Origin of the sequence: Pseudomonas sp. GL-B-12 (genome assembly GCF_019955895.1) — a bacterium.
Lineage (GTDB): Bacteria > Pseudomonadota > Gammaproteobacteria > Pseudomonadales > Pseudomonadaceae > Aquipseudomonas.
The window spans coordinates 1-52,110 of record NZ_JAHBCX010000042.1; the positions used below are offsets into that span (position 1 = coordinate 1).

61 protein-coding genes and 2 tRNA genes are annotated in these 52,110 nt (G+C 59.4%); 26 read left to right on the forward strand and 37 right to left on the reverse strand.

The window, feature by feature from the left end; all coding sequences use genetic code 11:
- Positions 1–620: 620 nt before the first annotated feature.
- From KGA85_RS21790 to dapA, 5 genes are all read right to left on the reverse strand, one after another.
- Positions 621–710: transfer RNA gene (locus tag KGA85_RS21790), tRNA-Ser, on the reverse strand.
- A gap of 83 nt (positions 711–793) precedes the next feature.
- Positions 794–1,507, reverse strand: coding sequence for a phosphoribosylaminoimidazolesuccinocarboxamide synthase (purC, locus tag KGA85_RS21795; RefSeq protein WP_007944067.1), 714 nt, complete (start codon positions 1,505–1,507; stop codon positions 794–796).
- Between the two features lie 28 nt (positions 1,508–1,535).
- On the reverse strand, positions 1,536–2,294 hold the full coding sequence (locus tag KGA85_RS21800; protein ID WP_218430385.1) for an MBL fold metallo-hydrolase: 759 nt from the start codon (positions 2,292–2,294) through the stop codon (positions 1,536–1,538).
- Between the two features lie 4 nt (positions 2,295–2,298).
- On the reverse strand, positions 2,299–3,414 hold the full coding sequence (gene bamC, locus KGA85_RS21805; protein ID WP_223458282.1) for an outer membrane protein assembly factor BamC: 1,116 nt from the start codon (positions 3,412–3,414) through the stop codon (positions 2,299–2,301).
- Between the two features lie 17 nt (positions 3,415–3,431).
- Positions 3,432–4,310 (reverse strand): 4-hydroxy-tetrahydrodipicolinate synthase, encoded by an 879-nt coding sequence (gene dapA / locus KGA85_RS21810; RefSeq protein ID WP_223445998.1) that lies wholly within the window; start codon positions 4,308–4,310, stop codon positions 3,432–3,434.
- A gap of 328 nt (positions 4,311–4,638) precedes the next feature.
- On the opposite strand from dapA, the gene KGA85_RS21815 reads away from it, so the two are divergent.
- Positions 4,639–5,199, forward strand: coding sequence for a glycine cleavage system protein R (locus KGA85_RS21815; protein WP_007979776.1), 561 nt, complete (start codon positions 4,639–4,641; stop codon positions 5,197–5,199).
- Positions 5,200–5,209: 10 nt separating this feature from the next.
- The gene (locus tag KGA85_RS21820) at positions 5,210–5,683 is read left to right on the forward strand and encodes a peroxiredoxin (RefSeq protein ID WP_110658539.1); all 474 of its coding nucleotides are present in this window, start codon (positions 5,210–5,212) and stop codon (positions 5,681–5,683) included.
- A 52-nt stretch (positions 5,684–5,735) separates the two neighbouring features.
- On the opposite strand, the gene KGA85_RS21825 is transcribed toward KGA85_RS21820, so the two are convergent.
- Both KGA85_RS21825 and KGA85_RS21830 read right to left on the reverse strand, forming a co-directional pair.
- The gene (locus KGA85_RS21825) at positions 5,736–6,806 is read right to left on the reverse strand and encodes an AI-2E family transporter (protein ID WP_150727526.1); all 1,071 of its coding nucleotides are present in this window, start codon (positions 6,804–6,806) and stop codon (positions 5,736–5,738) included.
- 31 nt (positions 6,807–6,837) lie between these two features.
- On the reverse strand, positions 6,838–7,077 hold the full coding sequence (locus tag KGA85_RS21830) for a sulfurtransferase TusA family protein (protein WP_007979782.1): 240 nt from the start codon (positions 7,075–7,077) through the stop codon (positions 6,838–6,840).
- A 98-nt stretch (positions 7,078–7,175) separates the two neighbouring features.
- On the opposite strand from KGA85_RS21830, the gene KGA85_RS21835 reads away from it, so the two are divergent.
- On the forward strand, positions 7,176–8,609 hold the full coding sequence (locus tag KGA85_RS21835) for a M48 family metalloprotease (RefSeq protein WP_223458284.1): 1,434 nt from the start codon (positions 7,176–7,178) through the stop codon (positions 8,607–8,609).
- A gap of 75 nt (positions 8,610–8,684) precedes the next feature.
- Here the strand turns inward: KGA85_RS21835 and KGA85_RS21840 are convergent, their stop codons facing one another.
- From KGA85_RS21840 to rpoE, 4 genes are all read right to left on the reverse strand, one after another.
- Positions 8,685–10,109: a DegQ family serine endoprotease gene (locus KGA85_RS21840; protein WP_223458286.1), complete on the reverse strand. Its 1,425-nt coding sequence runs from the start codon at positions 10,107–10,109 to the stop codon at positions 8,685–8,687.
- A 178-nt stretch (positions 10,110–10,287) separates the two neighbouring features.
- Positions 10,288–11,247 carry a MucB/RseB C-terminal domain-containing protein gene (locus tag KGA85_RS21845; protein ID WP_223458288.1) on the reverse strand — a complete coding sequence of 320 codons (960 nt, stop codon included), beginning with the start codon at positions 11,245–11,247 and terminating at the stop codon, positions 10,288–10,290.
- Between the two features lie 8 nt (positions 11,248–11,255).
- Entirely contained in the window at positions 11,256–11,843 is a 588-nt protein-coding gene (locus KGA85_RS21850; RefSeq protein ID WP_223458290.1) for a sigma-E factor negative regulatory protein, read from the reverse strand.
- Positions 11,844–11,874: 31 nt separating this feature from the next.
- A complete protein-coding gene (gene rpoE / locus KGA85_RS21855; protein WP_003172477.1) occupies positions 11,875–12,456 on the reverse strand; it encodes an RNA polymerase sigma factor RpoE in 582 nt (193 codons plus the stop codon).
- A gap of 552 nt (positions 12,457–13,008) precedes the next feature.
- Here rpoE and nadB point away from each other — a divergent pair.
- The gene (gene nadB / locus KGA85_RS21860) at positions 13,009–14,625 is read left to right on the forward strand and encodes an L-aspartate oxidase (protein ID WP_223458292.1); all 1,617 of its coding nucleotides are present in this window, start codon (positions 13,009–13,011) and stop codon (positions 14,623–14,625) included.
- Here nadB and KGA85_RS21865 read toward each other — a convergent pair.
- Positions 14,594–15,046 (reverse strand): protein YgfX, encoded by a 453-nt coding sequence (locus tag KGA85_RS21865; RefSeq protein ID WP_223458294.1) that lies wholly within the window; start codon positions 15,044–15,046, stop codon positions 14,594–14,596. The genes nadB and KGA85_RS21865 overlap by 32 nt on opposite strands.
- The gene (locus KGA85_RS21870; RefSeq protein WP_057716026.1) at positions 15,030–15,284 is read right to left on the reverse strand and encodes a succinate dehydrogenase assembly factor 2; all 255 of its coding nucleotides are present in this window, start codon (positions 15,282–15,284) and stop codon (positions 15,030–15,032) included. Before KGA85_RS21870 ends, KGA85_RS21865 begins: the two co-directional genes overlap by 17 nt.
- Positions 15,285–15,433: 149 nt before the next feature.
- Here KGA85_RS21870 and KGA85_RS21875 point away from each other — a divergent pair, with 149 nt between their 5' ends.
- Entirely contained in the window at positions 15,434–16,375 is a 942-nt protein-coding gene (locus tag KGA85_RS21875; RefSeq protein WP_223458296.1) for a YgfZ/GcvT domain-containing protein, read from the forward strand.
- 34 nt (positions 16,376–16,409) lie between these two features.
- Entirely contained in the window at positions 16,410–17,231 is an 822-nt protein-coding gene (locus KGA85_RS21880) for an HDOD domain-containing protein (RefSeq protein WP_223458298.1), read from the forward strand.
- Positions 17,232–17,352: 121 nt separating this feature from the next.
- Here KGA85_RS21880 and KGA85_RS21885 read toward each other — a convergent pair whose 3' ends face one another.
- Together KGA85_RS21885 and KGA85_RS21890 are read right to left on the reverse strand one after the other, a co-directional pair.
- Positions 17,353–18,741: a sensor histidine kinase gene (locus KGA85_RS21885; RefSeq protein ID WP_223533470.1), complete on the reverse strand. Its 1,389-nt coding sequence runs from the start codon at positions 18,739–18,741 to the stop codon at positions 17,353–17,355.
- The gene (locus tag KGA85_RS21890) at positions 18,734–19,405 is read right to left on the reverse strand and encodes a response regulator (RefSeq protein ID WP_007979804.1); all 672 of its coding nucleotides are present in this window, start codon (positions 19,403–19,405) and stop codon (positions 18,734–18,736) included. The genes KGA85_RS21885 and KGA85_RS21890 overlap by 8 nt, the downstream gene beginning before the upstream one ends.
- 237 nt (positions 19,406–19,642) lie before the next feature.
- Here KGA85_RS21890 and KGA85_RS21895 point away from each other — a divergent pair, with 237 nt between their 5' ends.
- The 5 genes from KGA85_RS21895 to KGA85_RS21915 are packed head-to-tail and all read left to right on the forward strand — an operon-like array spanning position 19,643 to position 25,015.
- Positions 19,643–20,932, forward strand: coding sequence for an OprD family porin (locus KGA85_RS21895; RefSeq protein ID WP_223458302.1), 1,290 nt, complete (start codon positions 19,643–19,645; stop codon positions 20,930–20,932).
- 39 nt (positions 20,933–20,971) lie between these two features.
- Entirely contained in the window at positions 20,972–21,949 is a 978-nt protein-coding gene (locus tag KGA85_RS21900; protein ID WP_223537396.1) for a Bug family tripartite tricarboxylate transporter substrate binding protein, read from the forward strand.
- Between the two features lie 58 nt (positions 21,950–22,007).
- Complete coding sequence (locus tag KGA85_RS21905) at positions 22,008–22,466, forward strand: tripartite tricarboxylate transporter TctB family protein (RefSeq protein ID WP_046041541.1); 459 nt, start codon at positions 22,008–22,010, stop codon at positions 22,464–22,466.
- A gap of 1 nt (position 22,467) precedes the next feature.
- Positions 22,468–23,982: a tripartite tricarboxylate transporter permease gene (locus KGA85_RS21910; RefSeq protein WP_056720684.1), complete on the forward strand. Its 1,515-nt coding sequence runs from the start codon at positions 22,468–22,470 to the stop codon at positions 23,980–23,982.
- Complete coding sequence (locus KGA85_RS21915; protein ID WP_223458304.1) at positions 23,975–25,015, forward strand: AbrB family transcriptional regulator; 1,041 nt, start codon at positions 23,975–23,977, stop codon at positions 25,013–25,015. The genes KGA85_RS21910 and KGA85_RS21915 overlap by 8 nt, the downstream gene beginning before the upstream one ends.
- 101 nt (positions 25,016–25,116) lie before the next feature.
- On the opposite strand, the gene ung is transcribed toward KGA85_RS21915, so the two are convergent.
- Positions 25,117–25,809, reverse strand: a complete 693-nt coding sequence (ung, locus tag KGA85_RS21920) for a uracil-DNA glycosylase (RefSeq protein WP_128608595.1) — start codon at positions 25,807–25,809, stop codon at positions 25,117–25,119.
- A gap of 132 nt (positions 25,810–25,941) precedes the next feature.
- Between ung and KGA85_RS21925 the strand changes: the two genes are divergently transcribed.
- Positions 25,942–27,054 carry an enoyl-CoA hydratase/isomerase family protein gene (locus KGA85_RS21925; protein WP_223458305.1) on the forward strand — a complete coding sequence of 371 codons (1,113 nt, stop codon included), beginning with the start codon at positions 25,942–25,944 and terminating at the stop codon, positions 27,052–27,054.
- 129 nt (positions 27,055–27,183) lie between these two features.
- Here KGA85_RS21925 and KGA85_RS21930 read toward each other — a convergent pair whose 3' ends face one another.
- Together KGA85_RS21930 and KGA85_RS21935 are read right to left on the reverse strand one after the other, a co-directional pair.
- A complete protein-coding gene (locus KGA85_RS21930) occupies positions 27,184–27,612 on the reverse strand; it encodes a hypothetical protein (protein ID WP_223458307.1) in 429 nt (142 codons plus the stop codon).
- 167 nt (positions 27,613–27,779) lie between these two features.
- Positions 27,780–28,052: a hypothetical protein gene (locus KGA85_RS21935; RefSeq protein ID WP_223458309.1), complete on the reverse strand. Its 273-nt coding sequence runs from the start codon at positions 28,050–28,052 to the stop codon at positions 27,780–27,782.
- A 259-nt stretch (positions 28,053–28,311) separates the two neighbouring features.
- Here KGA85_RS21935 and KGA85_RS21940 point away from each other — a divergent pair, with 259 nt between their 5' ends.
- The 8 genes from KGA85_RS21940 (at position 28,312) to KGA85_RS21975 (ending at position 32,640) form a co-directional block, all read left to right on the forward strand.
- Positions 28,312–28,569: a hypothetical protein gene (locus tag KGA85_RS21940; protein WP_223458357.1), complete on the forward strand. Its 258-nt coding sequence runs from the start codon at positions 28,312–28,314 to the stop codon at positions 28,567–28,569.
- Positions 28,566–28,784 (forward strand): cysteine-rich CWC family protein, encoded by a 219-nt coding sequence (locus KGA85_RS21945; protein WP_223458311.1) that lies wholly within the window; start codon positions 28,566–28,568, stop codon positions 28,782–28,784. Before KGA85_RS21940 ends, KGA85_RS21945 begins: the two co-directional genes overlap by 4 nt.
- A 34-nt stretch (positions 28,785–28,818) precedes the next feature.
- On the forward strand, positions 28,819–29,511 hold the full coding sequence (locus KGA85_RS21950) for a pseudouridine synthase (protein ID WP_223458313.1): 693 nt from the start codon (positions 28,819–28,821) through the stop codon (positions 29,509–29,511).
- A 312-nt stretch (positions 29,512–29,823) separates the two neighbouring features.
- A complete protein-coding gene (locus tag KGA85_RS21955) occupies positions 29,824–30,708 on the forward strand; it encodes an alpha/beta fold hydrolase (RefSeq protein ID WP_223458315.1) in 885 nt (294 codons plus the stop codon).
- Between the two features lie 178 nt (positions 30,709–30,886).
- Positions 30,887–30,960 (forward strand) — tRNA-Gly (locus tag KGA85_RS21960).
- Between the two features lie 252 nt (positions 30,961–31,212).
- A complete protein-coding gene (locus KGA85_RS21965; RefSeq protein WP_007984692.1) occupies positions 31,213–31,515 on the forward strand; it encodes a type II toxin-antitoxin system HigB family toxin in 303 nt (100 codons plus the stop codon).
- Positions 31,515–31,874, forward strand: a complete 360-nt coding sequence (locus KGA85_RS21970) for a type II toxin-antitoxin system HigA family antitoxin (RefSeq protein WP_150727554.1) — start codon at positions 31,515–31,517, stop codon at positions 31,872–31,874. The genes KGA85_RS21965 and KGA85_RS21970 overlap by 1 nt, the downstream gene beginning before the upstream one ends.
- 496 nt (positions 31,875–32,370) lie before the next feature.
- Positions 32,371–32,640, forward strand: coding sequence for a short-chain dehydrogenase (locus KGA85_RS21975; protein WP_150756261.1), 270 nt, complete (start codon positions 32,371–32,373; stop codon positions 32,638–32,640).
- A 391-nt stretch (positions 32,641–33,031) separates the two neighbouring features.
- On the opposite strand, the gene tam is transcribed toward KGA85_RS21975, so the two are convergent.
- From tam to KGA85_RS22000, 5 genes are all read right to left on the reverse strand, one after another.
- Positions 33,032–33,802: a trans-aconitate 2-methyltransferase gene (gene tam, locus KGA85_RS21980; RefSeq protein ID WP_223458317.1), complete on the reverse strand. Its 771-nt coding sequence runs from the start codon at positions 33,800–33,802 to the stop codon at positions 33,032–33,034.
- A gap of 213 nt (positions 33,803–34,015) precedes the next feature.
- A complete protein-coding gene (locus tag KGA85_RS21985) occupies positions 34,016–34,519 on the reverse strand; it encodes a DUF4142 domain-containing protein (protein WP_223458319.1) in 504 nt (167 codons plus the stop codon).
- 72 nt (positions 34,520–34,591) lie between these two features.
- A complete protein-coding gene (locus KGA85_RS21990) occupies positions 34,592–34,750 on the reverse strand; it encodes a general stress protein (RefSeq protein ID WP_223543364.1) in 159 nt (52 codons plus the stop codon).
- Positions 34,751–34,868: 118 nt separating this feature from the next.
- A complete protein-coding gene (locus KGA85_RS21995) occupies positions 34,869–36,215 on the reverse strand; it encodes a GGDEF domain-containing protein (RefSeq protein WP_223458322.1) in 1,347 nt (448 codons plus the stop codon).
- Between the two features lie 79 nt (positions 36,216–36,294).
- On the reverse strand, positions 36,295–36,933 hold the full coding sequence (locus KGA85_RS22000; RefSeq protein WP_223537371.1) for a LysE family translocator: 639 nt from the start codon (positions 36,931–36,933) through the stop codon (positions 36,295–36,297).
- Between the two features lie 153 nt (positions 36,934–37,086).
- Here KGA85_RS22000 and KGA85_RS22005 point away from each other — a divergent pair, with 153 nt between their 5' ends.
- Both KGA85_RS22005 and KGA85_RS22010 read left to right on the forward strand, forming a co-directional pair.
- Positions 37,087–37,326: a CopG family ribbon-helix-helix protein gene (locus KGA85_RS22005; RefSeq protein ID WP_223458326.1), complete on the forward strand. Its 240-nt coding sequence runs from the start codon at positions 37,087–37,089 to the stop codon at positions 37,324–37,326.
- On the forward strand, positions 37,316–37,600 hold the full coding sequence (locus KGA85_RS22010; protein WP_223458328.1) for a type II toxin-antitoxin system RelE/ParE family toxin: 285 nt from the start codon (positions 37,316–37,318) through the stop codon (positions 37,598–37,600). Before KGA85_RS22005 ends, KGA85_RS22010 begins: the two co-directional genes overlap by 11 nt.
- 20 nt (positions 37,601–37,620) lie before the next feature.
- Here KGA85_RS22010 and KGA85_RS22015 read toward each other — a convergent pair whose 3' ends face one another.
- Positions 37,621–38,529 (reverse strand): LysR family transcriptional regulator, encoded by a 909-nt coding sequence (locus KGA85_RS22015; RefSeq protein WP_223458330.1) that lies wholly within the window; start codon positions 38,527–38,529, stop codon positions 37,621–37,623.
- A gap of 77 nt (positions 38,530–38,606) precedes the next feature.
- Here KGA85_RS22015 and KGA85_RS22020 point away from each other — a divergent pair, with 77 nt between their 5' ends.
- Positions 38,607–39,095, forward strand: coding sequence for a DMT family transporter (locus tag KGA85_RS22020; protein ID WP_223458332.1), 489 nt, complete (start codon positions 38,607–38,609; stop codon positions 39,093–39,095).
- A 78-nt stretch (positions 39,096–39,173) separates the two neighbouring features.
- On the opposite strand, the gene KGA85_RS22025 is transcribed toward KGA85_RS22020, so the two are convergent.
- From KGA85_RS22025 to KGA85_RS22040, 4 genes are all read right to left on the reverse strand, one after another.
- Positions 39,174–40,505 carry an MFS transporter gene (locus KGA85_RS22025; RefSeq protein WP_223458334.1) on the reverse strand — a complete coding sequence of 444 codons (1,332 nt, stop codon included), beginning with the start codon at positions 40,503–40,505 and terminating at the stop codon, positions 39,174–39,176.
- Between the two features lie 186 nt (positions 40,506–40,691).
- On the reverse strand, positions 40,692–41,618 hold the full coding sequence (locus KGA85_RS22030; RefSeq protein ID WP_223537368.1) for a hydroxymethylglutaryl-CoA lyase: 927 nt from the start codon (positions 41,616–41,618) through the stop codon (positions 40,692–40,694).
- On the reverse strand, positions 41,615–42,808 hold the full coding sequence (locus tag KGA85_RS22035; protein WP_223458339.1) for a CaiB/BaiF CoA transferase family protein: 1,194 nt from the start codon (positions 42,806–42,808) through the stop codon (positions 41,615–41,617). Before KGA85_RS22035 ends, KGA85_RS22030 begins: the two co-directional genes overlap by 4 nt.
- A gap of 250 nt (positions 42,809–43,058) precedes the next feature.
- On the reverse strand, positions 43,059–43,967 hold the full coding sequence (locus KGA85_RS22040) for a LysR family transcriptional regulator (RefSeq protein WP_223458340.1): 909 nt from the start codon (positions 43,965–43,967) through the stop codon (positions 43,059–43,061).
- Between the two features lie 131 nt (positions 43,968–44,098).
- Between KGA85_RS22040 and KGA85_RS22045 the strand changes: the two genes are divergently transcribed.
- Positions 44,099–45,118, forward strand: a complete 1,020-nt coding sequence (locus KGA85_RS22045; protein ID WP_223543365.1) for a DUF4917 family protein — start codon at positions 44,099–44,101, stop codon at positions 45,116–45,118.
- Between the two features lie 108 nt (positions 45,119–45,226).
- On the opposite strand, the gene KGA85_RS22050 is transcribed toward KGA85_RS22045, so the two are convergent.
- From KGA85_RS22050 to KGA85_RS22060, 3 genes are all read right to left on the reverse strand, one after another.
- Entirely contained in the window at positions 45,227–45,571 is a 345-nt protein-coding gene (locus tag KGA85_RS22050; protein ID WP_223458344.1) for a YegP family protein, read from the reverse strand.
- A 150-nt stretch (positions 45,572–45,721) separates the two neighbouring features.
- Positions 45,722–46,027 carry a ribbon-helix-helix domain-containing protein gene (locus KGA85_RS22055; RefSeq protein WP_223458355.1) on the reverse strand — a complete coding sequence of 102 codons (306 nt, stop codon included), beginning with the start codon at positions 46,025–46,027 and terminating at the stop codon, positions 45,722–45,724.
- A gap of 14 nt (positions 46,028–46,041) precedes the next feature.
- The gene (locus KGA85_RS22060; protein ID WP_223446078.1) at positions 46,042–46,623 is read right to left on the reverse strand and encodes a DJ-1/PfpI family protein; all 582 of its coding nucleotides are present in this window, start codon (positions 46,621–46,623) and stop codon (positions 46,042–46,044) included.
- Positions 46,624–46,858: 235 nt separating this feature from the next.
- Here KGA85_RS22060 and KGA85_RS22065 point away from each other — a divergent pair, with 235 nt between their 5' ends.
- Positions 46,859–47,848, forward strand: coding sequence for a DMT family transporter (locus tag KGA85_RS22065; RefSeq protein WP_223543366.1), 990 nt, complete (start codon positions 46,859–46,861; stop codon positions 47,846–47,848).
- On the opposite strand, the gene KGA85_RS22070 is transcribed toward KGA85_RS22065, so the two are convergent.
- The 3 genes from KGA85_RS22070 to KGA85_RS22080 all read right to left on the reverse strand — a co-directional run bounded on the left by KGA85_RS22070 (position 47,839) and on the right by KGA85_RS22080 (position 49,829).
- Entirely contained in the window at positions 47,839–49,053 is a 1,215-nt protein-coding gene (locus KGA85_RS22070; RefSeq protein ID WP_223543367.1) for a class I SAM-dependent methyltransferase, read from the reverse strand. The genes KGA85_RS22065 and KGA85_RS22070 overlap by 10 nt on opposite strands.
- Positions 49,054–49,185: 132 nt before the next feature.
- Positions 49,186–49,548, reverse strand: a complete 363-nt coding sequence (locus KGA85_RS22075; protein WP_223458349.1) for a hypothetical protein — start codon at positions 49,546–49,548, stop codon at positions 49,186–49,188.
- Positions 49,549–49,550: 2 nt separating this feature from the next.
- A complete protein-coding gene (locus tag KGA85_RS22080; RefSeq protein ID WP_150727575.1) occupies positions 49,551–49,829 on the reverse strand; it encodes an ogr/Delta-like zinc finger family protein in 279 nt (92 codons plus the stop codon).
- 301 nt (positions 49,830–50,130) lie between these two features.
- Between KGA85_RS22080 and KGA85_RS22085 the strand changes: the two genes are divergently transcribed.
- Positions 50,131–50,556: a helix-turn-helix domain-containing protein gene (locus KGA85_RS22085; protein WP_223458351.1), complete on the forward strand. Its 426-nt coding sequence runs from the start codon at positions 50,131–50,133 to the stop codon at positions 50,554–50,556.
- 143 nt (positions 50,557–50,699) lie between these two features.
- Here KGA85_RS22085 and KGA85_RS22090 read toward each other — a convergent pair whose 3' ends face one another.
- The 3 genes from KGA85_RS22090 to KGA85_RS22100 all read right to left on the reverse strand — a co-directional run bounded on the left by KGA85_RS22090 (position 50,700) and on the right by KGA85_RS22100 (position 52,093).
- Positions 50,700–51,056, reverse strand: a complete 357-nt coding sequence (locus KGA85_RS22090) for a putative holin (RefSeq protein WP_150727576.1) — start codon at positions 51,054–51,056, stop codon at positions 50,700–50,702.
- The gene (locus KGA85_RS22095) at positions 51,043–51,345 is read right to left on the reverse strand and encodes a helix-turn-helix transcriptional regulator (RefSeq protein ID WP_223458353.1); all 303 of its coding nucleotides are present in this window, start codon (positions 51,343–51,345) and stop codon (positions 51,043–51,045) included. The genes KGA85_RS22090 and KGA85_RS22095 overlap by 14 nt, the downstream gene beginning before the upstream one ends.
- Before the next feature lie 130 nt (positions 51,346–51,475).
- A complete protein-coding gene (locus tag KGA85_RS22100; RefSeq protein WP_150727578.1) occupies positions 51,476–52,093 on the reverse strand; it encodes a TPM domain-containing protein in 618 nt (205 codons plus the stop codon).
- Between the last annotated feature and the right edge of the window lie 17 nt (positions 52,094–52,110).

Here is a 52,110-nt window from a genome sequence, read left to right on the forward strand (position 1 = left end):
GCTCAGCAATCGTTGGTTACATCTTTGATTTCTCGCGGAGTAACTTGTGATGCTGATAATCTGTTGACTAGCAGTCTGACTCCACAAGCACCCACACGAATTGCTTGATTCAGTTGTTAAAGAGCGGCTGGTTAAGATCTTTCGTCTCAACCGAGGTGCGCATCTTACAGCGCATCTTTTCAATTTGCAACCTTAAAAGTTTCTGATTTTTCAACAAAATCAACTACTTAAACCAAGAGCAACATCAAACTGCTCGTTAGCGGGAGGCGAATAGTACAGCATTAAAATACGTGGTCAACCCCCCACCTGAAAAATTCTTCTTCCTTACCAAAGCACCCGGGTTGCCACCATGAAATCCTCCAGCGTCTATATAAAGCATCGGGACAGCAGAGAACCCAAACCACCTCGCCTGGACATGCAGGTACAACGACGGCGAGAAAACACTACGACATATGGACACCCAGGGATCCCGAGAGCATGGCTGGTATCGCGTCGAAAATGCCTGGGCCTGGAGCGGACTAGCGCGGCATGCAGGGCACGAAATGCCCTGCTCAATATGACAGAAACGAAAAAGCCCCTGAAATGTTTAACCATTTCAGGGGCTTAGTCTTATTCAATAATGGCGGAGAGATAGGGATTCGAACCCTAGGTACCGGTGAAGGTACAACGGATTTCGAATCCGTCCCATTCGGCCACTCTGGCATCTCTCCAACGGCGCGCATCATAACAACACTTTCGCAGGAAGCGAACCCCCTAAGCGAAATATTTCTGTGCTTTCAGATGCTTGCGTCGGTTAAAGCGGTACGCCCAGACGATTGGCGACTTCTTCGTAGGCTTCGATGACGTCACCGAGGCCCTGACGGAAGCGGTCCTTGTCCATTTTCTTGCCGGTGGCCTTGTCCCACAGACGGCAGCCGTCCGGGCTGAATTCGTCGCCCAGCACGATGGAGCCATCGTGGAACACGCCAAATTCCAGCTTGAAGTCGACCAGCAGCAGGCCGGCGTCGTCGAACAGCTTGCTCAGGACTTCGTTGACCTTGAGCGACAGCTCTTTCATGCGAACCAGCTGCTCGGCGGTGCCCCAACCAAAGGCCACGACGTGGGATTCGTTGATGAACGGGTCGCCCTTGGCGTCGTCCTTCAGGAACAGTTCGAAGGTGTAAGGGTTGAGCTTCATACCCTCTTCGACACCCAGACGCTTGACCAGGCTGCCGGCGGCGTAGTTACGCACGACGCACTCGACCGGGATCATGTCGAGTTTCTTCACCAGGCATTCGTTGTCGCCCAGCAATTTGTCGAATTGGGTCGGCACGCCAGCAGCTTCGAGCTTCTGCATGATGAAGGCATTGAACTTGTTGTTCACCATGCCTTTGCGGTCGAGCTGTTCGATACGCTTGCCATCGAACGCCGAGGTGTCGTTGCGAAACAGCAGGATCAAACGGTTAGCGTCGTCGGTCTTGTAAACCGATTTGGCTTTGCCGCGGTAGAGTTCTTCACGTTTTTCCATGATGGGCTCCGCTTGCTAAGTAGATGGGCTAGGCGATGTGTCGCCAGTCGAGCCCTGAATCTTGATCGGCCAGTTGCAGCCAGTCCGGGTCGCACCCGAGGGTGTCGACAAAACATTGCCGGGCCAGCCGCGGCAGGTTGTTCTTGCTGCTCAGATGGGCCAGGACCAGGTGTTGCAGGTCTTTCCAGCCCAGCTCGGCCACCAGGAATGCCGCCTGATGGTTATTCAAATGTCCCAATTCACCGCCCACCCGCTGCTTGAGAAAGTACGGGTAATGACCGCGAGCCAGCATGTCACGACAGTGATTGGACTCGATCATCAACGCATCGAGGTCCCGATAGCCGTCCAGCACCTTGTCACAATACGACCCCAGGTCGGTCAACAGGCCGAAGCGCCGTTCGCCGTCACTGAAAACATATTGCGTCGGTTCTTGTGCATCGTGGGCCACGGCAATGACACCGATGCTCAAGTCGCCGATTTGCAACTGCTCGCCGCCGGCCAGAAAGCCTGCGGGTTCAATCGGTTTGCGCATCCCGCGCAAGGTCCCGCGACTGAGGTAGACAGGCAGATTGTAGCGCCGAGACAGCAAACCCACGCCATGCACGTGGTCGGCATGTTCGTGGGTCACGAGTATCGCGCTCAGCTGCGCAGGGTTCACACCCAGGCGCAGCAGGCGTTTTTCGGTTTCCCGCAGGGAGAAACCACAATCCACCAATACGTACGTATCAGCGCTGGCTATCAGCGTGCCGTTCCCTTGACTACCGCTGCCGAGAACGGCAAAACGCATAGGATCAGCCCAGGTTGTCCTGAATCTTGCTCAACACTTTACGCGCCACATCTGCCGGCGCCACGGTGTTGATGTTTTTCTCGACGGTGACCTGGACGTTCTCGCCAACCTTGCTCAGGCGAACCTGATAACGCTCGGCGCGGGCGTCAAGCTCTTCCTTGCTCGGCGCGCTGCCGAACAGGCTGCTGAAGAAGCCTGGCTTGTCGTCTTTTTTCTCGGCTTTTTCAGCCAGGTTGATGTAGTACAGGCCCAGGCTGCGGTTGATGTCTTCAACACGCCATTCGCCTTGTTCCAGCGCACGACCAACGCTCGACCAGGCACGATCAAGGTCGGTACCGACGTTCAGTACAGGGTTGCCGCTGCCGTCTTCACTCAGGCTGACACGACTTGGCGCGTCGAAATCACGCGAAGCCAGCATGGAGACCGAACCGCCCTTCTCCGAGATACGGCTCATGCTCGCGAGCATGTCGTCGACCAGTGCCGCGTCCAGGCCAGTGTTGACCGAACGGTTGGTGAAGGCCATGTCAGCGGTGCTGCCGGCAGGACGCTCGGCGCTGACCACATAGACTTCACTGGTGTTGCGCTGCACGCCCGGCTCGATGCGCACCCGCACTCGGGTTTCGCTGTCCGCGCTGACGCCGGCCGCGCTCAGGCGCTTGGCCATGGCCGCAGACAGTTCATCGGAATGCTGCCAGGTCGTGGTGAATTCACCGGTTTGCGGACGCTGCTCATCCAGACGGAAACCGTTGTCCTGGAAGAACTGAACGGCCACGGGCCAGACTTCAGCCGGAGGATTCTGCGCCAGGATGGAGCTGGAGCCGCCGCTCTTCTGCAGGGAGTAGGCGCTGGCGTCGGCACCCGCCGTCAGCGGCTGCGGACGAGGAACAACGTATTCGCCCTTGGCGGTGTCATCGGCCACGTTGCGCGGGATCGGCAACAGCGGATCCAGACGCTTGGCGGTACGGACATCCTGCGGTATTTGCATCGGTGCAGTCTGTTGCGCTTCCAGGTAATCGCTACCACGGTCACGGAAATAACCTTCCGGGCCCCAGATCCATCCGCAGCCACTGGTGCTGGAGATAATCAAGGCAAGTGCGGAAAGTCCGGCCATTCGCTTCATGCGTTGTACTTCCTCAATTAAACCAGGACGCCGCACTGGCGCAGGGCCGTGCGCAGCGTTTCGTGACAAGGTGCGCTCAGCCAGGTCAACGGCAGGCGAATGCCTTCGTGCATCAGGCCCATTTCAACCAAAGCCCACTTCACCGGAATCGGGTTGGCTTCGATGAACAGGTCCTTGTGCAGCGGCATCAGTTTTTCGTTGATTGCCCGGGCAGTCTCGGCATCACCCTTGAGGGCGGCCTCGCACAAATCAGCCATTTCACGCGGAGCGACGTTGGCAGTGACGGAGATGTTGCCCTTGCCGCCCATTAGGATCAGCTCGACCGCGGTCGGATCATCGCCGGAAAGGACGATGAAGTCCTTGCTTACGCCATCGAGGATGGCCTTGGCGCGCTTGAGGTCGCCGGTCGCTTCCTTGATACCGATGATGTTCGGCACGGTGGACAGGCGGATCACGGTTTCGGCCTGCATGTCGCAGGAGGTGCGGCCGGGAACGTTATAGAGAATCTGCGGAATGTCGACCGCTTCGGCGATGTGCTTGAAGTGCAGGTACAGGCCTTCCTGGGTCGGCTTGTTGTAGTACGGCACTACCAGCAGGCAGGCATCGGCGCCGGCTTCCTTGGCATTACGGGTCAATTCGACGGCTTCGCGGGTCGAATTGGCGCCGGTACCGGCGATCACCGGAATGCGACCATTGACCTGCTTGACCACAGCACGGATGACCGCGATGTGCTCGTTGACGTCGAGGGTTGCCGATTCGCCGGTGGTGCCGACGGCGACAATGGCATGGGTGCCGTTTTCAAGGTGGAAGTCCACGAGTTTGCTGAGGCTGTCCCAGTCAAGACGCCCCTGTGCATCCATGGGTGTGACCAGTGCCACCATACTGCCCGCAATCATGAAACCGCTCCTGCCGGAAAAAGAGAGCCGTAATGGTACTGGCGCCAAGATGCTTGCACAAGCGAAGTACTGTGCTGCCGCCATTCCCCTAGGCGCCGGTTTTCGCTACCCTTCAGACTTTGATCGGTACAGACAAGCTCGTCCGTCGGGTTTCAGCCTCCATTTTCGGCATCACAAGCCCTGATCCAGCGTTGCCGCCTCTCGCTCCCGCCCCGCAGGAGCACGTCGCAACCTGCCGCTTGGGGTTTTCTGAATTCGCATCCGCAGGCTCGTTCCCGACAAAACGCCCTTTGGACGTATCGACCGCTCATCGCTTTAGGAATGCTGCATGTCCACCCCCACAGTTCGCGAACAATTCCTTGTTATCAGTGCCCTCGGCGCCAACCCCATGGAGCTGACCAACGTCCTGTGCCGCGCCAGCCATGAAAACCGCTGCGCCGTTGTCACCTCTCGCCTGACCCGTCATGGCGAATGCAGTGCGCTGGTACTGGAAATCTCCGGTAGCTGGGATGCCTTGGCGCGCCTGGAAGGCAGCCTGCCAGTACTGGCCAAGCGGCATGCGTTCACGGTCAACGTGGTGCGCAGCGCGGCCCTTGAAAACCGCCCCCAGGCCCTGCCGTACGTCGCTTATGTCAGCTCGGCCTACCGCTCGGACATCATCAACGAGCTGTGCCAGTTCTTCATGGACCACAATGTCGAGCTGGAAAACCTGACCTGCGACACCTATCAGGCTCCGCAGACCGGCGGCACCATGCTCAACGCCACGTTTACCGTGACCTTGCCGGCCGGCGTGCAAATCAGCTGGCTGCGCGATCAGTTCCTGGATTTTGCCGACGCGCTGAATCTCGATGCCCTGATCGAACCCTGGCGCCCACAGAACCCAATGTAAGGAAGCTTTCATGGCCGTTGCCATCGACCAACCGGTTGCCGATTTCGAAGCCCCCGCCACCAGCGGGCAAACCGTCAGCCTCGCCGGCCTGAAAGGCAAGCAGGTGGTGATCTACTTCTACCCCAAGGACAGCACGCCGGGCTGCACGACCGAAGGGCAAGGCTTTCGTGATCAGTACGCTGCGTTCAAGGCCGCCAATACCGAAGTGTTCGGCGTGTCTCGCGACAGCCTGAAATCCCACGAGAACTTCAAGTGCAAACAGGAATTTCCCTTTGAGCTGATCAGCGACAAGGACGAAGCCATCTGCCAGCTGTTCGACGTGATCAAGCTGAAAAAGCTCTACGGCAAGGAATACATGGGCGTGGATCGCAGCACGTTCCTGATCGACGCCAAAGGCGTGCTGCGTCAGGAATGGCGCGGCGTGAAGGTGCCGGGGCATGTTGATGCCGTTTTGGCGGCTGCTCAGGCACTGAACAAGGCCTGAGTACCTCAAAAAAATCGCAGCCATGAGCTGCGATTTTTTTATCTCCACCGACTTAAAGCAGTGGCGATACCACCGGCTCCTTGCGCGGCCAAGCGTCCAGCACAGCCTTGAACAGCGTCGCCAGGGGAATCGCAAAGAACACCCCCCAGAAGCCCCACAACCCGCCAAACAGCAGCACCGCGCAGATGATCGCCACCGGGTGCAGGTTGACCGCCTCCGAGAACAGCAAGGGCACCAGCACGTTGCCATCCAGCGTCTGAATGATCCCGTAAACCGCCATCAAGTATATGAACTGATCGCTCCAGCCCCACTGGAACAGCGCAATCAGAAACACGGGCACGGTCACCACCACGGCGCCGACGTAAGGCACCACCACCGAAATCCCCACCAGCAGTGCCAGCAGCGCCGCGTAGTTGAGTTCAAGAACAACGAAGGCGATGTACGTCACGCCACCGCAAATGAAGATTTCGATGACCTTGCCGCGAATGTAGTTGGCGATCTGCCGGTTCATTTCATGGGCGACCCGGGTGATCAACGCCCGTTCACGGGGCAGGTAACCGCGCACCCACTGGCCGATCATGGCCCGATCCTTGAGGAAGAAAAACACCAGGATCGGCACCAGCACCAGATAGATCATGATGTTTACAAGCAATGGCAGGCTCGATAGCGAGAACGTGAGCGCCCACTGACCAAACTTGCCGATTTCGCCCCGCGCCACTTCAATGGCCCGCAGCACTTGCTCATCGGATACCAGGTGCGGATAGCGCTCAGGCAGCAGCAACAAGAGTGACTGCCACTTGGCAAGCATGCCGGGCAACTCATTGAACAACGTAATCAACTGGTGCCACAGCAACGGCACGACAACCACGATGAATACCAGCAACAACCCCATGAATAACGCAAAGACCAGCCCCACCGCGACCCAACCCGGCACGCGCAGGCGCTCGAGGGTCACCACCAGCCCCTGCATCAGATACGCCAGCACCATGCCCGCGAGCACCGGCGCCAGCATACCGCCCAGGGTCAGTACGACGGTGAATGCCAGAAACAGCAGGACAGCCAGCACCACCGCTTCTTCATCGGAGAAATAGCGCTGAATCCAGTCGCGTAACACTTTGAACATCAATAATCCTTAGGAGTAAACGCAGCCGATTTCAGGCTTTTTTCAACCAGTAGCGGTAAACACCCGCTTCATCTTCTTCACGAAGCAGGGTATGACCGGCCAATCGGGCAAAGGTGCGAAAGTCGCGCTGCGAACCCGCGTCGGTGGCGATGACCTTGAGTACCGCACCACTGGCCAACCGGTTGAGCTCCATCTTGGCCTTGAGCAACGGCAACGGGCAATTCAGGCCACTGGCATCCAGTTCAACGTCATGCTCTACAGCGTCGGTCATTGCATCACTCCGGGTCAGGTGGTTGAGTAGCCTAGAATATCTGGTCGCAACGCCGGTGTCCGGCTACAGTAAGGTCTTTGTCGACTAAGGCTTTGTGCATGACATTTTTGCGCCCTACCCTGCTGACGCTCGCTTGCCTGCTCGCCTCACCGGGCTTCGCCGACGACCTGCCGTCACTCGGCGACGCCAGTTCTGCCATTGTCTCACCGCAACAGGAATACCAGCTCGGCCGCGCCTGGCTGGCAATGTTGCGCAGTCAGGTTTCGCAGCTCAACGATCCGCAGCTCAAGGATTACGTGGAATCCAGCGTTTACCGACTGGTGGAGACCAGCCAGGTCACTGACCGGCGCCTGGAATTCATCCTGATCAACAGCCCGCAGCTCAACGCCTTTGCCGCGCCGGGCGGGATCGTCGGGGTGAACGGAGGTTTGTTCCTCAACGCCCAGACCGAAGGCGAATACGCTTCGGTACTGGCGCACGAATTGGCTCACTTGTCGCAGCGCCACTTTGCCCGGGGCGTAGAGGCACAGCAACGCATGCAAGTACCCATGATGGCCGCATTGCTGGCCGGTATCGTGATCGCAGCCGCGGGCGCCGGTGATGCCGGGATCGCGGCCATTGCCGGCACACAGGCAGCGGCCATTCAGGAACAACGGCGATTCTCCCGCCAGAACGAACAGGAAGCCGACCGCATCGGCATTCTCAATCTGGAAAAGGCCGGTTATGACCCCCGGTCGATGCCCACCATGTTCGAACGCCTGATGCGTCAGTACCGCTACGATGCCAAGCCACCGGAATTCCTGCTGACTCACCCGGTCACCGAATCGCGTATCGCCGACACCCGCAACCGCGCCGAACAGGCGCCACAGGGCGGCATCGAAGACAGCATGCGCTACCAACTGATCCGCGCGCGAGTCCAGCTGATCTATGAAGAGACCCCGGGTCTCGGTGCCAAGCGCTTCCGCGCCCAGCTCGACGAAAACCCGAAAAGCGACGTGGCGCGCTACGGCCTGGCGATTGCCCAGATCAAGGGCGGTCAACTGAACGAAGCACGGGAAAACCTCAAGCTGCTACTGGCCAAGGCACCCAACGAGATCATCTACAACCTGGCTCAGGTCGACCTGGACATCACTAACAATCGCCTGCCGGACGCCCAGTCCCGGGTTGACCGGTTGATGGCCCAGTACCCTGGCAACTATCCGCTGAATCAGGTGCGCGTCGACCTGCTGCTGAAGCAGAACCGCGCCGCGGATGCGGAGAAAGCCCTCGAAAGCCTGCTCAAATCGCGTCCGGATGATCCGGACGTGTGGTATCAGGTTGCCGAGACGCGCGGCCTGTCGGGCAATATCATCGGCCTGCATCAGGCTCGCGCCGAATATTTTGCGCTGGTCGGGGACTACAAACAGGCCATTCAGCAGCTGGACTTCGCCAAACGCAAGGCCGGCAGCAACTTCCCGCTGTCTTCGCGAATCGACGCGCGGCAACGCGAGCTGATGGAACAGGAGCGAATGATCAAGGACATGATGGGCTGACGCCCCGGAGACAAAAAGTCCGGACACAAAAAAACCGCCTCTTTCGAGGCGGTTTTTATTCATCCAACAACCGGGTTATTCAGCCAGCTTGAAGGTAATGAAGCTCGCACGACCCTGACGTAGTACCCGCATCGACACCGAGCGGTTCTTTGGCAGCGCCTTGGCGATGTCCGCGAACTCCTTGGTGGAACCGATGGCCTGGTTGTTCAGGTGGGTGATCACATCACCCGGTTGCAAGCCGATCATGGCTGCAGGACCGTCCTGCACTTCCTTGATCACCACACCACCTTTGAGGTCGTATGTTTTCTTCTGGTCGTCAGTCAACTCGACCACGGAAACACCGAGGCGATTGCTGCTGCGCTCGATGCTGGATTTTGGCTCGGCGCCCATCTCCTTGCCTTCTTCCGGAATTGCACCGACGGTCAGTTCGACGTTCTTGCGCTTGCCGTCACGGATCACTTCCAGATTGGCTTTTGCACCAGCCTTCAATGCGCCAACGAGGTGCGGCAGGTCGGCCGACATAACGATTGGCTGACCGTTCATGCTCAGGATCACGTCGCCAACCTGCAGGCCACCCTTGGCAGCCGGACCATCATCCTGGATTTGGGCAACCAGTGCACCGGCCGGTTTCTCCAGACCGAACGACTCGGCCAGGTCCTTGCTCACTTCCTGAATCACGACGCCCAGCCAGCCACGGCTGACCTTGCCACCGGATTTCAGCTGATTGGAAACATCCATGGCCACGTCGATCGGGATTGCAAACGACACGCCCATGAAGCCACCGGAGCGGGTATAGATCTGCGAGTTGATCCCGACCACCTCACCGTTCAGGTTGAACAGCGGGCCACCCGAGTTACCCGGGTTGATCGGCACGTCGGTCTGGATGAACGGCACATAGTTTTCGTTCGGCAGGCTGCGACCGACGGCACTGACGATGCCTTGGGTCACTGTGTGGTCAAAGCCGAATGGCGAACCGATCGCGACAACCCATTGGCCGGCCTTCAGGTCCTGGGATTTACCGAGCTTGAGCACTGGCAGATCCTTGCCTTCGATTTTCAGCAGCGCCACGTCGGAACGTGGATCGGTACCGATCAGCTTGGCTTTCATTTCGCTGCGATCAGCCAGGCGGACGAGGATTTCGTCAGCATCGGCGATCACGTGGTTGTTGGTCAGGATATAGCCATCAGTAGAGATGATGAAACCCGAGCCCAGGGACGTTGCCTCGCGCTGTCGGTCGCGAGGTGAGCGCGATTGTGGCGGCATGCCCCGTTCGAAGAATTCGCGCAACATTGGCGGCAAGCCTTCGAGATCGGGCATTTGTTGGCTGACTTTGCGATCCGGCAGCTTTTGCGTGGTACTGATGTTCACGACTGCAGGCGAGGCCTGTTCGACCAATTGCGTAAAGTCAGGCAACTCGACCGCTTGGGCGGTGACCGCCTGACCGAGCACCAGCACGGTGGCAATAATGGAAAGGTAAGACTTCAAGCGTGGTATCGACATACGGCTCCCGTTACGACGAGCAGGGTTAAGCGATATGGAGCAAGGAACACCGGGAACAATACGCCGGTATTTTTGTTCCGGGAACAACAAACAAGGCCAGAGCCGAGGGGCTCTGACCTATAAGAAATTTACGGGATTTTTGCAAATTGAAATGCTCACGAAACATTTCGAATTCAGCTCACTGCTTGGTTGCAGCGGTGTCGGTGCGCATCGAAAGCGCTATCCGTTCAGCAGTACCGACCGGTATCTCGCCGACGACGGTCACCATCATGTCGCCCTGTGCCGTGGCCAAGCGCCGGGAAACGGCAACGGTGGGCCCCAACTGAGTGCGGGTGTCAGTGACTGTTGCGCCATTCAACGGCTCGAGGAATACCGAAAAGCGCGTCAGACCGTCGTCATACATCAGGCTATTGACCTGGGTTTTGGTCTCCGGATCCTTGCGAGCGGTGCTGCTGGTCAACTCGAAGCCGGGCGGCAACCAGTCGGAGCGCCAGACCTGGGCAGACTTGACGGCAGAAGCCTTGTCACTTTCAAGATTGACTGGCTTGCAATCATTACTGGCCTGCAGGTCTTTTTCGGAAGGAACGTCAGCGGTATCCAGTTGTGTGAACTGGAAGCGCTCCAACAACCGCCCCTTGTCGTCCAATAGCAAAGACTTCAGAGGCAGGCCGGTCTCTTTATCCAGATGCAGTTCAAAACCGTAGCGGTGTTGATCGCGGGGTGTGAGCGATACGATCACCGCCGAACGCCCGGCGACACGCGACTTGCCGATGACGGCGAGGTCATACCAACTCTTGAGCTTTTGAGGATCGAGTGCACGGGCAGCGGAGTTGGGGGAGTCCCCAAGCCCTGCTATCAGCGTGCCGCTGACGCATTGAGTTTGCCCATCAATGCGAACGACTTCCTGAGCGGAACCGTCGAGCTGGATCAATCGCTCGCGGACCTTTCCATCCTGGACGCGGTGCCAGATGTTATGGGTAGAAAAACTACCGTTACGCTCGTAGACGAAAGTACCCTGAAAGCTTTGCTGTTGCTCTGCCTGGCCCAGGCGGGTCAACCAGTCCTGGGCTTCATCGGCTTGGGCTGGAACGATGAACCAGCCGCTGAGCAGAAGCGAAAGTAGAGGTATGGCGCGCATGATCCTCCTTAACGGTTTTCCAGGCTTGCGGCACGAGCGTAAGGCAGAGCGCTCTCAGTGCCTTTCAGTGCAGCCTGTTGTGCGTGTTGGCGCAAGTAACCTGGCAGACGCTGATCATGCCAGCCTGGTTGACCTTGCAATACGCCGTTGGCCATTGGGCCAGTAGCATCCGAACTCTCATTGTAGCCTGCCAAAACGGCTGGGCCTTTTACTTGAGGAACGGCCAGCGCGGGTTGACTGGATTGCTGGGCCAGTTCGACACCGGCGATCTCATCCTGGTTGTACAAACGCACACCGGCCAGCACCGCCAGGGTCACCGAAGCTGCGACCGCCAGACGACCCAGGCTGCGCCATGGACCACGGGAAGCTTTTGCCGGTACGGCTTCGTCAGCCAAGGCAGCAGAAACAGCCGCAGCGATATCCAGGCGTGGAAGCAGCAGATCCTTGTGCATCACTGCCCGAGCGATCTGATAACGAGCCCATGTTTCACGGGTTTCAACATCGTCACAGGCATTCAATACCCGACGCAATTCCAATTCGTCCGCTTCGTTATCCATCACTGCGGACAGCGATTCCTGCAGGGCTTCACGACTCATGGCGTTCCTCTCTTGGCTGTCGCCGCTGTCTTTAGTTTTCCTGCAACAACGGCTGCAGGGCTTTGTCGATGGCCTCCCGGGCGCGGAAGATCCGGGAGCGCACGGTGCCTACCGGACATTGCATGACACTCGCAATGTCCTCGTAACTCAGACCATCAAACTCACGTAAAGTTAAAGCCGTACGCAAATCTTCCGGCAGTTGCTGAATGGTTCGATGGACGGTGCCTTCGATCTCATCCCGCAGCAAAGCCCGTTCTGGCGACTCGAGATCCTTGAGGCCATGATCGCCATCGTAGAACTCTGCATCCTCGGAACTGACATCGCTATCCGGCGGCCGACGGCCGCGTGAAACCAGATAGTTTTTCGCCGTGTTGATGGCGATGCGGTAAAGCCACGTATAAAACGCGCTGTCTCCGCGAAAATTTCCAAGTGCACGGTACGCCTTGATAAAGGCTTCTTGTGCCACATCCTGGGCTTCATGGGTGTCGTGCACGAAACGCACGATCAACCCGAGAATTTTGTGCTGGTATTTCAGCACTAGCAGATCGAAAGCACGCTTGTCGCCGCGCTGAACGCGTTCGACCAGTTGCTGATCCTCTTCCTGGGTTAGCATGAACACTCCTCGATGAGCTCGGAGGAGGATTGCAGAAGTAAACCACCAGACTTGCAAACATAGACTCGGGCTTTTCGCAAAAGTTCTCCCCCTCCAGGCAAGTTTCCTGCGGGCTCTGATTTGGCACGCACGAAAAGCGCAGCACGAGTTGACCCGGCTGCGCGGATAATCTTGTCATCGGATTCTTCGGCAAGGATCGAACTGCAATCCCGCACTGAAGCCGACACTGTCCCTTGTTTCAGGCAACCGTCTATTGATCTTGGCCCTTTGGCAAAAGTTCCAAATATTTATAGTTGCACCGAATCGACATTGTGCAACCGTGAAGGGAAAATGGCTGTTAAATCGGCGATACAGCCATTCTCGCGCCCAACGGGCAGAAAAACATCCGACGAAGCGACCGATGTTTTGCGTCACAGTAGTTTCACAATGCCATGCTAGCTCGGGTATTGTGCCGCTCCCCCCCTCTATATACTAGTGGGCTGTGCGGCTGCCTTGACTCGCCTGTCCAGCTGCGCCACCCCCGATCCGGGTCGCTTTGAGCGGAATCCTGAAATGAGCCAACAGTTTCAACACGATGTTCTGGTAATTGGCAGCGGCGCTGCCGGCTTGAGCCTTGCGCTGACCTTGCCCGGTCATTTGCGCATTGCTGTTCTGAGCAAGGGCAACCTCGCCAATGGCTCGACTTTCTGGGCCCAGGGCGGCGTTGCGGCCGTGCTGGACGACACCGACACCGTTGAATCCCATGTCGACGACACACTCAATGCCGGCGGCGGCCTGTGCCATGAGGACGCCGTGCGCTTCACCGTCGAGCACAGCAGGGAAGCGATTCAATGGCTGATCGACCAGGGCGTGCCCTTTACCCGCGATGAACAGTCGAGTACCGAAGATGGCGGGTTCGAGTTCCACCTGACCCGCGAGGGCGGTCACAGCCATCGGCGCATCATTCACGCCGCCGATGCCACCGGCGCTGCCATTTTCACCACCCTGCTCGACCAGGCCCGGAAACGACCGAACATCGAACTGCTGGAACAGCGGGTTGCGGTTGACCTGATCACCGAGAAACGCCTGGGACTCGAAGGTGATCGCTGCCTCGGCGCTTATGTGCTCAATCGCGGTACCGGCGAAGTCGACACCTACGGCGCGCGCTTTGTGATCCTCGCCTCCGGTGGAGCGGCCAAGGTTTATCTCTACACCAGTAACCCTGACGGCGCCTGCGGCGATGGCATCGCCATGGCTTGGCGCTCGGGCTGCCGGGTGGCGAACCTGGAGTTCAACCAGTTCCACCCTACTTGCCTGTATCACCCGCAAGCCAAGAGCTTCCTGGTTACCGAAGCCCTGCGAGGCGAAGGTGCCCACCTGAAGCTGCCCAACGGCGAGCGCTTCATGCAGCGCTTCGATCCTCGGGCCGAGTTGGCGCCACGGGATATCGTCGCCCGGGCCATCGACCATGAAATGAAGCGCCTGGGTATCGATTGCGTCTATCTGGACATCAGCCACAAGCCCGAAGCCTTCATCAAGACGCACTTCCCGACGGTGTACGAACGCTGCCTGGAATTTTCCATCGACATCACCAAACAACCGATTCCGGTGGTCCCGGCGGCGCACTACACCTGCGGCGGCGTGATGGTCGATCAACAGGGGCGCACCGATGTGCCGGGGCTGTACGCCATTGGCGAAACCAGTTTCACCGGCCTGCACGGCGCCAACCGCATGGCCAGCAACTCGCTGCTGGAATGTTTCGTCTACGCCCGCTCGGCGGCAGCGGACATTCTCGAACAGCTGCCCCTGATTCCGATGCCAACCCCCCTTCCCGCCTGGGATGCGAGCCAGGTCACCGATTCCGATGAAGACGTGATCATTGCGCACAACTGGGATGAACTGCGGCGATTCATGTGGGACTACGTTGGCATCGTGCGCACCAACAAGCGTCTGCAACGGGCGCAACACCGCGTGCAACTGTTGCTGGATGAAATCGACGAGTTCTATAGCAACTACAAGGTCAGCCGGGATTTGATCGAGCTGCGCAACCTGGCCCAAGTGGCCGAGCTGATGATTCTGTCAGCCATGGAGCGCAAGGAAAGCCGTGGTCTGCATTACACCCTCGACTACCCGAACATGTTGCCGGTCGCGCTGGACACTATTCTGGTGCCGCCCACCTACGTCGGCTGAATTTGAGCCGGACCCGCAGGCGTCGGTGCACATCCGCCGTCTGCGCATCCCGGGGCACGCAAATGGCCCGGACCCGGCGCTCGCCACGTAGTCGAAAACGCAGTACCACCACCAGCGGCAGCGCCAGGCTATCCGGCCTCAATTGCACGGGCTGCCAACCCTTGGCCCGACTCCACAACTGCCAGCCATCGGCATCGCGCCGCAAGCCGCAAAAGGCCTGCGGGTGGGTCAGCAGGATTTGCCGGGGTAACAACCAGACTCCGTGAGCCACGCACAGCACGACGCCGAGCGCGCTGGCCCAGACCGGAATTGACAGTAAAAACAAAGAACCCAACGCGAACAGCTGGGCCAGAAGATACGCCGCCAGCAACTGCCGTGAGGCTTGCCAGCGGCATTCGAACCCATTACTTGGGCTGGACACGATCCAGGATCATGCGAACCATGCGTTGCAGCTCAGGATCTTCCGATTCGCTGCGTTCCATGAACCAGCCGAACATGTCCTGATCTTCGCATTCGAGCAACCTGACGTAGCAGGCGCGATCAACCTCGTTGAGGTGCCGGTAAACCTCTTTCACAAACGGCACCAGCAACACGTCAAGCTCAAGCATGCCGCGGCGGCTGTGCCAGTAGAGGCGGTTCAGTTCAACATCTTCGACCATGGAGCGCTCCTCAAATAGGCCGCAAGTATACAGGCCCGCGCCCCGTCGAACAGTCGGCTTTGGTCGGTCGCCGATGATCCTTTGTGAACTACCCATTTCCAAGGCGCCCCCTTATGATGTCCGCCAGACTCTTTACCCTGCGATGACCCATGGCCGACTCTGCTTTTTTCTGCACCCTTTCTCATGAAGGTGTTCTCGCGGTCCGCGGCGCGGACGCCAGCAAATTCCTGCAAGGCCAACTGACCTGCAACCTCAACAACCTGAGCGACTCCCGGGCCAGCCTCGGTGCCCGCTGCACGCAAAAAGGCCGGATGCAATCGAGTTTCCGCATCCTGCTCGAAGGGGACGGCGTGATCCTGGCCATGGCCACCGAATTGCTCGAACCGCAATTGGCGGACCTGAAAAAATACGCGGTGTTTTCCAAGTCGAAACTGACCGACGAAAGTGCCGCCTGGGTCCGCTTCGGCGTTGAGCATGGCGATACTGCACTGGCCAGCCTCGGGCTGGACCTGCCGGCAGAAACCGACAGCGTCGTGCGCAACGATGGGCTGATCGCCATCCGTGTCTCGCCTGAACGCGCCGAACTGTGGGTCGCCGCCGGTCAAGCCGATGCGGTCAAAGGCAAGCTGTCGGCGGTGCTGAGCGAAGGCGATCTGAATCAATGGCAGCTGGGCCAGGTCCGCGCGGGGATCGGCCAGGTCATGCCCGGCACCCGCGAGTTGTTCATCCCGCAGATGCTCAACCTGCAAGCGGTCGGTGGCGTGAGCTTCAAGAAAGGTTGCTACACCGGGCAGGAAATCGTCGCGCGAATGCAGTACCTGGGCAAACTCAAGCGCCGCCTGTATCGCCTGCAACTGGCTGCTGGCGAACTGCCTGAACCGGGTACCCCGCTGTTTTCCCCGACCCACGGCAGCTCCATCGGCGAAGTGGTGCTGGCTGCCCGTGCCGGGCAAAACATTGAACTCCTGGCGGTGTTGCAAGCCGAAGCAGCAGACAGTGGGGACATCCACCTGGGCGCGCTCGAAGGGCCGTCCTTGCAGCTGCTCGACCTGCCTTATGAACTGGACCGCGATCGCGAAATCCAGCAATAACGGCAACACTTGGCGCGACACCTAGAGAGACTAAATGAGCGAGCTGGCGGAAAAGGTCCAAAAGGATTTGGTTGAGGCCATCAATAACGATGACCTGGTTCTGCCAACGTTACCGGAAGTGGCCCTGCAGATTCGCAAGGCCGCGGAAAACCCGGAAGTCAGCGTCAGTACCCTGAGCAAAGTGATCGGCCGTGATACCGCGTTGTCAGCACGCCTGATCAAAGTGGTCAACAGCCCACTGTTGCGCGCGACCCAGGAAGTGACCGATCTGCATACCGCGATCACCCGCCTGGGCATCAACTACAGCTGTAACCTGGCGATCGGCCTGGTCATGGAGCAGATTTTCCATGCCCGCTCCGACGTGGTGGAACAGAAGATGCGCGATGTCTGGCGTAAAAGCCTGGAAATCGCCGGCGTCAGCTACGCCCTGTGCCGCCGCCACACCCGACTCAAGCCCGATCAGGCGGCCCTTGGCGGGCTGGTGCATCAGATCGGCGTGCTGCCGATCCTGACCTACGCCGAAGACCACTATGAGCTGCTGTCCGACCCGGTCAGCCTCAACCATGTGATCGACCAGATTCATCCGCTGATCGGCGAAAAACTGCTCAAGGTCTGGGAATTTCCCGACATGCTGGTGCAAGTGCCGCAGCTATACCTGAACTTCAAGCGCCAGTCTGCGCAGGTCGACTATGTGGATCTGGTGCAGGTGGCCAGCCTGTATTGCCTGCAGGACACCGACCACCCGCTCGCCCGTGCCGATGCACTGAATGTACCGGCCTACAAGGCACTCGGAATCGACTTTGACGACAAGGCGATGTGCGCCGATCTGGAAGAAATACGCACAATGTTTTACTGATCATTGTGGCGAGGGAGCTTGCTCCCGCTGGGGCGCGAAGCGGCCCCAAAATAGGGACTGCTGCGCAGTCCAACGGGACGGTGCGGCGATCCGACAAGCTCCCTCGCCACAGTAGGTCTGATCAATCCCCCGCAACAAAACTCACCCGCACCTTCAACCCCGCGTGCTCGCCATCATGCAAGCTGATCTGCGCCAGATGCGCGCGGCAGATCTCACCGACAATCGCCAGACCCAATCCGGAACCGGCCACTTGCTGATTGCGTCGGTAAAAGCGCTCGAATACCCGATCGCGTTCTTCAAGCGGTATGCCGGGGCCATCATCTTCGACTTCCAGCACGGCGGGCGCCGAGACCCGCAGAATCACGTTGCCACCCGGCGGCGTGTGAGCCAGTGCGTTATCCACCAGATTGCTCAGCAGTTCGTTCAATAACGTCGGTTCACCCCGCAGCCAGACCGGTTCATCCGCCTCCAGCGCCAGCGCGATACCACGCTTGTGGGCCAACGGCGCCATGGCCATGCCCAGTTCCCGAGCCAATTGACTCAGGTCGAGTAACTGCGCGCCACCCTCGGCAATCGCCCGGGCGCCATTTTCGACCCGTGCCAGGGAAAGCAACTGATTGGCCAGATGGGTCAAGCGATCAGTGCCCTGGGCGGCGGTCTCCAGCGTGCTGCGCCAGGTATCGGGCTCGGCCGAGCGCATGCCCAGTTCCAGTCGCGCTTTGAGCGCCGCCAACGGCGTGCGCAGTTCGTGGGCGGCATCGGCGATGAATTGCGCCTGCTTCTCGAACTGCCCGCGCAAGCGCTCGGTAAAGTGATTGAGGGCGCGCACCAGCGGCCACAATTCGCGCTGCACTTCCACCAACGGCAAGGGGCGCAGATCGTCCGGCTGGCGCTCTTCCACCGCTGTGCGCAAGCGCTCCAGCGGGCGCAACGCGGCACTCACCGCGAACCACACCAACATCAACGCCCCACCCGCCAGCATGCCCAGTCGCAGCAAAGTATCTGTCGCCAGGCTGCGGGCCATGCTGACGCGCGCTTCATCGGTTTCCGCCACGCGAATTTCCGCCATGCCGTTCATGTTCGGCTCGCTCACGGGTTTGAGCAGGCTCACCACGCGCACGTTCTGCCCGCGGTATTGGGCGTTGTAGAAACGTGCCAGCGCCGGATAGTCATCGGTGCGCGGCGTTCCCGGCGGCGGCGCGGGCAGGTTTTCGTAACCGGAAATCAGCTTCTGATTGATGTCGTTGACCAGGTAGAAAATTCGCCCGGCACTGTCGTAGGCAAAAGTATCGAGAGCCACGTAGGGCACGTCGGCACTCAGGGTGCCGTCGCGCTGGGAGACGCCGGCGGCGATGGTTCGCGCCGAGGCCAGCAGGGTCCGGTCATAGGCCGTGTCGGCGGCTTCGCGCCCGTTCCAGTAGGCGCTCAAACCACTGGCCAGCATCAACACCACCAGCAACAGCGCCAGGTTCCACAGCAACCGCCAGCGCAGGCTGCTGGGCTTATGCATCGCGGCTTTCCAGCAAATAACCGAGGCCGCGGAAGGTCACGATGGCGACCGGCTGGCCGTCGAGTTTCTTGCGCAGGCGGTGCACGTAGATTTCGATGGCATCGGGGCTGGCTTCTTCGTCGAGGCCGAATACTTGAGAAGCCAGTTGTTCCTTGCTCATCACCCGACCGGGGCGTGCGATCAGGGCTTCGAGTACGGCCTGTTCGCGGGAGGTCAGGGTCAGCAATTCTTCGCCGAGGGTGAAACGCCGGGTTTCCAGGTCATAGGCCAGCACACCGCAACGCTGAATGCGTTCACCGCCCAGCACACTGCGGCGCAACAAGGCTTTGACCCGGGCTTCGAGTTCGGTCAGCTCAAATGGCTTGGCCAGGTAGTCGTCGGCGCCGAGGTTCAGGCCGTGGACCCGATCCTTGACGTCGCTGCGGGCGGTCAGCATCAACACCGGCAGGTTCTTGCCCCGCGCCCGCAAACGCGCCAGCACTTCGAAACCATCCATGCGCGGCAAGCCGACGTCGAGGATCGCCATGGCGTATTCCTCGCTGCCCAGCGCCAGGTCGGCTGCCACGCCATCGTGCAGAACGTCCACGGTCAGCCCGGTGCTCTTGAGCGCCTGGGCGACACTTTCGGCGAGCTGCAAATGGTCTTCGACGAGCAGAACACGCATGGATCTTTACCTCATTCCGGGATGGTCGACGCCATTCTCTGGCGCGAAGTTTACAGCCGCAACCGCCGCTGTGAAGCCCGAAAACCGTGAAAGTCAGCTGAAAGGTTAGCGAAAGGTTAGCCCGTTACAGTCCAGCCACGGACAGTTTCGACTGCCGTCGCTGCAGCCACACAGCGATACGAAAAACGCCTCGAAGCGTTTTCGACAAATAAGAACAATAAACGGAGTAAGTCATCCATGCAGTCCCTGCAGACCCAGGCTATCGCGCCTGCCCGCCTCTCCCGTTTCAGCCACACTGCGCTTGCCAGCGCTGCCGCCCTTGCCGGCTTTTCACCCTTGAGCCAGGCCGCATTCTTCGAAGACAGCTCGGCCACTTTCGAAACCCGCAACATGTACTTCAATCGCGATTATCGCGACGGTACCAGTGCCCAACAGTCCAAGCGTGACGAGTGGGCCCAGGGTTTCATGCTCAATCTGAAATCAGGCTACACCGATGGCACCGTGGGGTTCGGTGTCGATGCGCTGGGCATGTTGGGGGTCAAGCTCGATTCGAGCCCGGACCGTACCGGTACTGGCCTGCTGCCGACCGACGATGGGCGCGCCGTCGACGAATACTCCAAGCTCGGCCTGACCGGCAAAGTGAAGATCTCCGCCAGCGAGCTGAAGATCGGCACCCTGATTCCGGAACTGCCGATCCTCAAGCCCAACGACGGGCGCATCCTGCCGCAGACCTTTGAAGGCGGCATGCTGACCTCCAAGGAGATCAAGAACCTGACCTTTACCGGCGGTCGTCTGGACAAAGCCAAGGACCGCGACAGCACCGACTTCGAGGACATTGCCCTCAACAACAAGAACGGCCGTTTCGCTGGCACCGTGGCCGGCAAGCACTTTGATTTTGGCGGCCTGGACTACAAGCTCACCGACAAGATCACCGGCAGCTACCACTTCGCGCAACTCGATGAAGTCTACAACCAGCATTTCCTCGGTTTGATCGCCTCGCAGCCATTTGGCCCCGGCACCTTTGGCACCGACCTGCGGTTTGCCATCAGTGACGACCAGGGCGAGGCCCGTGGCGGCAAGATCGACAACAAATCCCTCAACGGCCTGGTGAGTTACGCCTTGAGCGGGCACAAGCTAAGCGCGGGCTACCAGCACATGTCCGGCGACAGCGCGTTCCCGTATGTGGATGGCGCCGACCCGTACCTGGTGAACTTCGTACAGATCAACGACTTTGCCGGCGCCGAAGAGCGCTCCTGGCAAGTCCGTTATGACTTCGACTTCGTCACCCTCGGCGTCCCCGGTCTGACCTTCATGAGCCGTTACGTGAGCGGTGACAACATCAAGCTCAAGAACGGTGACGAAGGCAAAGAGTGGGAACGCAACAGCGAGATTAAATATGTTGTACAAAGTGGCGCGCTCAAGGATGTCGCCGTGCGTCTGCGCAATGCCACCTACCGTTCCAACTACTCCGCTCGCGATGCCGATGAAGTGCGTCTGCTGGTGAGCTATAGCGTTGCCCTTTGGTAATTCAGTACGTCAATAACAACAACTCCCAAGGAGACTTGAATGAACCTGTCAATGCGTAAACTAGCCCTCGCCGCCAGCGTCCTGCTGTTCACCGGCCAAGCGCTTGCCGAACCCAAACGTCCGGAATGCATCGCCCCGGCCTCGCCCGGCGGTGGTTTCGACCTGACCTGTAAACTGGCGCAAAGCGCGCTGTTCAACGAAAAATTGCTGACCAAACCGATGCGCGTGACCTACATGCCCGGCGGTGTCGGCGCGGTGGCGTACAACGCGGTGGTCGCCCAGCGTCCGGCCGATGCCGGCACCCTGGTGGCCTGGTCCAGTGGTTCGCTGCTGAACTTGGCCCAAGGCAAGTTCGGTCGTTTCGATGAAACCAACGTGCGCTGGCTGGCCGCCGTTGGCACCAGCTATGGCGCCATCGCGGTGAAGAGCGATTCGCCTTACAAGACCCTGGACGATCTGGTCCAGGCACTGAAGAAAGATCCGAGCAAAGTGGTGATCGGTTCCGGCGGCACCGTCGGCAGCCAGGACTGGATGCAAACCGCGCTGATCGCCAAGGCTGCCGGGATCAACCCGCGTGACCTGCGTTACGTTGCCCTCGAAGGTGGCGGCGAAATTGCCACCGCCCTGCTCGGCGGCCACATCCAGGTCGGCAGCACCGACATCTCCGACTCCATGCCGCACATCCAGAGCGGCGACATGCGCCTGCTGGCGGTGTTCGCCGACAAGCGCCTGGACGAGCCGGAAATGAAGGACATTCCGACTGCCCGCGAGCAAGGCTACGACATCGTCTGGCCGGTGGTGCGCGGCTTCTACCTCGGGCCGAAAGTCAGCGATGAAGACTATGCCTGGTGGAAAGCAGCCTTCGACAAACTGCTGGCTTCCGAAGACTTCGCCAAGTTGCGCGATCAGCGCGAGCTCTTCCCGTTCGCCATGACCGGCCCGGAGCTGGACACCTACGTGAAGAAGCAGGTTGCGGACTACAAAGTGCTGGCCAAAGAGTTCGGCCTGATCCAGTGATCGCCTCTGTCTAGCGGCTGCGGCTCCGTTTGGCGGAGTCGCGGCACAGGAGTTCCCCATGCTCTTACAACGCATTTTTGCTTCGGTGCTGTTGCTGGTCTGCCTCGGCCTCGCGCTGATGGCGTGGCCGTACCAAGCGGCTTTTTCCTACGAACCGGTGGGGCCTCGGGCCTTTCCATTGCTGATGCTCGGCCTGATGGGCTCAGCACTGTTGTACATGGTGTTCCGTCCGGCACCGATCAAGCACAGTGCTGACGAGCCGCCGCTGGATCGCGAAACCCTGACCAAGATCGGCATCTGTGTGGTGCTGTTGCTGGTATTCGCCGGTACTTTCGAACCCCTGGGCTTCATCGTCGCCAGCATCCTGATCGGCGTGCCCATGGCCCGTCTCTATGGCGGCCGCTGGGTACCGAGCATCGTGATCATCAGCCTGATGGCCGTCGGCCTCTACCTGCTGTTCGACAAGTTGATGGACGTGCCGCTGCCGCTTGGCGTGCTCGACGTTCTGGAGAACTGATATGGATACTCTTGGCTATTTGGGTCAGGGTTTCGGCGTCGCGCTGAGCCCGTACAACCTGGTGACTGCACTGTGCGGCACCCTGATCGGCACTGTGGTCGGCCTGTTGCCGGGCCTGGGGCCGATCAACGGCGTGGCACTGTTGATCCCGATCGCATTCGCCCTCGGCCTGCCACCGGAGTCGGCACTTATCCTGCTGGCGGCGGTGTACCTGGGATGCGAATACGGCGGCCGGATCAGTTCGATCCTGCTGAACATCCCGGGCGAAGCGTCCACCGTGATGACCACCCTCGACGGTTACCCGATGGCCCGCAAAGGCCTGGCTGGTGTAGCGCTGTCGCTGTCGGCATGGAGTTCGTTCATCGGTGCGTTTATCGCTACCTGCGGCATGGTGCTGTTCGCCCCGCTGCTGGCGAAATGGGCGATTGCCTTCGGCCCGGCGGAATATTTCGTACTGATGGTGTTTGCGATTGTCTGTCTCGGCGGCATGGCCGGTGACCGTCCGCTGAAGACGTTCATCGCGGCGCTGATCGGTCTGTTCCTGTCGACCGTCGGCATCGACGCCAACAGCGGTGTGTATCGCTTCACCGGGGACAACATCCACCTGACTGACGGCATCCAGTTCGTCGTGCTGGTGCTGGGCCTGTTCTCCATCAGCGAAATCCTCCTGCTGCTGGAAAAAACCCACCACGGCCAGGAAGCGGTGAAAGCCACGGGCCGCATGATGTTCAACTTCAAGGAAGCGGCGTCGGTGTTCGTGGTGAACATCCGTTGCGGCGTACTGGGTTTCATCATGGGCGTGTTGCCAGGTGCCGGTGCGACCCTGGCCAGTGCCGTGGCCTACATGACCGAAAAACGCATGGCGGGTGCCAAGGGTACTTTCGGCCAGGGCGACATGCGCGGCCTCGCGGCGCCGGAAACCGCCATCGGTGGCGCGGCCTGCGGTGCGCTGGTGCCGATGCTGACCCTCGGCGTTCCAGGTTCCGGCACCACGGCGGTGATGATCGGCGCCCTGTCGCTGTACAACATCACTCCGGGCCCGCTGCTGTTCCAACAGCAACCGGACATCGTATGGGGCCTGATCGCTTCGTTGTTCATCGCCAACGTGATGCTGGTGATCCTCAACATCCCGATGATCCGCATCTTTACCCGCATCCTCGCCGTGCCGAACTGGGCCCTGGTGCCGGTGATCGCGATCATTACCGGGATTGGTGTCTACGCGGTGCACGCGACAACGTTCGACCTGTTCCTGATGATCGGCATTGGCATCTTCGGTTATATCCTGCGCAAGCTGGACTTCCCGCTGTCGCCGGTATTGCTGGGCTTCATCCTCGGCGGCCTGATGGAGCAGAACCTGCGCCGCGCCCTGTCGATTTCCAACGGTGCGCTGGAAATCCTCTGGTCGAGCCCGATCACCTTCGGTTGCTGGGTCCTGACGGCGATCATGCTGCTGATGCCGCTCATCCGCATCTGGCGCAAACGTTCGGCCGCGCAACGCGTTATCGCCGATGTCTGATCGGTCACCCTTCAGAACCTGGTGGGGAACCCCGCTGGTCGGCCTGCTGGGCGGTTACCTCGCCAGCCAGGTCGGCTGGCCTTTGCCGTGGATGGTCGGCTCGTTGCTGGCGATCATCCTCGTACGCTGCCTGACACCCTGGCAATTGGCCGAAATCCCTGGCGGCCGCAAGTGCGGCCAGTGGATCGTCGGTATCGGTATCGGCCTGCATTTCACCCCGCTGGTGATCGAGCAGGTACTCAGTCATTTCGGTCTGATCTTCTTCGGTGCGTTGGTCACCAGCCTGTCGGCGGTTGTCGGCGTGTGGCTGATGCGCCGCACCGGTGAAGATCGCGCCACGGCGTTCTTTTCCAGCATGCCCGGTGGTTCCGGGGAGATGGTCAACCTCGGCGCCCGCAATGGTGCTGTGCTCAGCCGTGTGGCGGCGGGGCAGAGTTTGCGGGTGTTGGTGGTCGTGCTGTGCGTACCGGCAGCCTTCAAGTATTTGTTGGGCGACGGTGCGCCGATTTCCCACGCTGGCAGCATCGATTGGCGCTGGCTGGCAGTGTTGTTTCCCGCTGGTGCGTTGGCGGCCTGGATCTGGGAACGCCTGCGTCAACCCAACCCCTGGCTGTTCGGGCCGTTGCTGGTCAGCGCGGCAGTCAGCATCGGCTGGGATTTGCACATCGGATTGCCCAATGGCGGTAGCCAGATCGGCCAATGGTTGATCGGTAGCGGTCTGGGCTGTCACTTCAACCGGCAGTTTTTCCGGCGTGCGCCATCGTTCATGGGGCGCACCTTGATCGGCACGGTGTTGACCATGCTGATCGCCACGGTGGCGGCCTTGGGTTTGAGTGCGCTGACCCATCTGGATCTGCGTTCACTGACTTTGGGCATGATGCCGGGAGGTATTGCCGAGATGAGCCTGACGGCGGAAACCTTGCAGCTGTCGGTGCCGCTGGTAACGGCGATGCAGGTGATGCGCTTGTTGTTTGTGCTGTTTCTGGCGGAGCCGTTGTTCAAGTACTGGAATCGACAACCAGATTCTGTCTGATAGACCGAGTCGCCTGCTTCGCGAGCAAGCCCGCTCCCACAGGGTTCGCGTGATCCTTGTGGGAGCGGGCTTGCTCGCGAAGAGGCCCTCCAAATCAACGCTTAAACCGGCGGCAACCGCCACTCGATCGGCGTCTCGCCATTCTGCTCCAGAAACTTGTTGGTCCGGCTGAAGTGCCCGCAACCGAGGAAGCCGCGATAGGCCGACAGCGGTGACGGGTGCACCGAGGTCAACACCAGATGCTTGGTGGCATCGATCAGCTTCTGCTTGCTCTGGGCATGGGCGCCCCACAGCATGAACACCAGGTGCGGTTGCTGTTGGCTGACCACTTCAATGATTCGATCGGTGAAAAACTGCCAGCCCTTGTCCTTGTGCGCATTGGCATTGGCGCGCTCGACGGTCATGGTGGTGTTGAGCATCAGCACGCCCTGCTCGGCCCAGCTCTGCAGGTAGCCATGGTTGGGGATGTCGATGTTCAGGTCGCGCTTGAGTTCTTTGTAAATGTTCACCAGCGACGGCGGCGCCGGCACGCCCGGTTGCACCGAGAAGCACAAACCATGGGCCTGGCCCGGGCCGTGATAAGGGTCCTGACCGAGGATCACTACCTTGACCTTGTCCAGCGGCGTGGAATTGAGCGCGTTGAAAATCATCGGCCCCGGCGGATAGATCTCCTTGCCGGCCGCCCGCTCCTGTTGCAGGAAGTTTCGCAACTCTGCCATGTAGGGCTGGTCGAATTCGGCACGCAGTGCCTCCTTCCAGCTCGGTTCGAGTTTGATACGGTCGTCAGCAGTCATGGTTACATCCGGCAAAAACAATGGGGCGAACCCTAGGAAAGCGCATCACGCTTGTCAATTGATCTGACGCAGATCCGGCACTTTCCCACACAGCGATCATACTTAACCCTCAAATTCCCGATCGAGGTCACGATGAATCTGCACTTCGAAGAACTCACCGGCACCGACGGCGCACGCATCGGCATCGCCAGCCTGGATGCCGAAAAATCCCTGAACGCCCTGTCCCTGCCGATGATCAACGCCCTGCGCGATCGTATGGAAGCCTGGGCCAAGGACCCGCAAATCGTCTGCGTGCTCTTGCGCGGCAACGGCGCCAAGGCCTTTTGCGCCGGCGGCGAAGTGCGCAGCCTGGTGGAGGCCTGTCGCGTCCATCCGGGCGAAGTACCGCCACTGGCTGCACAGTTTTTTGCGGCGGAATATCGCCTGGACTTCAAACTTCACACCTACCCGAAACCGCTGATCTGCTGGGGCCATGGCTATGTGCTTGGCGGGGGCATGGGACTGTTGCAAGGGGCAAGCATCCGCATCGTCACGCCGAGCAGCCGCTTGGCCATGCCCGAGATCAGCATCGGCCTGTACCCGGACGTCGGCGCCAGTTGGTTTCTGTCGCGCCTGCCCGGCAAGCTCGGGTTGTTCCTGGGCCTGACCGGTGCGCACATGAACGGCCGCGATGCCATCGACCTGGACCTGGCCGATCGCTTCCTGCTCGATGAGCAGCAGCCGGAATTGATCGAAGGCCTGTTGCAATTGAACTGGCAGGAACAGACACCCATGCAGCTCAACAGCCTGCTCAAGGCCTTGCAGCAGGAAGCCGTGGCGCAGATGCCCGAAGCCCAGTGGCTGCCGCGCCGCCAGCAGATCGACGAACTGCTGGATGTCAGTGACGTGCGTTGCGCCTGGAAGGCGATCAGCGCCTTGCGCGATCACACCGATCTGTTGCTGAGCCGCGCAGCCAGGACCCTGAGCGAAGGCGCGCCGCTGACCGCTCATCTGGTGTGGGAGCAGATCATCCGTTCCCGGCACTTGTCGCTGGCCGAAGTCTTCCAGATGGAATACACCCTGAGCCTCAACTGCTGTCGTCATCCGGAGTTCAGCGAAGGCGTACGTGCCCGGTTGATCGAAAAGGATCAGAAGCCTCGCTGGCACTGGCCGGATATCAATAACGTGCCGGACGCGGTTGTAGAAGCGCATTTTCACAAGGCGTGGGAAGGTCGGCATCCGCTGGCGGATTTGTCCGAGTACTAAAGTCCGGGCATAAAAATTGTGGGAGCGAGCCTGCTCGCGAAGACGGAGTGTCAGTCGACATCAATGTTGCCTGACATTCCGCCATCGCGAGCAGGCTCACTCCCACAGGCTTAGTATTTGACTGAATGATTAGCGGTGGTTACCCCGCCAGTTGTGATCGCCACGTCCGCCACGATGGTTGCGCCAGTCGTGATCGCGATTGTCATTGTTCCAGCCCCCGCGGTTACGGTCGTCCCAGCCATGGTTCTGATGCATCCGGTAATCGCCCCGATATGGCTGGTAGTAACGCGGAGCAGGCTGGTAATAGCGAGGTTGATACATCCGCGGCTGCGAGTAATAGCGCGGTGTCGGCTGGTAATACCGCGCTGGCGGCATGTAATACCGAGGCTGCGGCGTGTAATAACCATTGGAATAGTAGGAACTCCCCCCGGCGTAATGGGTTGGCGCCGGCGAGGTATAGACCTCGGAACTGTAGTAACTACCTCCTTCGTCGTAGTAAGGCACGCACCCACCAAGGGACAATCCCAACACGGCTAGCAGAAGAATTCGGCGATACATAGCGGCCTCCTGGACCGCGGGTAAGCCACGCCAGCGACGCTGGCAGGCGACAGTCAAATGTTCGGTGACTGTCGAAATATCAGACATCGAATTCGGAATCTGGTGCGCCCTTGAAACAAGTAGAAACATCTGGCCGATGAAAGGTTTTTCATCCATTCACGCCCTGATTAACGGTGGCCACCGTGAAATCCACCGCCATGATATCCACCTCCGTAATGCCCACCGCCGCGATAGCCGTGACCACCGTAGTAACCATGCCCACCGTAGTAATAGGAGCGATAACCACCGTAATAACGCGGGCCGTAGTAACCGTAGTAATAGGGCGAGTAGTAACCGGGGTAGTAATAAGGTGCCCCATAGACGTCCGCTGGATAGTCGTAGTAGTAGCAGCCAGACAATCCAAAACCGAGCACTGCACCGAGCAACAATCGACGCAACATGGCGGCCTCCGTAAAGACCTGTGACAGCAGTCGGCACAGACCGGCTGACATCTGTTTTGACTGGTAAATTTCTGCCAAGTGCGACGTCGCATCCACCTTCGGATCAGCGGCGGATACGTTCCAATGCGGTGCACCAGCGCACCATCACCAGGCAGTCCGCCCTCCCGATCAGTCACCGCATCAACTTTATCGCGAGTAAGCTTGCATACAGGGGACTGAGTCGCCTGTGGTATTGGATATCGGTCAGGGAATTACCCGATTGGGCTACTACACCAACTTCATGAACCTGCTCGATTGCGCTGCCGTTGCTGTGTCGAGCGCGTTTATGAGCAATGGCTTGCCATGGGGCGTGACACTGTTTGGGCGGGCTTTTACCGATCAGTATCTGTTGAGCGTGGCGGATGCCTTGCACAGCCTGCTGTCGCGGGCGGATCATGCGACGTATCGGACCAAGCAAACCGGCCGTAACCGAACCTGCGTGGAAAAATCTCACTCCAGTTATGACTATTCATCATGAGCCTGCCTGATCTCTGCCCCGCCTGCGGTGCCCCCAACGACTGCACCCTGGCCGACCCGCGAACCGCTGACCGCGCCTGCTGGTGCTACGGCGTCAGCATCGACCCGGCCGTGCTCGAAGCATTGCCGGCGGAACTGCGCGACGCATCGTGCCTGTGCCCGCGCTGCGCCGAGGTCGAGGCGCAGTTGCAAGCAGCGTCCGGGTCGATCAAGTAAGATACGCGCCCCTTTCTTTACCGATCCTTAAGTCATGCGTGTCGACCGTTTCCTCAGCAACCTGCCGTGCTTCAACCGTAAGCAGGTGCGCCTGTTGCTGGTGGAAAAACGCGTCAGGGTTGACGGAAAAGTCGTCAGCGACCCGCACAGCGAAGTCCGCGAATTCAGCCGCGTCGAAGTCGACAACGAGGTACTGCAAGTCGGTAAACCCCAGCGCCATTTCATGTTGCACAAGCCCGCCGGATGCGTCAGCGCCACCCGGGATCCGCAGCACCCGACCGTACTCGATTTGATCGATGAACCGGACAAGGACGAACTGCACATCGCCGGACGCCTGGACTTCAACACCACCGGCCTGATGCTGATCACCAACGACGGCAGCTGGTCGCGGCGCCTGACCCAACCGCAGACCAAACTGCCCAAGGTCTATTACGTCGAAACCGAGCAGGACATCGGCCCCGAATACGCGACCACGTTCAGCCAAGGGCTGTACTTCGCCTTCGAAGACCTCACCACGCAACCGGCCGGGCTAGAGCTGCTCGGGCCAAAGTGCGCACGCCTGAGCATCGTCGAGGGCCGTTATCACCAGGTCAAGCGCATGTTCGGCCACTTCAACAACAAGGTGATGCGCCTGCACCGCGAGCGCATGGGGCCGCTGGTGCTCGACGACGCGTTGAAACCGGGCGAATACCGCCCACTGAGCGATGCAGAGATCGGATTGATCTAAGCAGGCGACCGCCGAGCAGAAGTTGTCGAACAATTTACCAACGGCACTTGCGCGATGACGTGACCCCTGCTTGAATCAGGACGTCGGCCGAAATGTGACCGATGAGTCACCCCATACTTCTAAGAAACTTTTTGCCGGTAGGAACCCTTGGGTTCCGGCCTCATCCGGCAGACTGCCCGCCAATAACAATACCCGTCGACCGGACTGCAATGGATCGACATGGGCCTCTCAAATTCCAGGCGTATGCCTACCTGTCACAAAGCTCGTGCAATCTCTATTGCGCGCATACCCGCTTGCCAGGAGTCTTATGACATGAGGCCAGAAATCGCTGTGCTGGATATACAGGGTCAGTATCGGGTTTACACGGAGTTCTATCGCGCAGACGCCGCAGAGAAGACCATCATCTTGGTCAACGGCTCGATGGCCACGACTGCGTCGTTTGCACAAACCGTGAAAAACCTCCATCCGCAGTTCAACGTCGTCTGCTACGACCAGCCCTACGCGGGCCGGTCAAAAGCCCACAACCTGCATGAAAAAATGCTCACCAAGGAAATCGAAGGGCAGATCCTTCTTGAGCTGATCGACCACTTCGCCGCCGAACACGTGCTGTCGTTTTCCTGGGGTGGCGCCGCGACCATGATGGCGTTGTCGCAACGGCCACGGCGCATCGAAAAAGCCGTGATCAGCTCGTTCTCCCCGGTGATCAACGCGCACATGCTCGACTACCTCGAGCGCGGCGTCGAACACCTCGGCAACCTGGACCGCGACCGGGTCGGGCACCTGGTGAACGACACCATCGGCAAACACCTGCCGTCGTTGTTCAAGCGCTTCAACTATCGCCACGTCAGCTCCCTGGCCGAACATGAGTACGGGCAGATGCACTTCCACATCAACGACGTGCTGCACAGCGATCGCCAGTGCTACCTGCACGCGGCGAAGACAATCGACGTGCCGGTGCTGTTCCTCAACGGCGAATGGGACGAATACACCGCCGCCGACGACGCCCGGTTGTTCGCCGGCCACGTGCAACACAGCACGTTCAGTACCATTCAGGCCACCGGCCACTTTCTCGACATGGAGCACAAAGCCGCCTGCCGAGACAGCCGCAACGCACTGATGGGCTTCCTGAAACCAGCGCAACACGAAAGCCGACCGCGTTACCACAACGTCCAGGAACACCATGCATTGGCAAGCTGAAGTAGCGTCATCGCGAGCAAGCCCCGCCCTGCTGCGTTAAACGTATTCTGCAGGCGCGAGGCTTGCCCGCGATCGACCGTCATGCGCTCCAGGCTTGGTTTCACCTGCGCTAAACCCGTCTGGTGCAAAGAAAAACTTCATTTCCACGCGCACATCTGGTACAAAGTCACCGCTCTGAGCGGGTGTCGTATAATGGCATTACTCCAGCTTCCCAAGCTGATAACGAGGGTTCGATTCCCTTCACCCGCTCCAATCGAATTTTGATCTCACGTCAGGATGGTTTTGACTGGGGATGTAGAGACAGAAAAAACCGGCCTTGATGGCCGGTTTTTTTGTGTCCGGGATTTGGATTAGCTTCTCCAAACTCTGAAAATTAGCGTTTTTGTGCAAGAACCGGGTTTTGTTAACGTTTTTCTTATCCCGATAAAGGATTTCTTCCACGGAGTCAGAGATTGCATCTCTTCGAAACGAAGACTACTATCTCCCAAAACGGGAGGAAGTGCAGTGCGTGTGATTGCAAAAGGGACATTGCGGGAGTTCTGGGAAAGTAGCCCGGCTTATGCTGACTCCGAAACACCACTGGTTGAATGGTATCGGCACATGGAGAAAGCCGTTTATGGCACGCCGCAAGAGGTTAAAGCGGAGCTGAGAACGGCCAGCATCCTCAAGGGTGGCAGGGTTGTATTCAACATCGGTGGCAACAAATACCGGGTAATCATGGCAATCGACTATCAGCGCCAGCTCGGCTTCATACGATTCGTTGGCACCCACGCCCAGTACGATCAGATCAACGCGGAGACCGTGTGATGGACATTAAACCTATTCGCAATCAAGAAGACCTGACTGCTGCATTTGCACGGGTGGAACAATTGTGGGGAGCTGAAATTGGTTCGCCTGAAGGCGATGAGCTGGAAATTCTGGCGCTGCTCATCGAGAAGTACGAAGACGAGCATTACCCGATGCCGCCCTCCGATCCGATTGAGGCAATTAAATTTCGCATGGACCAGCAAGGCCTGACCCCTCGCGATCTGGAACCCTTCATTGGCACGAGCGGAAGGGTATCTGAGGTGCTGAACCGCAAACGTAAATTGAGCCTGTCGATGATCAAGCGCCTGCACGACGGGTTGCGGATTCCTTACGAAAGCTTGCTGGCGGGTGTTGTCTGATGGCGAAGACTTCCCCCTAAACTCCAGCCTCAGTACAGGTTGTCTGACGGGAGATGCAGAGAACAAAAAACCGGCCCAAGTGGCCGGTTTTTTGTGCGCGGGATTTGGTGATGCGCCTGCCAACGCTAGTGTTAAGGGCTCACTTTTAAAGGCCAAACGGAAATCAACGCCAGAAAAAGCAACGTCCTACACGACACTGGGAAATGTCCGTAGACTTGCGCATTGCTGTGCCTTTGTCATGAGACCTATAGTCCGACCGCGCCCAAATGGCGTATCGGGTTTGGCGACTCGATGTCAATGGCATAGAAACCTCCGAGCCTTACTCGGAGCGTTTCTAACCGCACTTGGTTGCCTCTTTTTCGGTAGCTGTGCGTGGGAGACCTTCGGGTCTACCGGTTTTGCCATTTGTCCGGTTCGCCAACCCGCGTACAGCTACCACCCTATTGTTTGGCGACAATTGAGTGGTAGGTCTTCCACCTACAATTGGTAATCACTCATGAAAGAATTCATGGCTTTAACCAGCAACGCCGACGATCTACCCTCGCTGTTCGTCAACACCACCCAACCCCTGCACTCCCTGCTCAGCACCGCCAGCTACAGAATTCGCGCCGTGACGCAGCTTCTTGAAAACCTCGCGATGCGCGGCGACCTGACCTCTGACTCAGTTGTACTCAGTGACTTTGCGTTGCTGTGCTGTGTGCCCTTGCGTGACGGTTGCGATGTGCTGGATGTAATCGCTCGACGCATGGATGCAGAACCGTCCTGACGTCACATCGGCCAAACGCGGCCAGTTAAGAGATAGCGTGGGCGATAGTGGCGAGGGAACAAGCTCCCTCGCCACAGGTTGCAATTACTCGTCGCCACCCAGACGCTCATATCTTTTGCGTATGGATCACCGCAAGCGAGTAAAGAAGCCGTAGAGCTGCGTTGAGCCCGGTAACAGTTCCCTTATTCTCCCGGCTCACCCTTCGCCCCGAGATCAACATGCACAATTCAGAGTTGGGAATCATGATCATTTCAATGATCGGGTTGTTCGGCTTTGCCTCGTTTGCCTTTGAGTACTTGAGTGCCCGGCGCTCAAAAAAGAACAAGCCACAGTGATTTTTCCAAACCGTAAAAAGGGGCAGATGACGCTCATCAACTGTCCCTGTTTTGCATCAGCGGGTCGCGACGATAAACAGTCGCGGGAATGGCAACAGCACCGAACCATCGGCCAAGGCCGGATACGCCCGCTCGATAGCAGTCTGATATTGCTTCAGATACTGCGCCCGTTCCGCCTCGTCCAGCGGATCGAGAAACGGCCGCAAGCCGCTGCCCTTGAACCACTCCACCACGCCAGACGCACCGCCCGCGAGCGGATGATGGTAAGTGGTGCGCCACACATCGACGCGGGTGCAACAGGCTTTCAATATCGAATAGTAGCCACTGGCATCGGCCATTTCCGTCCGTTGCCCGGCGGCGCCCGCCAGTTTACCGACCCATGGGCCATCAGCGGCGACTTCACGCATCAAGCGGTGCGAGTGTTCATTCAGGTTGTCAGGCATCTGGACGGCCAGGCTGCCACCCGGCGCCAGTTTGCTAATGAGCGCGGGTAGCAACGTGGCGTGATCGGGCAGCCACTGCAACACCGCGTTGGCGAAAATCACATCGAACGGGCCGCTGTCATTCCAAGTGTCGATGTCAGCAACATCGAACTGCACCTGCGGCAAGCGCTTGCGTGCGGCTTCGATCATGTCGGTCGAACTGTCCAGCCCACGCACCGTGGCATCGGTAAAACGCTCTACCAGCAACTCGGTGGAGTTGCCGGGCCCACAACCGATATCGATGGCCGAACGCACGTCCCCGGCGGGGACGGCCGCCAGCAGGTCACGGGCGGGACGGGTGCGTTCATCTTCAAAAGCGACGTACTGTTTGGCGGACCAACTCATTGCGTTCTCCTGTCGGTGCGTTGTCCTCGGGCCGCTACGATACCGCGGCGAGCATCGCTAAAGGTTTCAGAACATCACCTTTTCGGTCACGTCGAGTGCTTGACCTCAATGGCCTGAATCCAACGCATAACCCCAATCCGCCTCTGGATCAATGCTGAAAAGAAAAACGGCGCGTGACTGAAGTCCCGCACCGTTTATGTTCAATCCTTGTGCTCAACTTTTAGCCTGCAACGCCTTGGCCATTTGCAGATGATTTTGCAATTTTGGCAGGGTTTCTTCGGCGAACGCCTTGATTTGCGGCACGTCGGTAGTTTGCGCTTCCTGCTGCAGCTGATCGATGGCCTCCTGGGTGGTCTTCACCTGACTGGCTGTATAGGCCTCGTCATAGGTCGCCCCATCCATGACTTGTGGCATCAGGGCTTTGGCCTTTTCGACAATTTCTTCGCGCGGGGCGACCGGCAAATCCAGTTGCCTGGCGATTTTCGCCAGATGCTGGTTCGCGGTAGTGCGGTCGTTGATGACGATAATGGTGTAGTCCTTGACCTCTTTGGACTCGGATTTCTGATGCGCCAGACGACTGGCTTCGATGTCGGCCATGCCTTTGGCCGAGGCCTCGTCGATGAATTCGGCGGGTGACTGGGCAAAGGCGCTGCTGGTAATCAGGCCCAGTAACGCGGCAAAACTGGCATTACATAATCGGGTGGCCATCCGGTTCATGGTCGCGCCCTCCTTGAAAAGTTCAAACGGGAGCTTTCGCCCCCGCCTCTCAATCAAAACCACCGGCATCCTTTAGCGGGATTTCTGACCGCCCTTGCGGCCCATGTCGGGTTTCGCCGGGTCTTTATCGACGGTCGTGGTGGTGGTTTCCCCACCCTTGCGACCGGATCCAGAGGCCTTCGTTCGATCGTTGGTGAAGTTTCCCGAGTTCGAGTTTCTTGAATTAGGCATGATTCTCTTCCTCTTGGTGATAGTCGCGGCGAGCTGTAGCCCCCATAGAATCTGAAGTTGCGCGTCCCAAAAGGTTTAGAAAATTACGTGGACACCACGACGAACGGTGCCCGGGTTTTCAGACCAGTCGCAGGTGATGTTCGCGTTTGGCGCAGTACATCGCCTCGTCGGCATGCCGGAACAATTGCTTCTCTTCGGTGCCGTGATCGGGGTATCGGGCGACGCCGATACTTGGCTGGATGTTCACGCTGTGCCCGTCCAGGCGCAGGGGCTGGACCAGAACCTGACGGATTTTCTCGACCACGATGTCGGTATCGCCCGCAGCGCGAATGCTGTGCAGCAACACCACAAACTCATCGCCGCCGATGCGGGCCACGGTGTCGGTTTCCCGCACGCAGCCCTTGAGCCGGTTGGCCACCGCTTGCAGCAGCATGTCGCCGACCGCGTGGCCATGGGTGTCGTTGACTTGCTTGAAGCGGTCGAGGTCGACGTACAACAGCGCCATGCGCCCGCGGTCCGCCCGGGCCACTTGCAGTGATGCCTTGAGCCGGTCGCGCAGCAGTTCACGGTTGGGTAACTGGGTCAGCTGGTCGTACTGGGCCATGTATTGCAGGCGGGCATGCAGTTGCTTGCGCTCGATGGCGGTCGCGACTTGGGCGCAGACGTATTGCAGCAGTTCCTTGTCTTGCTCGGTGTAGCGCTCGCCGCCCGGAATGCTTTTGACGATCAACGCGCCGATGGTGCCGTTTTGCGAGTTCAGCGGCACACCCAGCCAACACGGAGCGTTCTGCTCGGTCAACAGCACTTCGAAGCCGGCAGGAGGTGTGCACTGGTCCGGGGTCAACAGGATCGGCTGCCCCGTGCGGATCACCTCGGTGCACAAGCGCCCGGTCATGGTTCCGGGCTGTTCGGGCCGTGGCTCGCGGTCATCGACGTGATAAGGGAAATTCAACTGCGCGCAGTGCTCGTCGTACAGCGCCACGGAAAAATTCAGTGCCGGCAGCCATTCGCCGATGATCATGTGGATGCGTTTGAACAACGCCAGCAGATCCTCTGCCGCATGGGCCGCCTCGGAAATCGCATACAACGCTGCCTGCCGGGATTCGGCCTGCTTGCGTTCGGTGATGTCGCGGGCCACCGCGATGCGCAACTGATCGTCCTCGGACCAACGCGCCGACCAGAGGATGTGCACCACGCGCCCATCCTTGCGCAGGTAGCGGTTTTCGAAGTTGAGCTTGGGTTCGCCGCCCATGATTTCCCGGGCGGCGTCGAGGGTGCGCTGGCGATCGGCCGGGTGCACCATGTCGATCATCGGCTGGCCGATCATCTCATCGGCGCTGTAGCCGAAAATGCGCTCGCACGCCGCACTGACAAAGACGAAGCGCCCCTGTTTATCCACCGCACAAACGGCGTCCAGCAACAGATCGATATAGCTCGCCAGCGGCGCGGAATTTCGGTTTTCCATGGTTCAGCGTGGGTGTCCTGATAATGCAGCGCTTATCAATCATCCCTGCCCTGTTGGCCTTGCATCCTTGTGATCATATTCAAGCCTTGTTCGGCATCAGCCCCGGCAACGCATGGACCAGCGCGTTGATGGCGAAACCGATGAACATCACCCCGCACAACCGGGTGATTGCCAGTTCATGACGCTGGTACAAGCTGCGTACTCGCCGCGCACCGACAACGCCAATGAGAATAGCGTAGGCGAGCAACCCGCCGACGAAACTCAGGGCGATCAGCGCCGGCAGCATTGACCAGTTGAGCAGTTCCGCGCGGCTCGACAACAGCGCCGTGAACGTCGCCACCGCCACCGGATAGGCCTTCGGATTGGTCAGGCCAAACAGAATGCCGTGCCAGAACGGCTGCCGCGCCGGCCCCTGTGGCGCATCAGCGTTGCTGCGCCGGGCGCGCACCGCACGCCAGCCGAGCCAGAACAGGTACAGGCCGCTGAGCACACCGAGCACGTCGAACGCGGTACTGCCGATCTCCCGCGCACCGACAATCGCGATCAGCGCCGTGCTGCACCACACCACATCGCCGAGCAAATGCCCGCACAGAAACCCCGCCCCGGCCCGTCGCCCATGGGCCGCGCCAATGCCGAACACTGCCAGCACACCCGGCCCCGGGGTGATGCCGTAGATAAAACCCGAGGCAAGCACGGCCACTAGCAACGATGGGGTCATTGGGAGTCCTTTTGAACTGCTTGGTGAATGGTCGCCAGTCTATATCAGGTCATTGCCTGTCGACTGATACATCTCGACAGACGAACGGGCGGGCCCCGCCTCACTGATGACGGTGTAGTATGTTGTATTACAAACCACTACATCGAGACCACCATGTCAGTTATGTCCCTGCGCGTACCAGACGAAATCGCCGATACCCTCGCGAGTCTTTCCAAAGCAACGGGCCGCAGCAAATCATTTCTGGCCGTGGATGCGCTGCGTGAATACCTGGCCCGTGAAGCGTGGCAAATCGAGGAAACTCAGAAAGCCTTGAAAGAAGCCGATGAAGGTGACTTCGCGACACAAGAAGAAGTGAACGCAATGGCTGACAAGTGGACGGCGAATGCGCGTTGAGTGGTTGCGTACGGCGTTAAAGAATCTGGATGACGAAGCCGCGTACATCGCCATCGAGAATCCAGAAGTTGCAGCAGATTTTGTCCAGGCAATTCTCGCCAGTGTCGATCACCTTGCCCGATTTCCAGCGACGGGTCGTGAAGGACGCTTACCCGGTACCCGGGAATGGGTCATGCCTGATCGACCCTATTTGATTCCCTACCGGGTACGCCAAGGTCGGCTTCAGGTACTACGAATTTTTCATACGCGTCGCCTGCCACCTTCCAATGGGTGAAGGCCATTTTAGAAAAGCCTCTAGCGTTCGATCCCCTCCCCAATCCTCCGATTCAACCAGTTCAACGCCTGATCCCCACCCCGCCGTTTATGCCACGCCAACACAAAGGTGAACGATGGAATGTGAAACGGCGGTGGCACGACAACCAATGAGGACTCATCGATATCGCGTAAGCCGCGCGACGCAACGGTGAGGATCAGGTCGGAGCCGCTGATGAGCTGCGGGGCGACGCTCCAGTGTGGCAGGCTGATGGCGACACGCCGGCGCTCGCGCAAGGCAGTAAGCGCGCGCTCGATCTCCGGGGTGCCGCTGCCGCGCATTTCCAGCAGGACGTGGGGACGTGCCAAATAAGTGGCCAGGTCGAGGACACCATCGGCGGGCAGGCTGTTGCGGTCCACCAGGCAGGCGTAGTGCTCATCGAACAGCGCTGTGCTGCGCAATTCGTTGGGCATTTCCGGGAATACACCGGCGGCGACGTCAATGTCACCGTTAAGCACTCCTTCGAGCATGCTTTCGCGGCTGCCATGGCTGATTTGCAGGTCGATGCCCGGCGCTTCGCGGCGCAATGTTCGGATCAGTCCCGGCAAGACAATGGCGGCGCCGTAGTCGGACATCGCCAGGCGGAAGGTGCGCTGGGTGGTCGCCGGATCGAAGGCGTTCGGCGCCAGCAACGCTTGCACCTGGGCCAGGGCTTCGGCCAGCGGCGCCACCAGTTCCAGCGCTCGCGGAGTCGGTACAAGGCCGGCACCGGCGCGCACCAGCAGCGGATCGCCGAGCAGGTCACGCAATCGCGCCAGCGCATGACTGACCGCTGGCTGGCTCAAGTGCAGACGCTCGGCCGCCCGGGTCACGTGTTGCTCGCTGAGCAAGGCGTCGAGGATTACCAGCAAATTGAGGTCGATGCGTCGTAGATCATTCATCTGCTGCATGTTCTGGATAACAAAACGGAATTTAAATCTGCGCGACGAATACCCTAGAGTCCAGCAAAACCTGTTGGAGATCGATCATGAGTACGTTGCATTGGGCCGGTCTGATGGGGCTGGCGATGATCGCCGGGGCGGTGGTGCCGTTTCAGAGTGCGATCAACGTTAATCTCGGGCGTGGGTTGGGCCATCCGTTGTGGGCGACGCTAGCCTCGTTGCTGGTGAGCGTTATCGTGCTGTTGCCGATTATCGTTGCGATGCGTTTGCCGTTGCCGTCACTGGCATTCATCAGCAAGGCGCCGCTTTGGATGTGGGCCGGTGGCGCTTTTGGGGTGTGCTTTATTTCCTTGGCATTGGTGTTGCTGCCCAAGCTGGGTGCCGCAGGGTTCATGGCATTGGCGCTGGCGGGGCAAGTGGTGGCGTCGTTGTTGCTGGATCACTACGGCTGGTTTGGGTTGGTGGAGCGGCAGGTCACCTTGCCGAAGGTGTTTGGGGTGGTGCTGTTGATGGCCGGGGTGGTGTTGATTCAGTTTAGTGACGCTGCGGAAAAAGCGATGACAGCGACTTCTTGAAGATCAAAAGATCGCAGCCTCCGGCAGCTCCTACGGGGATGCGTGGTCCGAGCAGGAGTAGCCAAAGGCTGCGATCTTTTAAAACTTATCGAGTGTGCGCAACTTCTGCGGCAACCCCCACAGCAACAGCGCCACCGCAATCAGCGCACAGACACCAATGACATACAACGCCGGCGTGGTGCTGCCGGTCAGGTCCTTGATCCGGCCGACCATCACCGGGCTGACGATGCCGCCGAACTGGCCCAGGGTGTTGATCACCGCGATCCCGCCAGCAGCGCCCGCACCGGCACCGGCCAGCAGTTTCGGCGGCAAGGTCCAGAAGCTCGGGATGGAGGCGATGATCCCGGCACCGAGCAGGCCCAACGCGACAATCAGGGAGGTCGTGTGGTTGGCGAAGATCCCCGCGCAGAAGAACCCGACCGCACCGACCGCCACCAGACCGGCGACAAACTTGCGTCGCTCGCCAGAAGCATCGGACAGGCGTCCGATCACCACCATGCTGATGGCACCGCATATGTACGGGATGGCTGTCAGCAAGCCGATCATCACCGGACTTTCAGTACCGGCGCTGCGGATCAGTTGCGGCGCCCAGAAATTCAAGCCGTAGGACGCCACCTGAATCAGGAAATAGATCAGCCCCAAGGTCAGGAAACCCGGAATCCGCAGCGCGGCGAGCAGCGAACCACCGCTCTTGTGCGGCTCATGCTGGGCGATGCGGCTGGCCAGCAGGGTCTTCTCCGATGGCGTCAGCCAATGGGCGTCTTCGATGCGGTCCTTGAGCAGGGTCAGCACCAGCAAACCGAGGCCGATGCACGGCACACCACCGAGCAGGAACAGCCAGTGCCAGCCACGCATCTGCAACACACCGTCGAGGTGTTGCAGCACCAGGCCTGAGAACGGCGCGCCCACCAGGCCGGCGAACGCCGACGACAGGAACAGCATCGAGGTGATGCGCCCGCGATAGTGCTGCGGGAACCACAGGGTCAGGTAATACAGCACGCCTGGGGCAAAACCCGCCTCCATCGCACCGATCACGAAGCGCAGCACGTAGAACTGCCATTCGCTGTTGACGAACACCATTGCCGCCGTGGCCAGGCCCCAGGACATCATGATCCGGGCGATCCAGCGCCGGGCGCCGACCTTGTACAGCATCATGTTGCTCGGCACTTCGAAAATCACATAGCCGACCACGAACAACCCGGCACCCAGGCCATAAGCGGTGTCGCTCAGGCTCAGGTCGGTCTGCAGCTGAAACTTGGCGAAGCTGATGTTGATGCGGTCGAAAAAGGCGAACAGGTAGCAGACCATGATCAGTGGCATCAGGCGCCAGGCGACTTTGCTGACCAGGGCTTTTTCGGTGTCGTGGCTAACGGCCGGGCTCGCGCCCGCCTCCAGTGCATTAAGGCTCATTGCGTTTCTCCAGGCGGACTTCCCGTGGGTGTCCGATTGTTTTTGTTGTCTGGTTGAGTAGCTCAGCGGAAGTGCTTTTACTGTGGGAGCGGGCTTGCTCGCGAAAGCGGTCTGACATTCAGCAGTGATGTCGACTGACACTCCGTCTTCGCGAGCAAGCCCGCTCCCACAGGGTTTTCGGTTGGGTCAGGAAGGCACGGGGTGCAAATCACAATTGCGCCCGGCCTTGGCCAGCTGTCCGGGCACTTCATGACTGAGCAGCGCCGGCAGTCCTCGGGACAGCTTCAGCAGCAGCGGCAGATCGATACCGGTATGAATGCCGACTTCATCGCACAGGTTCACCAGATCCTCGGTGCAGATATTTCCCGACGCCCCCGGCGCAAACGGACAGCCGCCGAGGCCACCGAGGGCCGCGTCGAAGCGTCGGGCACCGGCCTCGTAGGCGGCCAGTACGTTGCACAGGCCAAGGCCGCGGGTGTTGTGAAAGTGCAGGGTCAGGTCCGCCGGGGGCACCCGCTGCAGCACCCGGCGCACCAGTCGGTCGACCTGACGCGGGTTGGCCATGCCCGTTGTGTCGGCCAGGGTAATGCCCTGGATGCCGAGCTCCTGATAGGCCTCGACGATTTGCACTACGCGGTCCTCATCGATCTTGCCTTCGAAGGGGCAGCCGAAGGTGGTGGCGATGCTGCCGTTGAGTCGCACGGGACTGTCGCCGACGAACTGCACAGTCTCGCCGAACGCGGCCAACGAATCTTCACAACCCATGCGCATGTTCGCCAGGTTGTGGGTCTGGCTGGCGGACATCACCAGGTTCAGCTCATCGGCACTGCACGCCAGCGCCCGTTGCGCGCCTTTTAGGTTGGGGATCAACGCGACGTAGATCACCCCCGGTTGCCGGGTGATGCCCTTGAACACCAGTTCGCCATCGCGCAGTGCCGGGATAGCCTTGGGCGACACGAACGAACCGGCCTCGATACGGCTGAACCCGGCCTGCGACAGTTGGTCGATCAGGGCGATCTTGTCAGCGGTTTCAACCCAGGTCGGCTCGATTTGCAAACCGTCGCGCGGGGACACTTCCTGCACGATCAGGCTATCGGAATAATCGGTGATCATTGCACCACTCCTTCGACTTTCAGGCGTTCGATGTCCATCGCGGTAAGGCCCAATTGCGCGAGGATGCCGTCGGTATGCTGGCCCAGACCGGGGCCGGACCAGTTCACGCCGCCGGGCGTCTCGGAGAGTTTCGGCACGATGCCCGGCATCTTCACCGTGGCACCACCGGGCAGTTCGGCATTGAGCAGCATGTCCCGCGCCTGATAGTGCGGATCGGCGACGATGTCGGCCACCGAGTAGATGCGCCCGGCCGGGACTTCGGCGGCTTCCAGGGCGGCCAGTACCTCATCGATCGGCAGGCTGCTGGTCCAGTGGGTGATGGCGGCGTCGAGCAGACTGCTTTTGGCTGCACGCCCGTCGTTGTGGGCGAATTCCGGCGCCTCGGCCAGATCCACGCGGCCGATGGTTTGCATCAGGCGCTTGTAGATCGGATCGCTGTTGCCGGCAATCACCACGTAGGCACCGTCGGCCGTCAAGTAGGTATTGGACGGCGCGATCCCCGGCAAAGCACCACCGCTGCGTTCACGCACATGGCCAAGCATGTCGTATTCCGGCACCAGGCTTTCCATGACGTTGAACACGCTTTCGGCCAGGGACACATCAACGATTTGCCCGCCGCCCTGCCCGGTCTTGACCCGCAACAATGACATCAGCGCACCGATCACCGCGTGCAGCGACGCCAGGGAATCGCCAAGGCTCACGCCGACCCGAGCCGGCGGCGAACCGGGCGTGCCGGTGGTGTAGCGAATCCCGCCCATGGCCTCGCCGATGGCACCGAAACCCGGACGATCACGGTACGGGCCGGTCTGGCCGTAACCGGAAATCCGCACCAGCGTCAGGTTGGGGTTGAGCGCATGCAACACGTCCCAACCGAGGCCGAGTTTTTCCAGGGCGCCGGGACGCAGGTTCTCGATCAGTACGTCGGCGCCGGTCGCCAGTTGCTTGACCAGCTCGATGCCTTCGGGGGACTTGAGGTTCAACGCCAGGGACTTCTTGTTGCGCGATTGCAGGTACCACCACAGCGAGGTGCCTTCGTGCAGCTTGCGCCATTTGCGCAGGGGATCGCCCTGGCCCAGGGCTTCGATCTTGATCACCTCGGCGCCAAACTCGGCCAGCATGCGCGCCGCAAACGGCGCGGCGATCAGCGTGCCGATCTCGATCACTTTGATCGCACTCAAGGGGGCAGTCATCGCGGGGTACCTCTTGTTCTTGGAATATGCGCCAAGGCTAGAGGACAGGGGGCTCGTGAATCCAACCTTCAGTTGGCAACGAGCGTTCGCGAAATGCGAACGCTCTGGGGGATTGTCGCGGCCTCAGGGCCGCCTTCGTCGGATCGCCGCCCGGAGCAAGCCCGCTCCCACAGGGATCTTCAGCGCTACACAGATCCAGTGTGGGAGCGGGCTTGCTCGCGAAGGGGCCGGCCCATTCAGCAGAGAATTCTCAGGTCGCCCCGCGTAAATGCTCAAACAACATCCGGCTCACCGGTGACAGCAACGCCTCATCGCGCACCACCAGAATCAACGCCCGGTCGGACCATTCATCCGTCAATGGCACCGCGTGCAAACCCAGTGCCCGACCAAACAATTCAAAGGCGCGTTGCGGAAGGATGCCGATACCCATGTTGGCCTGGACCATCCGGCACATCGCATCAAACCCCGGCACATGAATGCGCAAACGCAAAACCTTACCAGCCTGGCGCGCCGCCGCGTGGGTACGCATGTTGATCGAACTGGCAGCATGCAAGCCAACATAATCACTGTCCAGCGTGTCGGCAAACGCCACGCTCGACCGGCTCGCCAATGGATGGTGCGGCGGCATCAACACCACCAGTTTGTCCTGGCGATACAGCACGCTGTGCAGGCCTTTGATGTCACTGTCGATGGAACAGATCCCGAGGTCGGCCACCCCGTCGAGCACGCCCTGAATCACCCCGGCGCTTGGGCGTTCTTCGAGGTCGGTCTTGACCTGTGGGTGACGCTCGGAAAAATCCCGCAGGTCCTCGGGCAAAAACTGAATGATCGCCGACAGGTTGGCGAGCATCCGCACATAGCCGCGCACACCGTGGCTGTGCTCGCCCAGTTCAAGCCCCATTTTCTCGACGTTGAACAACATCTGCCGGGCATGGTGCAACAGGGTTTCACCGGCCGGCGTCAGGGACATGCCCTTGGCTTGGCGCACGAACAGGCTGATGCCCAGCGCCTCCTCCAGCTCCATCAAACGCTTGCTCGCCGCCGAGACTGCAATCGCTTCGCGCGAGGCGGCACGGGTCAGCGTGCCCTCCTCATGCACGGCGACGAACAGTTGCAGAGTGATCAGGTCGAGACGGCGGATCAGGCTTTTTTGCAGCATCGGTTACTCGGCGAAGTCGGCTCAGGCGAATTCGCAGCATAGCGTTCTTCGCCCGCGTCGTGCCGTGGTCCGGTCACCGGTCGTGATAAAGTCGCCGCCCACAGACCTTTTGCCGTGAGACGAAGACCGCAATGACCGATTTCCAGGATGTCGATGCTCAACTTGAAGACTGGAACGCCTTGCGCAGCACCACTTCGTTCAGTGGTTTGCTGGTGGGCAACGGTGCCAGTCGCGCGGTGTGGGACGATTTCGGCTACGAGTCGCTGTTCGACAACGCCCGCACCGTTGAAGAAAAACCCCTGAGCCCGTCCGAGCTGAGTGTGTTCGATGCGATGCAGACCCGCAGTTTCGAGCAGGTACTGAGCGCGTTGAAGACCACCAGCCGGGTCAACAAGGCCCTGGCCGTCAGTTCCGCCGCCCCACGCAATCGCTACTACGCGATCAAGGAAGCGCTGATCAACACCGTGCATGCGGTGCATATCCCGTGGCGGCTGGTGGTGCCTTCGACGCTGGCAACCATCAATCAGGAACTGGCCAGCTATCGCACGGTGTTCACCACCAATTACGACTTGCTCAACTACTGGGCGGTGCAACACCAGCCTGAGGCGATCACCGATCTGTTCCAGGGCGCCGAACCCGGTTTCGACCTGAGCGACACGGCCACCGATAAAACCCGTTTGCTGTACCTGCACGGCGGTCTGCATCTGGTGCGCAATCAGGACGGTACGGCGCGCAAACTGATGTCGACCGAGGGCACGTTGCTGGGCAGTTTCGCCATCAACAACACGATCAAGACCCTCGACGACGTGCCGCTGTTCGTCAATGAAGGGCCTAGTGCGGACAAGCTCAAGACCATTCGCAGTTCGGACTATCTGTCGTTCTGCTACGAGCAATTACTCGGTCACGGCCAGGCGCTGTGCATCTTCGGCCATGCGCTGGGGGAGCAGGACAGCCACATCATCCATGCCTTGCGCCTAGCGAATCCACAGGTGGTGGCGATCTCGATTTACCCGCGCAGCAAGGCCTTCATCCAGCACCAGAAGCGGCATTACGCGAAAGTGTTTGAGGGGACGGGGGTTGAGTTGCGGTTTTTTGACTCCAAGAGCCATGCGCTGGGTGGCCCGAAGCTGGCAGTTCCGGTCGAGGTTTAGCGGCGACGCGGCTGCCGTCATCGCGAGCAGGCTCGCTCCTACATTGGATGCATTACCCCTGTGGGAGCTCGCTCCCACAGGGATTTGTGTCGGATTTGAAAGCTGTACTCAAAGCACCGGCAACGTCTTGTCCTTGACCACCTTGGACGAGCCGTTGGCCTTCACGCTGGCAATGCCTTTTTCCATGGCCGCCGGCGAGGAGTAGGCCTCGCTGCTGCCGATGATCTCGTGATTGCCTGCCTTTAGATTGAAATAAGGATGGCCATCCTTGGTGGTTTTCTTCTCGTAACGCTCATCCAGCGGGCTGTTGGCCTGGACCGAGGCGATGCCTTTGTCGGCGGCGGCGTGGGTGGTGTACAGCTCGCTGGTCAGAATGGTCTCGGCGTTGGCCGCCTTGAGGACAAACCTGAACTGGCCATTGCTGCTTTTGCTCACTTCATACCATCCGGACATGCTCTTTCTCCTTGGCGATTGAGAGGTTGCGCGCTTCACAGTAAAGACCAAGCCGGGATTTCTGTCGCCTGAACGGCCCCCTTCGCGGGCAAGCCCGCTCCCACAGGTTCAGCGTGATCCCTGCTCGCGATGGTGTCGACACTATCTTCCTTACTTCGCCGCAGCCCGCACCACCGACAACTCCGGCGCCGACGTCCGCCGCTGGCTCAGATACCGCGTACAACTCACCCGCAAGAACGAAGCGAAATTGACCACCACGCCGCGATAGTCCATCACCTCTTCATACAGCTTGGTGATCAACTGATTGGTGGTCATGCCATCGACCTCGGCGATTTCGCTGAGGATGTCCCAAAACTGATTCTCCAGCCGCAGGGTGGTGACCACCCCGCAGATGCGCAGCGAGCGGGAGCGCGATTCATAGAGAATCGGGTCGGCTTTGACGTACAGCTCGCACATGGACATGGCCCTCGTTACAGCGTGATTTTGGTACCCAGCAACCCCAGGAAACCGGCCAGCCAGTTCGGGTGCGCAGGCCAGGCCGGAGCCGTGGCCAGATTGCCCTGGACATGGCCGTCCGTCACCGCAATATCGATATACGTACCGCCCGCCAGTCGCACTTCCGGGGCGCAGGCCGGATAAGCGCTGCATTCGCGACCTTCGAGAACACCCGCTGCCGCCAGCAACTGCGCGCCATGGCACACGGCAGCGATCGGCTTGCCAGCCTTGTCGAATGCGCGCACCAGTTCCAGGACTTTTTCGTTCAGGCGCAGGTACTCCGGCGCACGGCCGCCCGGAATCAGCACTGCGTCATAATCGGCGGCGTTGACCTTGGCAAAGTCAAAGTTGAGGGCAAACAGGTGACCGGGTTTTTCGCTGTAGGTCTGGTCGCCTTCAAAGTCATGGATCGCCGTGCGCACGGTCTGGCCGGCAGCCTTGTCCGGGCAAACGGCGTGCACCGTGTGGCCGACCATCAGCAACGCCTGGAACGGCACCATCACTTCATAGTCTTCGACGTAATCACCGACCAGCATCAGAATTTTTTTCGCAGCCATGGGGAGGACTCCTCTGGAAGTGGGCTTGCAGGAGTATTCAAGGTAGTCCTTATCCGGCGGGTCGGGTAACAACCGGCTACTACCTTGTGGCGAGGGGGCTTGTCGGAATGCCCCCTCGCCACAAAGGTGTACCCAAAACTGTACGGATATTTCTGTAGCCAGCTGTAAGCGCCAAAGCGCGGGGTTTATGGCTAGATAACACCACCTCCCACCCTCCACGATTCTGGTTGCCAACATGTCCTCGCGCGAAAACACCGGCATGGCCCTGGGCCTGCTCGGCGTTGTGATCTTCAGCCTCACCCTGCCCTTCACGCGGATCGTCGTGCAGGAACTGCACCCGCTGCTCAACGGCCTGGGTCGGGCACTGTTTGCGGCGGTTCCGGCGGCGTTGCTGTTGCTGTGGCACCGGGAAAAATGGCCGACCTGGAAACAGGTCAAAGGCCTGACGCTGGTGATGGCCGGGGTGATCCTCGGTTTCCCGGTATTGTCGGCCTGGGCCATGCAAACTTTGCCGGCGTCCCACGGCGCGCTGGTCAATGGTTTGCAGCCGCTGTGCGTGGCGCTGTACGCCGCGTGGTTGTCCCATGAGCGACCTTCGAAAGCCTTCTGGGCCTGCGCCGCATTGGGCAGCGCGTTGGTGCTCGGTTATGCACTGATCAGCGGTGCCGGCAGTATTCAGGCCGGTGACTTGCTGATGCTTGGCGCCATTGCAGTGGGCGGATTGGGCTACGCCGAGGGAGGCCGGCTGGCGAGGGAGATGGGCGGCTGGCAGGTGATCTGCTGGGCGCTGGTGCTGTCGACGCCGCTGCTGATCGGCCCGGTGGTGTATCTGGCGCTGCAGCATCAGAGCGAGATTTCCGCCAAGACCTGGTGGGCCTTCGGTTATGTCTCGCTGTTTTCGCAGTTCATCGGCTTCTTTGCCTGGTACGCCGGGCTGGCCATGGGCGGCATTGCCCGGGTCAGTCAGATCCAGTTGCTGCAGATCTTCTTCACCATCGCCTTCTCGGCGCTGTTCTTCGGTGAACATGTGGAGCCGATTACCTGGCTGTTCGCTGGTGGGGTGATCGTGACGGTGATGCTGGGACGCAAGACCACAATCAAACCCCATGTGGGAGCGGGCTTGCTCGCGAATGCGGCTCCACATTCAACACCAATATCGACTGACCCAACGCCCTCGCGAGCAAGTCGGATCGCCGCACCGCCGCTCCCACAGGATCAGAGGTAACCGTCAGCGCGCAGCAACGTTTCCAGGCAATGTTCGCTAATGTGATAGAAGTCTTTCAGCTCTTGAATCTTCGCCAGCAACTGGGCCGGGTCCACCGGTTCGGCGCGTTTGACCGCCAGGATCATCTTGTTCTTGTTGGTGTGATCCAGTGAGATGAACTCGAACACCTTGGTCTCATAACCACAGGCCTCAAGGAACAACGCGCGCAAACTGTCGGTGACCATCTCGGCCTGCTGGCCCAGGTGCAAGCCGTATTGCAGCATCGGCTTGAGCAGCGTCGGGCTCTGGATTTGCAGGCGGATCTGTTTGTGGCAGCACGGCGAGCACATGATGATCGAGGCGCCGGAACGGATGCCGGTGTGGATCGCATAGTCAGTGGCGATATCGCATGCATGCAGGGCGATCATCACGTCCAGCTCGCTCGGCGCCACGCTGCGCACGTCACCGCACTTGAACACCAGGCCGGGGTGTTCAAGCTTGGCAGCCGCGGTGTTGCACAGGGTGACCATGTCTTCACGCAGCTCGACGCCGGTCACCTCGCCTTCGGCCTTCAAGGTGTTGCGCAGGTAATCGTGGATGGCGAAGGTCAGGTAGCCCTTGCCCGAACCGAAGTCCGCCACCCGCACCGGCTTGTCCAGCGCCAGGGGTGACGACGTCAGCGCATGGCTGAACACTTCGATGAACTTGTTGATCTGCTTCCACTTGCGCGACATCGCCGGGATCAGTTCATGCTGCTTGTTGGTCACACCCAGGTCGGCGAGAAACGGCCGGCTCAGGTCAAGAAAACGGTTTTTCTCACGGTTGTGCTCGGCCGATGGCACTTCACGCAATTGCTGAGGTTTACTCTTGAACAGCGATGACTTGCCCTTTTTGCTGTATTCGAGCTGGGCTTCGTCGGTCAACGACAACAAATGCGCATTTTTGAACGACGCCGGCAGCAACTCGGCAATACTTGCCACGCCATCGGCCAGCGGCAGGTTCTTGGTGATATCGCGGGTCTTGTAGCGGTAGACAAAAGACAGGCAAGGCTGCGCCTTGACCGTCACCGGCTTGATGATGATCCGCTGCAGGTCCGTTTCATCGCCCACGTACTTGGCCAGCACCAGTTTGATGAACGCATTGTGCTCGAGGCTGGTTTGCAGCAGGTCGATGAACTGAGCGTGATGATCCGGCGCGAGGCTGGCGGGAGTGGCGGTGACGGACATGGAAAAACGGCCTCAGGCGATGCAAATCGGAGAATGTCGGTATTTTAAGGGGGACGAGGGCTTTGGGCACGGGGTTATTTTGCGACAGGTCCCAGTCACGCAGCCCAGGACCTCAATACAACCATTGAAACCTCAGGGTTCCACCAGGCGAAGCCTGCGGTTATTCGGTGAGTTAATAATGTGTTTGACGATCAACCCCACTGGCACTGCCCAGGTCAGTCCGCTGGCAGGGTCGGTCACCACGGCGACCGTTTCGGAACTGGCATCGATGTCCAGGCGCCGACGGTCGTTGCACGACTTGAGTACGCCATAGGCACGGCTAACCAGCCTTTCCGCCAAGTGCATCGGTACATCCATACCCTGCAGATTCTTCACCGCGCGACAAAACAGGACTTGATCATCGATCCCCCCTTCACTTTCATGACGCCCCAAAAACGCCTGGGCTATCGCCAATAGCTCCTCATTCAGCTCTGCATTTTCATCGCTGACCTTCATGCTCACGTCTCCTGAGGCACTTCTGTCGTGGCAGGACTGACTGCCACGGGCCGGGCGGCACGGCGCAAATCGGGCCCGGCGCAAGGCAGGCGTACGGCCGGATTGGGCATGCCACTGGGCGAAAGTTCATGGGTCATTTCAAATTCGGCACGTACAGACCAACCGCAAGCTTCCGACGTGCATTGCAGATACGCCACCCGCAGGAAAATATGTCGGCCTTCGCTGGTGCGGATGCGCATCCTGCTCAAGCAGTGCGGGCACACCATTTTATAAGTGCTCATGCTTGATTCCCGACGGTCATTTGGTGGCAATCAACCTGATCAAACGCAATACTGCTTGAGACGTTCATCGTGGCGCTCCGGACTTGCGAATAGTGTCTGCCAGACATAAGGAAGTGCATCGGGCAGACGCGTAATGGGTTCGAGCCATGCTCGTAGGAAATCACCTTGATACCATTAGGAAGTTTCGACATCGTATTCTTCTGACTCATCTTTGATGATTGATTACTTATTATGAAAAAAAGTACTCATTACGCATAAATTAGGCACTCAAAAAGCATATGTCAAAAGGAAGAGGCTCAAATTGCGTAGCAAAAAATCACAAGCTGTTTTGGCTCGACTAAAGCAGATTACTGGCACAAAAACCGATGCTTCTTTATCTTCCGCGCTACAGATCAGCCCGCAGACACTTAGTAGCTGGAGAGGCCGCGACAGCACGCCATACTCATTATGCGTAGATATCGCACAAGCGCGGGGAGTCTCCCTTGACTGGTTGCTGCTGGGTGAAGGGCCGATCCTGAGACAAAAAGTTACTGACTCTTCGGAGGCTGATCAGGAAAGCACAACACGGGAAAACACCATTCTCGCGCTCTGGCGGTTGCTCGACGAAGATGATCGCTGCGCCATACAAAACGCACTCGAGGAAAAGCAACGACTGCGTGACATGGAACTCAGACTTTCCGAAATGGCCTCTATTCTCGCAACACTTAAATCCTCGACTGAAACTTGAAGACATATGTCATCAGAAGTTTCATTGCTTCAAGACGTGCCACGGGCAACAGATAGAAATGCGCTGATAACACGCCAGCCGGAACACACGTATCAAGTAAACCACGTCCGTCACCCACACCAAGGCAAGCCTTCCACAGACCATCATTTTCGCCCTCTCAGGTGTCGAATGATTTCGCCGATACCGGCGCTATCGATCCATTGCATAAGCTTGATGCTGATAGGAATAACGACCAGTGCGCAAAGAAAGGCTGTCACGCCTCCTGTCAGAAAAGGCGCCAGCGGATGTGCGACAGGCGTAAAGAGGTAACCGACACCTGCAGACAGCAACCAGGAACCAATGCGCTGCCAGGCCTTGAAGTCAGTGCGAGTGGTCGTGACCAGCCACGCTCCGAGCATTGCACCGAACAGTGCCTCGCCATCAACGACTGGCAGCGTTGCAATCCCCATTCCCAACATGAGCCCACTGATACCGTTGTAGGTCGAATCAGTCAGGCTCATGTGCACCTCGCGCAACGACCGAGTCCACGATGATCGCTCCCGACTCGATGGCCTTTAGCAAGGCGGAACTGCGCGAACTGACTGCGAATTTTCGGCGAATATTGGCGAAGTGAAAATTGACGGTAGATTCCGTGCAATTCTCGATCCTGGCGATCTCCCAGGAAGTCTTGCCCTTGAAACACCACATCAGGACTTGTGTTTCTTTTGCCGTCAGCTTCGCCGTTGGCGTACGTCCCTCTCCGCCAGGAGCTACTCGTGCCAAAGAGTCATTCGATTGTTGGGTTGTCATAAGAATCCCTCTTCGCGGGAACACCCGTCGCTGGGCGTCCACTGTTAGAGAGAAATACTGATGGCAAGGCCGAACCCGGACAATTAACGGGAGTTGTAGCGACGGGCGCTACACAACGTCATGACATGACTTAGCCGAGTACCACCAACCGGTTCGGCAACTCATTGCGCACATGGGTCACTGGCACATGCACCTTGAGCAACTCGCCACAGGCTTCGACGCAGCTGACAAACCCTTGCAGCGTCTGCCCCTGCTTCACCTGCTGGGTAAACGTGGCGACGATCGCGTCCCAGTTCTTGTTGTCCAGCCGGCTGGAAATCCCTTCATCCACCAGGATCTCCACATAACGCTCGGCTTCGGAAACGAAAATCAGCACGCCGGTGCTGCCCTCGGTGTGGTGCAGGTTCTGCTCCAGGAACTGCCGGCGCGCCAGGTTCGAGGCACGCCAGTGGCGCACCGAGCGCGGTATCAGATGGGTGGTGACTTTCGGCAGGCGGAACACCAGGCACAGCACGATGAAGATGGCCCATTGCACCAGCAGCAGGCTGTGCAGGGTCAGCCAACCGGTGAAGTAATGCACGATGCCCGGTACCAGCAGCGCCAGCAGACTGGCCCACAGCAACGGGATGTACGCATAGTCGTCGGCGCGGGCAGCGAGTACGGTCACCAGTTCTGCGTCGGTCTCGCGCTCGACCCGGGCAATGGCCTCGGCCACTTTGCGTTGTTCGTGTTCAGTCAGTAATGCCATGTCGTGAAGTGCCTGCT

Coding starts and splice junctions, on each gene's coding strand:
- purC (WP_007944067.1), bottom strand. CDS start 1,507: ATGGAAAAACGTGAAGAACTCTACCGCGGCAAAGCCAAATCGGTTTAC.
- KGA85_RS21800 (WP_218430385.1), bottom strand. CDS start 2,294: ATGCGTTTTGCCGTTCTCGGCAGCGGTAGTCAAGGGAACGGCACGCTG.
- bamC (WP_223458282.1), bottom strand. CDS start 3,414: ATGAAGCGAATGGCCGGACTTTCCGCACTTGCCTTGATTATCTCCAGC.
- dapA (WP_223445998.1), bottom strand. CDS start 4,310: ATGATTGCGGGCAGTATGGTGGCACTGGTCACACCCATGGATGCACAG.
- KGA85_RS21815 (WP_007979776.1), top strand. CDS start 4,639: ATGTCCACCCCCACAGTTCGCGAACAATTCCTTGTTATCAGTGCCCTC.
- KGA85_RS21820 (WP_110658539.1), top strand. CDS start 5,210: ATGGCCGTTGCCATCGACCAACCGGTTGCCGATTTCGAAGCCCCCGCC.
- KGA85_RS21825 (WP_150727526.1), bottom strand. CDS start 6,806: ATGTTCAAAGTGTTACGCGACTGGATTCAGCGCTATTTCTCCGATGAA.
- KGA85_RS21830 (WP_007979782.1), bottom strand. CDS start 7,077: ATGACCGACGCTGTAGAGCATGACGTTGAACTGGATGCCAGTGGCCTG.
- KGA85_RS21835 (WP_223458284.1), top strand. CDS start 7,176: ATGACATTTTTGCGCCCTACCCTGCTGACGCTCGCTTGCCTGCTCGCC.
- KGA85_RS21840 (WP_223458286.1), bottom strand. CDS start 10,109: ATGTCGATACCACGCTTGAAGTCTTACCTTTCCATTATTGCCACCGTG.
- KGA85_RS21845 (WP_223458288.1), bottom strand. CDS start 11,247: ATGCGCGCCATACCTCTACTTTCGCTTCTGCTCAGCGGCTGGTTCATC.
- KGA85_RS21850 (WP_223458290.1), bottom strand. CDS start 11,843: ATGAGTCGTGAAGCCCTGCAGGAATCGCTGTCCGCAGTGATGGATAAC.
- rpoE (WP_003172477.1), bottom strand. CDS start 12,456: ATGCTAACCCAGGAAGAGGATCAGCAACTGGTCGAACGCGTTCAGCGC.
- nadB (WP_223458292.1), top strand. CDS start 13,009: ATGAGCCAACAGTTTCAACACGATGTTCTGGTAATTGGCAGCGGCGCT.
- KGA85_RS21870 (WP_057716026.1), bottom strand. CDS start 15,284: ATGGTCGAAGATGTTGAACTGAACCGCCTCTACTGGCACAGCCGCCGC.
- KGA85_RS21875 (WP_223458296.1), top strand. CDS start 15,434: ATGGCCGACTCTGCTTTTTTCTGCACCCTTTCTCATGAAGGTGTTCTC.
- KGA85_RS21880 (WP_223458298.1), top strand. CDS start 16,410: ATGAGCGAGCTGGCGGAAAAGGTCCAAAAGGATTTGGTTGAGGCCATC.
- KGA85_RS21885 (WP_223533470.1), bottom strand. CDS start 18,741: ATGCATAAGCCCAGCAGCCTGCGCTGGCGGTTGCTGTGGAACCTGGCG.
- KGA85_RS21890 (WP_007979804.1), bottom strand. CDS start 19,405: ATGCGTGTTCTGCTCGTCGAAGACCATTTGCAGCTCGCCGAAAGTGTC.
- KGA85_RS21895 (WP_223458302.1), top strand. CDS start 19,643: ATGCAGTCCCTGCAGACCCAGGCTATCGCGCCTGCCCGCCTCTCCCGT.
- KGA85_RS21900 (WP_223537396.1), top strand. CDS start 20,972: ATGAACCTGTCAATGCGTAAACTAGCCCTCGCCGCCAGCGTCCTGCTG.
- KGA85_RS21905 (WP_046041541.1), top strand. CDS start 22,008: ATGCTCTTACAACGCATTTTTGCTTCGGTGCTGTTGCTGGTCTGCCTC.
- KGA85_RS21910 (WP_056720684.1), top strand. CDS start 22,468: ATGGATACTCTTGGCTATTTGGGTCAGGGTTTCGGCGTCGCGCTGAGC.
- KGA85_RS21915 (WP_223458304.1), top strand. CDS start 23,975: ATGTCTGATCGGTCACCCTTCAGAACCTGGTGGGGAACCCCGCTGGTC.
- ung (WP_128608595.1), bottom strand. CDS start 25,809: ATGACTGCTGACGACCGTATCAAACTCGAACCGAGCTGGAAGGAGGCA.
- KGA85_RS21925 (WP_223458305.1), top strand. CDS start 25,942: ATGAATCTGCACTTCGAAGAACTCACCGGCACCGACGGCGCACGCATC.
- KGA85_RS21930 (WP_223458307.1), bottom strand. CDS start 27,612: ATGTATCGCCGAATTCTTCTGCTAGCCGTGTTGGGATTGTCCCTTGGT.
- KGA85_RS21935 (WP_223458309.1), bottom strand. CDS start 28,052: ATGTTGCGTCGATTGTTGCTCGGTGCAGTGCTCGGTTTTGGATTGTCT.
- KGA85_RS21945 (WP_223458311.1), top strand. CDS start 28,566: ATGAGCCTGCCTGATCTCTGCCCCGCCTGCGGTGCCCCCAACGACTGC.
- KGA85_RS21950 (WP_223458313.1), top strand. CDS start 28,819: ATGCGTGTCGACCGTTTCCTCAGCAACCTGCCGTGCTTCAACCGTAAG.
- KGA85_RS21955 (WP_223458315.1), top strand. CDS start 29,824: ATGAGGCCAGAAATCGCTGTGCTGGATATACAGGGTCAGTATCGGGTT.
- KGA85_RS21970 (WP_150727554.1), top strand. CDS start 31,515: ATGGACATTAAACCTATTCGCAATCAAGAAGACCTGACTGCTGCATTT.
- KGA85_RS21975 (WP_150756261.1), top strand. CDS start 32,371: ATGAAAGAATTCATGGCTTTAACCAGCAACGCCGACGATCTACCCTCG.
- tam (WP_223458317.1), bottom strand. CDS start 33,802: ATGAGTTGGTCCGCCAAACAGTACGTCGCTTTTGAAGATGAACGCACC.
- KGA85_RS21985 (WP_223458319.1), bottom strand. CDS start 34,519: ATGAACCGGATGGCCACCCGATTATGTAATGCCAGTTTTGCCGCGTTA.
- KGA85_RS21990 (WP_223543364.1), bottom strand. CDS start 34,750: ATGCCTAATTCAAGAAACTCGAACTCGGGAAACTTCACCAACGATCGA.
- KGA85_RS21995 (WP_223458322.1), bottom strand. CDS start 36,215: ATGGAAAACCGAAATTCCGCGCCGCTGGCGAGCTATATCGATCTGTTG.
- KGA85_RS22000 (WP_223537371.1), bottom strand. CDS start 36,933: ATGACCCCATCGTTGCTAGTGGCCGTGCTTGCCTCGGGTTTTATCTAC.
- KGA85_RS22005 (WP_223458326.1), top strand. CDS start 37,087: ATGTCAGTTATGTCCCTGCGCGTACCAGACGAAATCGCCGATACCCTC.
- KGA85_RS22010 (WP_223458328.1), top strand. CDS start 37,316: ATGCGCGTTGAGTGGTTGCGTACGGCGTTAAAGAATCTGGATGACGAA.
- KGA85_RS22015 (WP_223458330.1), bottom strand. CDS start 38,529: ATGCAGCAGATGAATGATCTACGACGCATCGACCTCAATTTGCTGGTA.
- KGA85_RS22020 (WP_223458332.1), top strand. CDS start 38,607: ATGAGTACGTTGCATTGGGCCGGTCTGATGGGGCTGGCGATGATCGCC.
- KGA85_RS22025 (WP_223458334.1), bottom strand. CDS start 40,505: ATGAGCCTTAATGCACTGGAGGCGGGCGCGAGCCCGGCCGTTAGCCAC.
- KGA85_RS22030 (WP_223537368.1), bottom strand. CDS start 41,618: ATGATCACCGATTATTCCGATAGCCTGATCGTGCAGGAAGTGTCCCCG.
- KGA85_RS22035 (WP_223458339.1), bottom strand. CDS start 42,808: ATGACTGCCCCCTTGAGTGCGATCAAAGTGATCGAGATCGGCACGCTG.
- KGA85_RS22040 (WP_223458340.1), bottom strand. CDS start 43,967: ATGCTGCAAAAAAGCCTGATCCGCCGTCTCGACCTGATCACTCTGCAA.
- KGA85_RS22045 (WP_223543365.1), top strand. CDS start 44,099: ATGACCGATTTCCAGGATGTCGATGCTCAACTTGAAGACTGGAACGCC.
- KGA85_RS22050 (WP_223458344.1), bottom strand. CDS start 45,571: ATGTCCGGATGGTATGAAGTGAGCAAAAGCAGCAATGGCCAGTTCAGG.
- KGA85_RS22055 (WP_223458355.1), bottom strand. CDS start 46,027: ATGTGCGAGCTGTACGTCAAAGCCGACCCGATTCTCTATGAATCGCGC.
- KGA85_RS22060 (WP_223446078.1), bottom strand. CDS start 46,623: ATGGCTGCGAAAAAAATTCTGATGCTGGTCGGTGATTACGTCGAAGAC.
- KGA85_RS22065 (WP_223543366.1), top strand. CDS start 46,859: ATGTCCTCGCGCGAAAACACCGGCATGGCCCTGGGCCTGCTCGGCGTT.
- KGA85_RS22070 (WP_223543367.1), bottom strand. CDS start 49,053: ATGTCCGTCACCGCCACTCCCGCCAGCCTCGCGCCGGATCATCACGCT.
- KGA85_RS22075 (WP_223458349.1), bottom strand. CDS start 49,548: ATGAAGGTCAGCGATGAAAATGCAGAGCTGAATGAGGAGCTATTGGCG.
- KGA85_RS22080 (WP_150727575.1), bottom strand. CDS start 49,829: ATGAGCACTTATAAAATGGTGTGCCCGCACTGCTTGAGCAGGATGCGC.
- KGA85_RS22090 (WP_150727576.1), bottom strand. CDS start 51,056: ATGAGCCTGACTGATTCGACCTACAACGGTATCAGTGGGCTCATGTTG.
- KGA85_RS22095 (WP_223458353.1), bottom strand. CDS start 51,345: ATGACAACCCAACAATCGAATGACTCTTTGGCACGAGTAGCTCCTGGC.
- KGA85_RS22100 (WP_150727578.1), bottom strand. CDS start 52,093: ATGGCATTACTGACTGAACACGAACAACGCAAAGTGGCCGAGGCCATT.